The organism is Halomonas sp. A020 (assembly GCF_027943625.1).
Classification (GTDB): domain Bacteria; phylum Pseudomonadota; class Gammaproteobacteria; order Pseudomonadales; family Halomonadaceae; genus Vreelandella; species Vreelandella piezotolerans.
The window spans coordinates 516,339-572,991 of the sequence record NZ_AP022850.1 but is presented as its reverse complement, the minus strand read 5'-3'; the positions used below and the strand labels follow the sequence as shown (position 1 = coordinate 572,991).

At 60.0% G+C, this 56,653-nt stretch carries 51 protein-coding genes and 2 tRNA genes (2 of these 53 only partly in view); 26 read left to right on the top strand and 27 right to left on the bottom strand.

Annotation, left to right across the window (positions count from 1 at the left end; all coding sequences use genetic code 11):
- The 4 genes from FRH_RS02620 to FRH_RS02605 form a co-directional block, all read right to left on the bottom strand.
- On the bottom strand, positions 1-826 hold the 5' portion of the coding sequence (locus FRH_RS02620; RefSeq protein WP_281997688.1) for an MATE family efflux transporter. Its footprint begins 488 nt before the window's first position; the window shows 826 of its 1,314 coding nt (coding positions 1-826); its start codon is at positions 824-826; its stop codon lies beyond the left edge, outside the window.
- 50 nt (positions 827-876) lie between these two features.
- Positions 877-1,125 (bottom strand): YfhL family 4Fe-4S dicluster ferredoxin, encoded by a 249-nt coding sequence (locus FRH_RS02615; protein ID WP_219861771.1) that lies wholly within the window; start codon positions 1,123-1,125, stop codon positions 877-879.
- A gap of 73 nt (positions 1,126-1,198) precedes the next feature.
- Positions 1,199-1,693 carry a pantetheine-phosphate adenylyltransferase gene (coaD, locus tag FRH_RS02610; protein WP_139526314.1) on the bottom strand — a complete coding sequence of 165 codons (495 nt, stop codon included), beginning with the start codon at positions 1,691-1,693 and terminating at the stop codon, positions 1,199-1,201.
- Complete coding sequence (locus tag FRH_RS02605; RefSeq protein WP_281998145.1) at positions 1,690-3,573, bottom strand: beta-ketoacyl synthase; 1,884 nt, start codon at positions 3,571-3,573, stop codon at positions 1,690-1,692. The genes coaD and FRH_RS02605 overlap by 4 nt, the downstream gene beginning before the upstream one ends.
- Before the next feature lie 222 nt (positions 3,574-3,795).
- Between FRH_RS02605 and FRH_RS02600 the strand changes: the two genes are divergently transcribed.
- The 6 genes from FRH_RS02600 to FRH_RS02575 all read left to right on the top strand — a co-directional run bounded on the left by FRH_RS02600 (position 3,796) and on the right by FRH_RS02575 (position 10,731).
- Positions 3,796-4,461, top strand: coding sequence for a methyltransferase domain-containing protein (locus FRH_RS02600; protein WP_139526315.1), 666 nt, complete (start codon positions 3,796-3,798; stop codon positions 4,459-4,461).
- Complete coding sequence (locus tag FRH_RS02595; protein WP_219861769.1) at positions 4,458-4,787, top strand: multidrug efflux SMR transporter; 330 nt, start codon at positions 4,458-4,460, stop codon at positions 4,785-4,787. Before FRH_RS02600 ends, FRH_RS02595 begins: the two co-directional genes overlap by 4 nt.
- A 68-nt stretch (positions 4,788-4,855) precedes the next feature.
- Complete coding sequence (gene dacB, locus FRH_RS02590) at positions 4,856-6,277, top strand: D-alanyl-D-alanine carboxypeptidase/D-alanyl-D-alanine-endopeptidase (protein WP_219863935.1); 1,422 nt, start codon at positions 4,856-4,858, stop codon at positions 6,275-6,277.
- 28 nt (positions 6,278-6,305) lie between these two features.
- The gene (locus FRH_RS02585) at positions 6,306-6,677 is read left to right on the top strand and encodes a diacylglycerol kinase (protein WP_062362369.1); all 372 of its coding nucleotides are present in this window, start codon (positions 6,306-6,308) and stop codon (positions 6,675-6,677) included.
- 53 nt (positions 6,678-6,730) lie between these two features.
- Positions 6,731-9,694, top strand: a complete 2,964-nt coding sequence (gene glnE / locus FRH_RS02580) for a bifunctional [glutamate--ammonia ligase]-adenylyl-L-tyrosine phosphorylase/[glutamate--ammonia-ligase] adenylyltransferase (protein ID WP_219861767.1) — start codon at positions 6,731-6,733, stop codon at positions 9,692-9,694.
- Positions 9,695-9,837: 143 nt separating this feature from the next.
- Positions 9,838-10,731, top strand: a complete 894-nt coding sequence (locus FRH_RS02575; RefSeq protein WP_153842487.1) for an AEC family transporter — start codon at positions 9,838-9,840, stop codon at positions 10,729-10,731.
- A 58-nt stretch (positions 10,732-10,789) separates the two neighbouring features.
- Here FRH_RS02575 and FRH_RS02570 read toward each other — a convergent pair whose 3' ends face one another.
- Positions 10,790-11,140 carry a hypothetical protein gene (locus FRH_RS02570; protein ID WP_139526319.1) on the bottom strand — a complete coding sequence of 117 codons (351 nt, stop codon included), beginning with the start codon at positions 11,138-11,140 and terminating at the stop codon, positions 10,790-10,792.
- A gap of 294 nt (positions 11,141-11,434) precedes the next feature.
- On the opposite strand from FRH_RS02570, the gene FRH_RS02565 reads away from it, so the two are divergent.
- Together FRH_RS02565 and FRH_RS02560 are read left to right on the top strand one after the other, a co-directional pair.
- Positions 11,435-13,060, top strand: a complete 1,626-nt coding sequence (locus tag FRH_RS02565; RefSeq protein ID WP_139526320.1) for a BCCT family transporter — start codon at positions 11,435-11,437, stop codon at positions 13,058-13,060.
- Between the two features lie 44 nt (positions 13,061-13,104).
- On the top strand, positions 13,105-13,251 hold the full coding sequence (locus tag FRH_RS02560; RefSeq protein WP_168444471.1) for a hypothetical protein: 147 nt from the start codon (positions 13,105-13,107) through the stop codon (positions 13,249-13,251).
- 33 nt (positions 13,252-13,284) lie between these two features.
- Here the strand turns inward: FRH_RS02560 and FRH_RS02555 are convergent, their stop codons facing one another.
- The 3 genes from FRH_RS02555 to FRH_RS02545 are packed head-to-tail and all read right to left on the bottom strand — an operon-like array spanning position 13,285 to position 16,077.
- A complete protein-coding gene (locus FRH_RS02555) occupies positions 13,285-14,550 on the bottom strand; it encodes a GGDEF domain-containing protein (protein WP_139526321.1) in 1,266 nt (421 codons plus the stop codon).
- On the bottom strand, positions 14,547-15,281 hold the full coding sequence (locus FRH_RS02550) for a transporter substrate-binding domain-containing protein (protein WP_231125548.1): 735 nt from the start codon (positions 15,279-15,281) through the stop codon (positions 14,547-14,549). The genes FRH_RS02555 and FRH_RS02550 overlap by 4 nt, the downstream gene beginning before the upstream one ends.
- The gene (locus tag FRH_RS02545; RefSeq protein WP_139526322.1) at positions 15,274-16,077 is read right to left on the bottom strand and encodes a transporter substrate-binding domain-containing protein; all 804 of its coding nucleotides are present in this window, start codon (positions 16,075-16,077) and stop codon (positions 15,274-15,276) included. The genes FRH_RS02550 and FRH_RS02545 overlap by 8 nt, the downstream gene beginning before the upstream one ends.
- 143 nt (positions 16,078-16,220) lie before the next feature.
- Between FRH_RS02545 and FRH_RS02540 the strand changes: the two genes are divergently transcribed.
- From FRH_RS02540 to FRH_RS02530, 3 genes are all read left to right on the top strand, one after another.
- On the top strand, positions 16,221-17,567 hold the full coding sequence (locus FRH_RS02540) for an MFS transporter (RefSeq protein WP_231125549.1): 1,347 nt from the start codon (positions 16,221-16,223) through the stop codon (positions 17,565-17,567).
- Positions 17,568-17,583: 16 nt separating this feature from the next.
- Positions 17,584-18,099 carry a TIGR02281 family clan AA aspartic protease gene (locus tag FRH_RS02535; RefSeq protein WP_139526323.1) on the top strand — a complete coding sequence of 172 codons (516 nt, stop codon included), beginning with the start codon at positions 17,584-17,586 and terminating at the stop codon, positions 18,097-18,099.
- Between the two features lie 71 nt (positions 18,100-18,170).
- Positions 18,171-18,350: a PLDc N-terminal domain-containing protein gene (locus FRH_RS02530; protein ID WP_139526324.1), complete on the top strand. Its 180-nt coding sequence runs from the start codon at positions 18,171-18,173 to the stop codon at positions 18,348-18,350.
- Positions 18,351-18,428: 78 nt separating this feature from the next.
- Here the strand turns inward: FRH_RS02530 and FRH_RS02525 are convergent, their stop codons facing one another.
- Positions 18,429-18,572: a hypothetical protein gene (locus FRH_RS02525; RefSeq protein ID WP_168444470.1), complete on the bottom strand. Its 144-nt coding sequence runs from the start codon at positions 18,570-18,572 to the stop codon at positions 18,429-18,431.
- Between the two features lie 225 nt (positions 18,573-18,797).
- Between FRH_RS02525 and FRH_RS02520 the strand changes: the two genes are divergently transcribed.
- Positions 18,798-19,556 carry a winged helix-turn-helix domain-containing protein gene (locus FRH_RS02520; RefSeq protein WP_139526325.1) on the top strand — a complete coding sequence of 253 codons (759 nt, stop codon included), beginning with the start codon at positions 18,798-18,800 and terminating at the stop codon, positions 19,554-19,556.
- Positions 19,557-19,569: 13 nt separating this feature from the next.
- Entirely contained in the window at positions 19,570-21,189 is a 1,620-nt protein-coding gene (locus FRH_RS02515; RefSeq protein ID WP_139526326.1) for an ATP-binding protein, read from the top strand.
- Here the strand turns inward: FRH_RS02515 and FRH_RS02510 are convergent.
- Positions 21,152-22,090 (bottom strand): LysR family transcriptional regulator, encoded by a 939-nt coding sequence (locus FRH_RS02510; RefSeq protein WP_219861764.1) that lies wholly within the window; start codon positions 22,088-22,090, stop codon positions 21,152-21,154. The genes FRH_RS02515 and FRH_RS02510 overlap by 38 nt on opposite strands.
- A gap of 99 nt (positions 22,091-22,189) precedes the next feature.
- On the opposite strand from FRH_RS02510, the gene metE reads away from it, so the two are divergent.
- Complete coding sequence (metE, locus tag FRH_RS02505; protein WP_219861762.1) at positions 22,190-24,487, top strand: 5-methyltetrahydropteroyltriglutamate--homocysteine S-methyltransferase; 2,298 nt, start codon at positions 22,190-22,192, stop codon at positions 24,485-24,487.
- Positions 24,488-24,539: 52 nt separating this feature from the next.
- Here the strand turns inward: metE and ppk1 are convergent, their stop codons facing one another.
- Both ppk1 and hemB read right to left on the bottom strand, forming a co-directional pair.
- A complete protein-coding gene (gene ppk1 / locus FRH_RS02500) occupies positions 24,540-26,747 on the bottom strand; it encodes a polyphosphate kinase 1 (protein WP_139526329.1) in 2,208 nt (735 codons plus the stop codon).
- A gap of 122 nt (positions 26,748-26,869) precedes the next feature.
- A complete protein-coding gene (hemB, locus tag FRH_RS02495; RefSeq protein ID WP_139526330.1) occupies positions 26,870-27,877 on the bottom strand; it encodes a porphobilinogen synthase in 1,008 nt (335 codons plus the stop codon).
- A gap of 157 nt (positions 27,878-28,034) precedes the next feature.
- Here hemB and elbB point away from each other — a divergent pair, with 157 nt between their 5' ends.
- The gene (gene elbB / locus FRH_RS02490) at positions 28,035-28,694 is read left to right on the top strand and encodes an isoprenoid biosynthesis glyoxalase ElbB (RefSeq protein WP_281997687.1); all 660 of its coding nucleotides are present in this window, start codon (positions 28,035-28,037) and stop codon (positions 28,692-28,694) included.
- 102 nt (positions 28,695-28,796) lie between these two features.
- Here the strand turns inward: elbB and tatC are convergent, their stop codons facing one another.
- From tatC to FRH_RS02425, 13 genes are all read right to left on the bottom strand, one after another.
- Positions 28,797-29,570, bottom strand: a complete 774-nt coding sequence (gene tatC, locus FRH_RS02485) for a twin-arginine translocase subunit TatC (protein WP_139526332.1) — start codon at positions 29,568-29,570, stop codon at positions 28,797-28,799.
- A complete protein-coding gene (gene tatB / locus FRH_RS02480; RefSeq protein ID WP_219861760.1) occupies positions 29,567-29,989 on the bottom strand; it encodes a Sec-independent protein translocase protein TatB in 423 nt (140 codons plus the stop codon). Before tatB ends, tatC begins: the two co-directional genes overlap by 4 nt.
- A gap of 3 nt (positions 29,990-29,992) precedes the next feature.
- Positions 29,993-30,265 (bottom strand): Sec-independent protein translocase subunit TatA, encoded by a 273-nt coding sequence (gene tatA, locus FRH_RS02475; RefSeq protein ID WP_139526334.1) that lies wholly within the window; start codon positions 30,263-30,265, stop codon positions 29,993-29,995.
- Between the two features lie 24 nt (positions 30,266-30,289).
- Positions 30,290-30,643, bottom strand: a complete 354-nt coding sequence (locus tag FRH_RS02470) for a phosphoribosyl-ATP diphosphatase (protein WP_139526335.1) — start codon at positions 30,641-30,643, stop codon at positions 30,290-30,292.
- 52 nt (positions 30,644-30,695) lie between these two features.
- On the bottom strand, positions 30,696-32,318 hold the full coding sequence (gene ubiB / locus FRH_RS02465; protein ID WP_153842492.1) for a ubiquinone biosynthesis regulatory protein kinase UbiB: 1,623 nt from the start codon (positions 32,316-32,318) through the stop codon (positions 30,696-30,698).
- Positions 32,315-32,992 (bottom strand): SCP2 sterol-binding domain-containing protein, encoded by a 678-nt coding sequence (locus FRH_RS02460; RefSeq protein ID WP_139526337.1) that lies wholly within the window; start codon positions 32,990-32,992, stop codon positions 32,315-32,317. Before FRH_RS02460 ends, ubiB begins: the two co-directional genes overlap by 4 nt.
- A 22-nt stretch (positions 32,993-33,014) precedes the next feature.
- Entirely contained in the window at positions 33,015-33,770 is a 756-nt protein-coding gene (ubiE, locus tag FRH_RS02455) for a bifunctional demethylmenaquinone methyltransferase/2-methoxy-6-polyprenyl-1,4-benzoquinol methylase UbiE (RefSeq protein ID WP_139526338.1), read from the bottom strand.
- A 121-nt stretch (positions 33,771-33,891) separates the two neighbouring features.
- Entirely contained in the window at positions 33,892-34,275 is a 384-nt protein-coding gene (locus tag FRH_RS02450; RefSeq protein WP_139526339.1) for a DUF971 domain-containing protein, read from the bottom strand.
- An 85-nt stretch (positions 34,276-34,360) separates the two neighbouring features.
- Positions 34,361-35,683, bottom strand: coding sequence for an ATP-dependent protease ATPase subunit HslU (gene hslU, locus FRH_RS02445; RefSeq protein WP_139526340.1), 1,323 nt, complete (start codon positions 35,681-35,683; stop codon positions 34,361-34,363).
- Between the two features lie 9 nt (positions 35,684-35,692).
- Entirely contained in the window at positions 35,693-36,226 is a 534-nt protein-coding gene (gene hslV / locus FRH_RS02440) for an ATP-dependent protease subunit HslV (protein ID WP_139526341.1), read from the bottom strand.
- Positions 36,227-36,394: 168 nt separating this feature from the next.
- Positions 36,395-37,159, bottom strand: coding sequence for an SPOR domain-containing protein (locus FRH_RS02435; protein ID WP_139526342.1), 765 nt, complete (start codon positions 37,157-37,159; stop codon positions 36,395-36,397).
- A gap of 3 nt (positions 37,160-37,162) precedes the next feature.
- A complete protein-coding gene (argS, locus tag FRH_RS02430; protein ID WP_139526343.1) occupies positions 37,163-38,848 on the bottom strand; it encodes an arginine--tRNA ligase in 1,686 nt (561 codons plus the stop codon).
- A 107-nt stretch (positions 38,849-38,955) separates the two neighbouring features.
- Positions 38,956-41,337: a primosomal protein N' gene (locus FRH_RS02425; protein ID WP_139526344.1), complete on the bottom strand. Its 2,382-nt coding sequence runs from the start codon at positions 41,335-41,337 to the stop codon at positions 38,956-38,958.
- Between the two features lie 19 nt (positions 41,338-41,356).
- Between FRH_RS02425 and rpmE the strand changes: the two genes are divergently transcribed.
- Together rpmE and FRH_RS02415 are read left to right on the top strand one after the other, a co-directional pair.
- Positions 41,357-41,572, top strand: a complete 216-nt coding sequence (gene rpmE, locus FRH_RS02420) for a 50S ribosomal protein L31 (protein ID WP_139526345.1) — start codon at positions 41,357-41,359, stop codon at positions 41,570-41,572.
- A gap of 486 nt (positions 41,573-42,058) precedes the next feature.
- Positions 42,059-43,330, top strand: coding sequence for a malic enzyme-like NAD(P)-binding protein (locus FRH_RS02415; protein ID WP_139526346.1), 1,272 nt, complete (start codon positions 42,059-42,061; stop codon positions 43,328-43,330).
- 217 nt (positions 43,331-43,547) lie between these two features.
- On the opposite strand, the gene FRH_RS02410 is transcribed toward FRH_RS02415, so the two are convergent.
- Entirely contained in the window at positions 43,548-44,369 is an 822-nt protein-coding gene (locus FRH_RS02410) for an acyl-CoA thioesterase II (RefSeq protein WP_139526347.1), read from the bottom strand.
- A gap of 111 nt (positions 44,370-44,480) precedes the next feature.
- On the opposite strand from FRH_RS02410, the gene tadA reads away from it, so the two are divergent.
- A complete protein-coding gene (tadA, locus tag FRH_RS02405; RefSeq protein ID WP_218013975.1) occupies positions 44,481-44,933 on the top strand; it encodes a tRNA adenosine(34) deaminase TadA in 453 nt (150 codons plus the stop codon).
- 5 nt (positions 44,934-44,938) lie between these two features.
- On the opposite strand, the gene mltF is transcribed toward tadA, so the two are convergent.
- Positions 44,939-46,405, bottom strand: a complete 1,467-nt coding sequence (gene mltF, locus FRH_RS02400) for a membrane-bound lytic murein transglycosylase MltF (RefSeq protein WP_219861755.1) — start codon at positions 46,403-46,405, stop codon at positions 44,939-44,941.
- 165 nt (positions 46,406-46,570) lie between these two features.
- Here mltF and purL point away from each other — a divergent pair, with 165 nt between their 5' ends.
- The 8 genes from purL to nadA form a co-directional block, all read left to right on the top strand.
- Positions 46,571-50,497, top strand: coding sequence for a phosphoribosylformylglycinamidine synthase (gene purL / locus FRH_RS02395; RefSeq protein ID WP_281997686.1), 3,927 nt, complete (start codon positions 46,571-46,573; stop codon positions 50,495-50,497).
- 29 nt (positions 50,498-50,526) lie between these two features.
- Positions 50,527-52,335 (top strand): DEAD/DEAH box helicase, encoded by a 1,809-nt coding sequence (locus FRH_RS02390; RefSeq protein ID WP_281997685.1) that lies wholly within the window; start codon positions 50,527-50,529, stop codon positions 52,333-52,335.
- 66 nt (positions 52,336-52,401) lie between these two features.
- Positions 52,402-53,367 (top strand): ScpA family protein, encoded by a 966-nt coding sequence (locus tag FRH_RS02385; RefSeq protein WP_281997684.1) that lies wholly within the window; start codon positions 52,402-52,404, stop codon positions 53,365-53,367.
- Entirely contained in the window at positions 53,364-54,164 is an 801-nt protein-coding gene (scpB, locus tag FRH_RS02380) for an SMC-Scp complex subunit ScpB (RefSeq protein ID WP_153842502.1), read from the top strand. Before FRH_RS02385 ends, scpB begins: the two co-directional genes overlap by 4 nt.
- Complete coding sequence (rluB, locus tag FRH_RS02375; protein ID WP_139526354.1) at positions 54,151-55,026, top strand: 23S rRNA pseudouridine(2605) synthase RluB; 876 nt, start codon at positions 54,151-54,153, stop codon at positions 55,024-55,026. The genes scpB and rluB overlap by 14 nt, the downstream gene beginning before the upstream one ends.
- Before the next feature lie 118 nt (positions 55,027-55,144).
- Positions 55,145-55,220: transfer RNA gene (locus FRH_RS02370), tRNA-Lys, on the top strand.
- Positions 55,221-55,328: 108 nt separating this feature from the next.
- Positions 55,329-55,404, top strand: a tRNA-Lys gene (locus FRH_RS02365).
- Between the two features lie 288 nt (positions 55,405-55,692).
- On the top strand, positions 55,693-56,653 hold the 5' portion of the coding sequence (nadA, locus tag FRH_RS02360; RefSeq protein ID WP_281997683.1) for a quinolinate synthase NadA. Its footprint extends 68 nt past the window's final position; only the first 961 of its 1,029 coding nucleotides appear in the window; it begins with the start codon at positions 55,693-55,695; its stop codon lies off the right edge, out of view.

The following is a 56,653-nucleotide window of genomic DNA, read 5'->3' as shown; positions in this document are numbered from 1 at the left end:
ACGCGTAGCTGGTGAGCATGATGAATTGCAGCAGCACGGCATTGGCAGCGAGCACGGTATCGCCCTGACGGGCACCTTGCGCGGTAAAAAACGCCATGGCAAACAGCAGCCCCAGGGTACGCACGAACAGGTTGGCGTTGACGTTGAACAGCGCCGAGTACGCCTTGAGTGCTAGCAGTCGCTGGCGCTGAAAGTGGCCTTCCACATACCCTAGCTGGCGCAGCACCAAGTAGCCGCCGAAGGCCAGCGCGCTGTAGTCTGCGAACACGCTGGCTAGCGCCACGCCGTTACTGGTCATCCCCAAGCCCACCACGAACCCCAGGTCGAGCAGGATGTTCACGCTATTGGTCAGCAGCAGAATCATCAACGTAACGCGGGCGTTCTGCTGCCCTAAAAACCACCCTAAAATGGCGTAGTTGGCCAGTACGGCAGGGGCCGACCAAAGACGAATCTCGGCGTATTCCCGCGCCAGCGGTGTCGCGTCGGCGCTGCCATCCAGAAGCCAAAGGCCAAGCGAGATCAGCGGCGAGCCCAACACGATCAAAAGCATCCCGATGACGCCCGCCATGATCAACGATTGGCCAAGCAGGTTGCGCACGTCGCTCGGCGCATCGCGCCCGATGGCCTGGGCGACCAGTCCGGTGGTGCCCATGCGCAAAAAGCCAAAGCCCCAATAAAGGAAGCTGAATAGGGTGGCACCGAGGGTAACGCCGGCTAAATAGCGGGAATCGGGCAAGTGCCCGACCACGGCCGTGTCCACCAGCCCCAGCAGGGGCACGGTGATGTTGGAGAGTATGATGGGCCAAGCGAGGGTCCAAATACGCATTCAGAGTGACCTTCGCTCGCAGACGTTCAGGCACATCTTAAGTGGGAGAGTTAAGCGGCAGTAATGATGCGGTACTTCTCCATCAACTGCTCTTGGGTCTCGGGGCGCTCTGGGTCGAGGGGAATACAGTCCACCGGGCACACCTGCTGGCACTGAGGCTCGTCGAAGTGGCCGACGCACTCGGTGCACAGATTGGGGTCGATCACGTAAATCTCCTCACCGGGAGAGATCGCGTCATTAGGGCATTCCGGTTCGCAGACGTCGCAGTTAATGCATTCGTCGGTGATCATCAGGGCCATGGGCATACCTCACGAATGGCGTATCACCCGAGCAGTGAGATACCCGAGTGTTTTACTCAACAATTATCGATAGCTAGGTAGTGTAGTGCTTACGCAGCGTCTCTGCGACCTGTGGATGCACGAGCGGTGAAATATCGCCGCCCAGCTTGGCGATTTCCCGCACGATGGTCGAGGAGATATAAGAGTTTTCCACGGCGGGGGTGAGAAACACGCTCTCGAGTTCGGGATTTTGAGCGCGGTTCATGTTGGCCAGCTGCAGCTCGTACTCGAAATCGGAGACGGCGCGCAGACCACGTAAAATGATCGTAGCGCCCTGCTCGTGCATCATGGTCGTTAGTAGCGTCGAGAAACCAATGACGCTGACGTTGGGCAGCGACGCGCATACCGCTTCCGCCAGCGCGATTCGCTGTTCTAAATCCAGGCTGGGACGTTTGCCGGGGCTAGCCGCTACGGCAATCACCACTTTGTCGAACATGCGCGCGCCGCGCTCGATCAGGTCGAAATGACCGTTGGTGATCGGGTCGAACGTGCCGGGATAGACGGCGATATTCTCGCGGCGCAGGCTCATGTCGGCGTCTCCTCGTCTAGCGAACCAAACGGATTGTTGGGGGCCAGCGACACCGCCTGATCGTAGCCAGGTATGTGAATACGGTCAGCGTGTATCTCGAGTTCCGGGCCTTCGAGTACCGCGTCGCCAAACTGGTAGCGAGGGGCGTAGTGCCCCCGGTCGGCGTCGGCCAGATACGCTGCGGCGTTGGCGCGGACGGTTTCACGGCGGCCTTTCCATGCATCGATGGCCGCGCGGCCGTGGCGCTTGACCAGCAGGCGCTCGGTGACGTCGGGCGAGAGCACGACACCCGTGGCGTTATTGCCGCCAAAGCCTTTGGCGTTGACGAAGGCGGCATCGGCGGTAAACGCTTGCGGTGTGGTGAAAAAGCGCAGCCGCTCGGCATATACGTCATCGGCCACCGCATCCAGCGTTGGGATGCCTGGCAGCAGGCCGTGGGCGAAGCTGCCCAAAGCGCTGGCCAGCTGGTCGCCCGCCGCCGAGCCTTGCGAGTGGCCAATGAAGGCTTTGATAGCCACCACCGGCCACTGCTCAATGCCGTTCGCGCGGGCGATTTCATCGAACACGTGGGATTCGGTGGTGCGGTTTTTCGGCGTGCTGGTGCCGTGGGCATGCAGGAAAGTGCGCTCTTTTAGCGCGGTCTCCCCCAGCATGTCTTTGACTAGTGCGGCTGCCTTACCCAAGGTGATGTAGTTGCCGATGCCGGGCGCAGAGATAGAGCGCTTGTAGCCGTCGGCGTTGACGAAGACCTCGGGCACCGCGCCGAGGATATCGGCCCCTAGCTCTAGGGCGAGGCTGTCGTCCATCAGCAGCACAAACTGGCTGGCTTCGGCCATGGTGAAACCGCAGTTGCGAGCGAACGGGCGGCACGCGCGCTGGTAGTCGGTGTCGGTAAGCAGCTCCAAGGCATCCAGCGCTTTCAGGCTGGCGTCATCGGCCAGCGCGCCCATGGCGCGGAACCCTTCGATGATCTCCGGCGTGATCGGCGCGTCGGCGGTGCCCACCATCACCACCCGGCGGCGACCCGCGCGGATATCCTCGATGCCCAGGCGCAGGTTGTAGAGGAAGCTCGCGCACGCCCCCAGCGCCGCGCCGGTGCCGCCGACGCTACCCAACACGTAGGCATTGAGAAAGTCAGCGGGCATTTGCCCATAACCCAGCGGCATCTGCTTGGAGGTGGCTCGTTGACCGGTTACCAAGCTTTTCAGCAGCCCTCCCCACCCCTGGTCATCGAGCTGACCAATGGAGTTGCCCGCATAGACGGCAATGTGGTCGGGGTTGAGCTGCTGGCGCAGTGTTTCCCAAGAGAGGCCGCTGGCCCCCAGGCAATCGCTAGCACCGAAGACCGCCATGGAGAGCCCGCGCGGGTGGTGAACACTGCGGTACAGACTGGCGGGATCGAAGCCGCTGGGCAACTGGGCCGCCGCCCTGACTTTGGGCTCTTGCGCGTCAGGCAACAGCACGTCGAAAGCACCGGCAGGGAGGGTGACTTCGACCTGCCGCGCGTCGATCTCGCGCACTTGCCATCCGTCGGGCAACTGATCGGGAAGCTGGCGGCGGCGCAGCGTGACGCGCATCGGCTCGGCTAGGGTCATGTCGGCGCGTCGATTCGCGGGCAGGCCCGGGGCCAGAAAGCGCGGGTCTTCGTTGCGGCGAATCAGCGTGTGATTAAGCACCTGATTACGCAGCCGTAGGGCAGGGGCGTCGATGGGCTGTCCTGCGCTGTCGTGCCATCCGTTGTCGGAGTGCTCGGCAAGACGCATGAGCGCCGCCAAGCCTTCCAGGGTCTGGCGCTGCTGGTCAGCAGGTAAAGCATCAAGCACGGTGCGGCGGAAGGCCTGATGGCCCGAGGTTCTGCCGGCGGGATTGATGCCGCCCATGCCGACAATCACCGGTAAGTGTGACAAGCCGGGTTCCTCGTGGTGCGGTGGTTTTTAATAACAGTTATTGTCAGACCGAGTCGATAATGGCGACCGATCCGAGCTTAATCAGTGAGCTGAACGTATGGCTCGGGCGTGATCATAGCACCGGGCGTGCAACGGCGTCATGCCGAGCGCGCGGGAGACTGATAGAATCACGCTTTTTTTAACCCAGGGGATGGCATGCAGCACACCTCACGGCCAGTGACGTCCAATCAGCCCGGGCCGCATCACGATGTGGCCCGGCGAGTCACCCGCGCGCTCGCACATCCGCTGCGCAAACCCGTTGCCGATCACACGCGGCGAGCGTTCGAACGGGCTAACGCGTGGCGACAGCAGCGCGGTGCGCCTTTGATCCTCGACGCGGGCTGCGGGGTGGGCCTATCGACCCGACGATTGGCACTAAGGTTCCCTGAGTGCAGTGTCATCGGCGTCGATCGTAGCGAAGATCGGCTGGGGCGCGAGCACGGCGAGTTGCCGGACAATGCGCTACTGGTGCGTGCCGATTTGGTCGATTTTTGGCGGCTAGCACTGGAAGCAGGCTGGGCGCCCGAGCGCCACTATTTGCTGTATCCCAACCCGTACCCTAAGTCGGCCCACTTGAAAATGCGCTGGCATGGCCATCCTGTTTTCCCCACACTATTAGCCTTGGGAGGACGGCTGGAGCTGCGCTCGAATTGGCAGCTTTACGTGGAAGAGTTTGCCCAGGCCGTGAACATCGTCACAGGCCAAGCAGCTAGCGTCACCGCGCTGCAACCTAACGGTGATTATCTCACTCCGTTCGAAGCCAAATATGACCAAAGTGGCCAAACGCTCTGGCGTTTGTGCATCGAGTTGGAGCGCCCATGACATTTATCTATCTGGTTCTCGCGATCGTGGCGGAAGTAATCGCCACTAGTGCCTTGAAAGCCTCGGCGGGGTTTACCCGCCCACTGCCGAGTCTGCTGGTGGTAGGGGGCTACGGGGTCGCGTTCTATTTACTGAGTTTGGTACTGCGCACGCTACCCGTGGGAATTACCTACGCCATTTGGGCGGGCTTGGGTATCGTGCTGGTGACGCTGGTTGGCATCGTGGTGTTTGGTGAAACGCCAGACCTGCCCGCCGTGCTGGGTATCACGCTGATCGTGGCGGGTGTGGTAACGCTGCAGGTCTTTTCCAAAATGAACGTTCATTGAGGTTGCTCGACGTGACGAGTTTTCTGACTTTCTCCACACGCTGGCTACGTAACGGCGTCGTTGCCGGGGTGACGACCGCTGCGCTCTGCGCCAGTTCAGCGCTTTGGGCCGATTTCACTCGGCTGAGCCAACTCGAAGCAAAAGGCTTTGCCATCAGCGCCGAGGCGCGCTTGTTGGATGCCGATAGCGGCAGTAACCCGCTGTTGGGTAGCCTGAATCCGGAGCGTCAGCTCTCGCCCGCCTCGGTCACGAAAGCGTATATGTCGGCGGCCCTGCTGAACCGCTTTGGCCCCCAGCATCGTTTCACCAGCCAGCTCGTCAGTACTGGGCAGGTACAGGACGGCGTGTTGAGTGGCGATCTCGTGTTCGAGGGCGGCGGCGACCCTGGATTGACGACCGAAGACCTGTGGCGGCTCGTTCATCGGCTGCGGCTGGCAGGTGTTGCCCATGTCGACGGGGCACTCATCGTCAGCCAGTGGCGCTTTGGCCCGGTGGAGTGCATCACCACGGACCGCTGCAATGCCCGTACCCGAGTGACCAACGCTTATAGTGCGCCGCTCTCCTCGGCGGGTGTCAACTTTGGCACCTGGTGCGTCAACGTCGCCCCGGCGGCCCAGCCGGGGACGCCTGCGCGGGTGGGTCTGTGCGACAGCCAAGATCCGCTGATCGTCATCGATAATCAGGTCGTCACGCGTCCGGCCAATAGCGGCACCGAGATCAGCGCAGAGCGCCTAACCGACGAACGCGGTGATGTCATGCGCTTGACGGGGCAGATTTCCACCAACGCGGTGGCGCGGGATGTCTACCGTGGTGCGGGCGATGCCGCAGAGAAGACGGCCCAGGTACTGCTCAGTATGCTCAACCAGTCCGGTATCAGTGTGCGCGATCCGTGGCGCGTCAGCGCCAGCCAGCCGCCGAGTAGCGCCCAGCGCCTAGCCGCCGTGGATAGCCAGCCGCTCCAGGAGCTGCTGCTACGCACCATGAACTACTCCAACAATTACATGGCCGACGTGCTGGCGCTGAACTTGGTGGAAACACCCCAAGCGCAGCTTCGTCAAGCAGGGCAGGCCATCGAAACCTATGTGCAGAGCCTGCCCGGGCATGGCCCGATCACGTTACACAGCGGCAGTGGGCTGACCACTGACAATCGCACCTCGGCTCATGGTGTCAACGTGATGCTGGAGGACATGTTCCGTCAAAGCGCACTGTTCCCGAGCTTCGTAGCCGCGTTCCAGTCGCCCGCCAATGGGGTGATGCGCTTCATTCGTCGCGGCACATCCACGTTCCAACATAACGTCATGCTGAAAACTGGCACGCTCAACCAACCGTTTGCCGTGCGCGCTGCGGCAGGCTATTTCCGCACGGCCCAAGGGCGCTGGGGCGTGTTCAGCGTGCTGGTGAATGGTAGCGGCAGCACGCCTTATCTCAGCTGGCCCGAGGTGCTCGACCCACTGTCGTTAGATCTCGATGCAATGATACTGGCCAATTAATGAAACGCTTAGCTGAGGCACAACGGGCATGAAACCACGTCACACGGGGTTAACCCATTTATTGCACTCCACACGCTACTCCTGGAAAGGCCTGAAAGCAGCGTTTCGTAATGAGTCTGCCTTTCGCCAGGAGCTGGCGATTACTGCCGTGCTGCTGCCATTTGCCTGGTGGATTGGCGAAGGCCCGATCAGTTGGCTGCTGCTGGTCGGCAGTCTGTTTCTCGTGCTGATTGTCGAGCTGCTCAACAGCGCCATCGAAAACGTGGTCGACCGTATCGGCACCGAACACCATGAGCTGTCAGGGCGTGCCAAGGACATCGGCTCGGCCGCGGTGATGCTGTCGCTGATGATGGCGGGGCTGACCTGGGGGCTGTTAGGCTGGGAAAAATGGATGGGCTAGTTGGCCTAGAATGTCGTTGAGAATCATAACAATCGCTTGGCAAAGAGGTGCTTATGCAGTCCCACGATGCGTTATTTCCCACGGATACGCTCCCCAAGTCGCTCGCACCGGCGGCCGCCCAGGCCCACCAGCGCCTGAGTGAGGCACTGAGCCAAGCGGATAACATCGCCTCGATGGCCAAACAGTCGCTACCCTCCCGTCATTGGGACGCTCTAGCCCCTGCTCGCCGCAAGGCGTTGGCGCGGGTGGTGACGATTTCCACCTTTGCTCTCGATACGCTCGCGCGGTTTCCCCACTGGCTGGCCGAGTTGGATGCTGCCGGAGAGTTGGATAGCGCCCCCAGTAAGGAAGCGCTGACCCAGTGGTTGGATGAAGCCCTAGAGAGCGCCGAGGACGAAGAGGCGCTGCACCGGGTCCTGCGCCGTTTTCGCCGTGCGCGCATGCTGGGTATCGTTTGGCGCGATCTTGAACGCCCCGACGGCGCCTCCATGTGGGACACCGCCCGGTCGGTCTCTTGGCTGGCAGAAGTATGCACCGACGCAGCGCTGTGTTGGCTGGAGCGTTTCTACGCCACCCGCTGGGGCACGCCTGCTCCGCGCCGCGACGGCTCGCCCCAGCGCCTCGTCGTGTTGGGGATGGGCAAGCTAGGGGCTGGCGAGCTCAACCTCTCCTCGGACATCGACCTGATTTTTGCCTTCCCTGAAAAGGGCGAGACCGAAGGCGGCCGTAAGCCTTTGGAACATCAAGAGTACTTCACCAAGTTGGGCCAGCGTTTGATCGCTGCACTGGATGCCATGACGGCGGATGGCTTCGTGTTCCGCGTGGATATGCGCCTGCGTCCGCTGGGCGACGGCGGCCCGCTGGTGGGCAGTTTTTCGATGCTCTCCAGCTACTATCAGGACCAGGGCCGAGAGTGGGAGCGCTACGCGATGCTCAAGGCGCGGCCCATTGCCGGGGACCTCGACGCCGGGCATGAGCTGCTGGCCAGCCTGCGGCCGTTCGTCTATCGCCGCTACCTCGATTTTGGCGCCATCGAATCGCTGCGCGAGCTGAAGGCAATGATCAACCGCGAAGTGAAGCGCAAAGGCATGCAGAGCAACATCAAGCTGGGGCCGGGAGGCATTCGCGAGGTGGAGTTCGTGGTGCAGGCGTTCCAACTGATTCGTGGCGGCCGCGATACCGAGCTGCAGGTCACCTCGCTGCATACGGCGCTCGAGCGCTTACCGGAGCTTGGGTTATTGCCCCAAGCCGTGGTGGACGAGCTGCTGCCGGATTACGCCTTTCTGCGCGACGTGGAGCACGTTCTGCAGGCACTCGAAGATCGCCAAACCCAAACCCTGCCCAGCGATGACGAAGATCGCGAGCGCGTGGCGTTGGCCATGGGGCACGAGGATTGGCCTAGTCTCATCGCCCAGCTCGACGAGGTGCGCGAGCGCGTTCGTCAGCATTTCGATGCAGTGATTGCCGACCCGGAGGAGGACGCAGAGGAGCAGCAGAGCGAGGCCGGCCTTGCCCAGTGGCGGCTGCTTTGGCGCGGCGAGCTGGAAGAGGGCGAAGCGCTGGCTCTGCTTAGTGACGCGGGGTTTCAGTCGTCCGAGCGGGCGCTCAAGCGTGTGCAGAGCCTCTACAGTTCCCGGGCCGTGCAGAGCATGCAGCGCATCGGCTTCGAGCGTTTGGATGCGCTCATGCCGCTCCTACTGAGTGCCGTTGCCGAGAGCGATATGCCGGATACCGCGCTGGCGCGGGTGCAGCCCCTCATCGAGGCCGTACTGCGGCGTACCGCTTACTTGGCGCTACTGCGGGAAAACCCTCAGGCGCTGGAGCACCTCATGCGACTCTGTTCGGCGAGCCCTTGGATAGCCGAGCAGCTTGCGCGCTACCCTATCTTGCTGGACGAGCTATTGACCCCCGACACGCTCTACACGCCCGCCGACAAGGCGCGTTTGGGCGACGAGCTACGCCAGACACTCAACCGGATACCCGAAGATGACGAAGAGGCACAGCTAGAGGCGCTGCGGGTCTTCAAGCATGCCCAGATGCTCCACGTCGCCGCCTCCGATATCGCCGGTACCCGCCACTTGATGAAAGTCAGCGATTACTTGACCTACATCGCCGAAGTGATCTTGGAGGCGGTGCTGGCCATGGCGTGGAAGCACGTGACGCGCAAGCACGGCGCCCCTGCCGGATGTAATAGCCGTGAGCCTGCTTTTTTGATGATCGGTTATGGGAAGCTCGGCGGTATCGAGCTGGGTTACGGCTCGGATCTGGATTTGGTCTTCCTGCACGACAGTGACGGCAAAGGCAGTACCGACGGTCCACGTCCCCTGGATACACCGGTGTTCTTCACTCGCCTGGGCCAACGCATCATCCACCTGCTCACCGCCGTGACCCCCGCAGGCAGCCTGTACGAGGTGGACATGCGTCTACGACCGTCAGGCAATGCGGGGCTATTGGTCACCTCGCTGGATGCCTTCGCCGATTATCAGCACCAAAACGCCTGGACCTGGGAGCATCAGGCGCTGGTGCGTGCGCGCGTCGTGGCAGGTAACGAGGCGCTGGCCAAGAAATTCGACGCCCTGCGCGGCGATATTTTACGCAATGAGCGCGATCCCGACGCACTGCGCGACGATGTGGTCAGCATGCGCCATAAGATGCGTGACCACTTGGGGACCAAAGGGCCGCTGGAGAGTGGTCCCGACGCCACCTTTAACTTGAAGCATGACACCGGTGGCATGGTGGACATCGAGTTCCTGTGTCAGTACGCCGTGCTGGCGCTTTCCCACCAAACGCCAGCGCTGATCACCTATAGCGATAACATTCGTATTCTGGAAACCCTGGCGGAAAGTGGGCATATCACACCAGAGGAGGCCGAGCAGCTGCGCGAGGCGTATTTGGCCTACCGCAGCCGAACGCACCGCGCGGCGTTGACGGGAGAGAAGGCGTTGGGCCAAGTCAGCGAGTTTGCAGAGCATCGCCAAGTGGTGACGGCGCTGTGGCAGCGTTTTTTGGAGCCTTGATTGGCGCGCCAAGCATTTTTCAGTAGCATCGGTAAAAAGCTAGCCTGTTAACGACTGCTCCAGAGCGGCTATTCCAATAAAAACAAGGATGAACGTATGCGCACTCACCCATCCGCGCGGCCTCACCATGAGGCGGCTTGCCAATGATTGGGCAAATTATAGCCACGCTGCTGCCGGTCTTTTTGATTGCTGGAAGTGGCGCCGCCTATGGACGTTTCCGATCGCCTGATATCCGCAGTCTGAATACGCTCAATATGGAGCTGTTCGTTCCACTGCTAGTATTTGCCGTTCTGGCTGACCGCCAAGCGCCGCTGGCAGAGTACGCGTGGCTCGCCAGCGCTGCCGCATTGGTGGTCCTGGGGTCAGGAGTCGTACTGTGGCCCGTGGTGAAGTGGCTTGGGCTGGAAAGTAAGGTCTTCCTGCCGCCGATGATGTTCAATAACTCTGGCAACATGGGAGTGCCGCTGCTGGTGTTGGCCTTCGGGCCAGAAGCGCTACCGGCAGCCGTGGTGGTCTTCATCGTGGAGATGCTGCTGCACTTTTCGGTGGGCCTTTATATGCTGGACCCGCGCACGTCGCTGTGGCGGATGCTTAAAATGCCTATCGTCGCGGCCAGTGTGGCGGGGCTACTGGTCAACGTTGGAGGCGTGCCGCTGCCGGGGTGGCTGCTAGAGGCCATGCATATGCTCGGTGGCGTATGTATCCCGCTGATGCTCTTCGCCCTGGGCGTACGCCTGCTGGAGATCGACTTTAGCGATTGGCGTACGGGCTTGTTGGGGGCAGTGCTCTGCCCGCTCTCCGGGGTCATCATTGCGCTTCCGCTGATGTGGCTGCTGCCGCTGACGCCGCTGCAAACCGCCACATTACTCGTGTTCGCAGCGCTGCCACCAGCCGTGTTGAATTACTTGGTCGCCGAGCAGTATCGACTTGCACCGCACAAGGTCGCATCGCTGGTGTTGATTGGTAACCTGGGGAGCTTGATTGTCATGCCGCTGACCCTGGCGGCGGCCTTTGCCTGGATCCAGCCGCCACCCTGACAGCGGCTGGTGCAAACAAGGGGACACACTCAACAGGGTACGGAGTAAGAAAAACGGATTAGTGGCGCGGCTCGTCCTTGACTTCGTAACTGCCTTCGAGCGCATCACGCTGCCCCGTGGACTCCTTGCCAGCGTAGCTACCGCCGATGTCTTGAGCTTGGTCGGCGCGCATCTGCTCCATGCGTTTTTTCATCTTATGGCGCACGAACGGCATCATTGCCCAGCCAACGAGCAAGAAAAATAGCCCTAAGACGACGCCAACGATCATCAGCACGCCAAACGCAAGCCATGTCAGTAAAAGCTTTAAGCTGCCCACGAGCCCGGTCGGCTGCGTTTGGGCAGCCCGGGCACGCCACTGGTGCGCGGCTTGCCAAGCGGCATTACGTTGTTCGCGATTCATCTGTGGCATGAAAGCCTCCATCGTTCGTTTGCCCCCTTTGGAGCTTGTTCAGGCAGGCAAGTTCACTGCCGGTCGAATTTTCCACTCGACTTCTTTTAAAGCGTCATCAATCAGAGGTGGCTAAATGGGCTCTCTTGAGCGCTCGACATGCGATGACACGCGCTGAATGTTAGGCTTTACATGAAAACACTAACATGATGCGTCATGTTTTTATGAGCTAATGTTTTAAGAACAGCGAATGAGGGATCTAAATAAACGAACGCACTATATGCGTATATTTCGTTCATTAACCAGGGTGGTGCTATGACAAACCATGGAGGTAAGTCGGTGTTTATCGCATCGGCGGTGATCATTTTTGGCTTAGTAATCGTAGGGGCCTCTTTTCCCGATGCGTTTGGCAGCGCCGCAGAGACGGCGCTGACGTCCATTACCGAACTGTTTGGCTGGTTCTATCTCTTCTCGGTGTTCGGTTTTGTCGTTTTTCTGATCGGTCTTGCGCTCAGCAAATACGGCAAAGTGCGCCTTGGGCCTCAGGACAGTACACCCAGTTATAGTTTTTTTTCCTGGATCAGCATGCTGCTGGCCGCGGGGTTTGGAGTCGGCTTGGTGTTTTACGGCATGGCGGAGCCCATGACGCACTACATCAATCCGCCCTACGGGGATGTGCCTGCCGAAAGCGAGGCTGCCGCGCGCTATGCAATCCAATACAGCTACTTCAACTGGGGGATCCACCAGTGGGCCGCTTTCTCGGTGGTGGGACTGATCATCGCTTACTTTCAATTCCGCAAAGGGCAAGCAGGGCTGGTGTCGTCCGTTCTCTCATCGGTGACAGCCAAACATCCGCGTATTCGTCCCTATGCGTCTTGGCTGGATGTTTTTGCGGTAGTGGCGACCGTCATGGGCGTGGCAACGTCGTTAGGGCTAGGCGTCCTGCAAATGAATGGTGGGCTCAATGCGGTGTTTGGCCTGCCTGAGAACGGGCTTTGGCAGTTTGCCATTCTATTCGTGATGTTTTGTGCTTACATGGCCTCGACTTGGTCAGGGCTCGACAAGGGCATTAAACGGCTCTCGAATCTTAATATGGCGCTGTGTATCGGTTTGATGCTCTACGTGCTGTTCACCGGCCCGACCATCGCGATTCTCGAAACCATTACGCTGGGTATCGGCGATTATCTGCAGAACTTCATTGGTATGAGCCTACGAATTTCGCCCTACAGTGATAATCAGTGGGCCAGTAGCTGGACCATTTTCTACTGGGCCTGGGTCATCGCTTGGTCGCCCTTCGTCGGCACGTTCGTTGCCCGCGTCTCGCGTGGTCGTACCATCAAGGAGTACGTGTTCGGCGTACTGTTCGTGCCGCCGCTGCTGGCGTGTCTGTGGATCGGCGTATTTGGCGGGGCCGCGCTCAATTTGGAAATGAGCGGGAGCGATGTGGGCCTCGCGGCTGCAACGGAAGCCAACATCACCGTCGCCCTGTTCGAGATGTTCGATCTCATGCCGTTCTCTGGGGTACTGTCCGTGGTGGCCATGCTGCTGATTTTCATTTTCTTGGTGACGTCGGCAGACTCCGCTTCATATATCGTCGCGCAGATGACCGACAACGGCTCGATCAATCCGCCGCTCTACAAGCGCGTGGCATGGGGTGTACTGATTGCAGCGATCTGCTTGACGCTGATCGTCGCTGGCGGTCTTTCTGGATTACAATCTGCCGCCGTGCTGTCAGCTCTACCGTTTACCTTTATTCTGTATATGATGGTCATCGTACTGGTACGTGAGCTGCGTGCTGACCGTAAAGCCATGCTGACCCAGCTCTATCGTCGCCACGGCGAAACGCCCGTAGGGGCCGACGCCTTCGAGGCCGAGCAGCTGGGTGAAGAGGAGCGGTTGCGTCGTGCCCCTAGCGTGGTCAACCGGCGTATCAATAGCTAAGCAATGGCTTCAATAGAGGAAGCACTCATGGAAACAGCGTGCTAATGGCTCGACAAGGACGCCACGGAGCCACGCGAAGACAGCCCAAAGGCGCTGCTTTCGACCGCTGGCTGGATCGCTTGGTCACCGTGGCGGTGATCACGGCCATGGTGGTGGGCATCTCGGCGGTGATGGCTCACTGGCTGTTATGATGCAGTGTCCAAGGAGAGTGTGATAACGCCCGGCTATGCCGGGCGTTCGTGTATCTCGACTCGGTTACGGCCACGCCGTTTGGCCAAATAGAGCTGTTGGTCGGCAAGGCTCAGCAGGTCGTCGGTACTCAGCGGCCGTTCGGCGGACATGCTGGCTACCCCCATACTGGCCGTCAGATGTGAATGTGTGCTGGAGTAAACGTGAGGAATGGCGAGTGAGAGCACTGCTTGGCGAAGACAGTTGGCGACGTCCAGCGCTCCAGCGCTCGCGGTGCCTGGCAGCACACAAATAAACTCTTCTCCGCCGTAACGTGCCAGCAGGTCGCGGCTGGGGTCGATGCACTGGTTGAGCGCCGTTGCGACCGCCCGCAGCGTGTCATCTCCCATGGCGTGGCCATAGTGGTCGTTGAACTCTTTGAAATTGTCGATATCGATGAAAATCACCGACAGGGGCCGTTTGGCGCGATGCGCCCACTGCCACTGTTGGGCGATGAACATATCGAAGTGACGGCGGTTGGCCACGCCCGTCAGTCCATCGTATTGAGAAAGCTGATGAAGATGATCGCGCTGCTCCAGCCCTGATTGAAAGGCATTGAGGAGGTGGTCCAAGCTCTCGACCAAATGGCCCAGCTCGTCGTCGTGATGGCCTTTCAACGATGGTTTGGGCCACTGTCCTGGCCGTGCGGGGTCGGTTTGAGTAATTGCGGCGTGCACTTTCAAGAGCGGACGGGTAATGAAAATATGGAACAGCGCAATGACTAAGCCGCTCAGTAAAAAGGCTTCCACCACGCTTCGTCCCACGACCTCGTAGCTACGCTCTAAAAACTCTTGTGTCAGGTAGTCCGCATCCAGCGTGAGCGAGATATCGCCCACCGTCGCGTCGGGCATGTCACTGCCGATGTAGTAGCGTAGCGGCATGTCATGATTGACGATGTCGCCAAATAACCGCTGACTGAGCCAACTAGCGGCGGCTGGTCGAGTGGGGTAAAACTCTGCCAGAGCACGACCAAAATCGTCGCGAATCGCCACGTGAGCAATGTCGCTGTTACTGAACAAGCCAAACGCGATTTGATGCGCTAAATCGGGATTGAGCTGAAAAGCGGCTTCGGCCGCTGCGCCGTTGACGATGGCCAATTGCTGTAAGGTGCGTTTTTGTACGTCTTCGCGCATGCTACTGGCGTGACCGAGTAGCTCGATGCTACCGGATACCAAGCTGATCAAAATGGCGATTAACAGCGTTAGCAGGGCTTGCTTGAGCGTCAAGCGACCGCTGGCGAGATAAGGCTTGGTGATACTCACGACAGTGGCTCCCTTTTCGGGGTGGGCGGCGTGTCTAGGTGGCGCTGCAGTCGCTCGATCACGCTGCGTTCGACGCTGGGGTGACAGGCGAGATAAAGCGGAGCGTAATGGAAGGTAAACAGGTGCTCGATGGCAACGCCTTCTTCTGCTGCCAGTCGCTCTGCGGTCGCTCGTCCAGTGACGATGACATCGATCAACCCTGCCCCTAGCCTCACCATGTTTTCACGCTCGGTGGGCGCGCGCAGCACCTCGACCCCTTGGTTAGCCACGTAATCTCCCACGGCATCTTCACGAAAACTGCCTACCCGCCACTTACCCAACTGATCAAGCTCTGTAAGCTCCCAGTGTCTCGACAATAGGCCGAATGCCGACCACTCGTTGATGACCAGTGGTCCAACCCAGTGAAACAGCGGCTCTCTTTCAGAGGTACGGGTGGTGGAGTAGACGCAGTGGTGCTCGCGTAGCCGTGCTTCGGTATACGCCCGCGCCCAGGGTAAGAGGCGAAAGCGAGCGTCGATCCCGGCATGCGTCAATGCATGGCGTAGCTGTCGTGTGGCAATCCCGTCGATGTCGCCCTGAGGCGTCTGATAATTGAACGGTGGATACTCTTCGGTATTGATCGTGAGCAGCGGTGATTGAGCACGGCTGGCGAGACTGATACCGATGAGCAGCAAGCCGATTGCAACGATCACCCCGTAGGGCATCACGTACAAGAGCGTTCGATTAACCATCGCTACCTGCCTGTATGGCCACCGGGAGAGTCGTGACGTGTTCGAAAGCCTGCTGGAGTTGGGCAACGAGGCGTGAGTCCGTCTCAGCGTTGAGCGCGAAGTAGAGATAAGATTCGCTCAGGGTATAGAGAGGTACCACGATCTCGGCGGGATAGCCTGCTTGCTCGGCAATCCACTGGGCGACATCGCTGCTGTAAGCCCACAGGTCGACGCGCTCGTGGAGCAGCATATGCAGGGCGCTGCGATTATCCATGGCTGGTCGTATCAGTGCCTCTGGGTAGCCTGCCTCGGTTAGGGCTTGGGCACCAATGTCCTCGCGTATGACCGCCACGCTCAATCCCTGTTCGATGGCATCGTCCAGTGAGGACACTCGAATGTTCGCTCCCTGACGTGCAAGCAGCACGACATGGTCTCGCGCGATGGGACCTACCCAGTGAAACCGCGATTCTCGGCTCGGCGTGCGGGTCGTGGAAAACAGGACGGTGTTGGGCCGATGCAGGGCGAGTTCGTAGCCGCGTACCCAAGGGTAGTAGCGGATGTCATCCCTGCCCAGGGGAGAGCCCGCATGGGCCAGCATGGCTTCAAGCAGCTCGACGGAGCTGCCCATCAAGCGGTCCCCGTCTAAGTAGTTGTAAGGCGGATACTCTTCCGTGATAAACGTCAGCGATGCCAGGGATACCGTTGAGTCGTCCGCGAACACACGGTCGTCAAAAAGAGAGGCGGTGACGTCAGCGCACCCTAGCAGTAGAAAAAGGGTGGCCAGTAAACGCTTTTTTATAACGTTGCCATGCGCCATCTAATAGCGTCCCTGTTATTAATTTAATCTAGCAAAGTTAGAGTAACTTTGTGTGTCTGTCACCTCTAATCTGTTAACGAACTGGATAGCGAAGCGATACGGCGAACTGATACTCTTATGGCTCTTTTTAAGAGAGCGCTGATATGTCGTCTGCCCCCGTCATGCCCAATGCCACTGTTTATGCGACCCGGCGCGAAATTTTCGGCTGGGCCATGTTTGATTTTGCTAATCAAGCCTACACACTGCTCATTATTACCGTGGTATTTGGCGAACTCTTTACCACGGTTATCGTGGGCGAACGCAACGATGGTTATCGGCTCGCCAACTTTTTATGGAGTCTTGCGCTTGCCATCAGTTATTTGATGGTCGTGATCAGTGCCCCGCTATGCGGTGCCGTTATGGATTATCGCGCTGAGAAAAAACGCTTTCTGCTGTTTAGCTATTTGGCAACGGTGGCCACGACGGCGATGCTCTACTTTGTCGAGCCTGGCTACGTGGTGCTGGGCCTGTTATTGATCGTGCTCTCCAACTATGCCTACTCCATGGGAGAGTCGTTCATTGCCGCCTTCTTACCTGAGTTGGGTCCGCCGGATGCACTGGGGAAGATTTCTGGCTTTGGCTGGGCACTGGGCTATATCGGAGGGTTAGTCGCTGCTGGTTTTACGCTCATCGTGCTGGGAGAGGCGACGGCCGACAACTTCGAGCGCATCCGCTGGGTGGGTCCATTTGCGGCTGGCTTCTTTTTGGTGGCTGCCATCCCAACGTTTTTGTGGCTAAAAGAGCGCGGTGTGCCCAAACCCCACGGTGTCTCTTATCGCCAAATCGCTCAGCAGCGAATAGTGGGCACCTTCAAGGAGCTGCGCACCTTCAAGGATTTGAGCATCTTTCTTGTCTCTCTGCTGTTTTCCATGGCGGGGGTCTACATCATCATCGCCTTCGCGTTCATTTACGGTGCTCAAGTCATCGGATGGGATGAGAGCGTGCGCAATATCATGTTCATCATCGTGCAAGTCACCGCTGCTGCTGGTGCGATCGGATTTGGCTTTCTGCAGGATAAACTCGGGGCCAAGCATACGTACCAAATGACCCTGGCCCTGTGGGTGGCTGCTATCGTGGCCATCTGGGCGACCCCCGAAGTGACCGCATGGCTCAATCGGCAGTTGGGTTGGCAGTGGCAAGCGCAGCATGTATTTCTAATCGTGGGCTGCCTGGCTGGTTTGAGCTTGGGCTCCAGCCAGTCGGCCAGCCGCGCGCTGGTGGGTGTTTTCTCGCCGCTGGAGAAGTCAGCAGAATTCTTCGGCTTCTGGGGGTTGGCCAACAAGCTCGCCGGGGTGCTAGGCATCGTCATGCTGGGCATACTGCAAACGCTAATTGGACTACAAGCGTCTATTCTTCTTTGTGTGGGGCTGTTCATGGCGGCCATGCTGATCTGCTTAGGCGTCAACGAGCGCCGCGGGCGTCAGGCGGCGGTGGCCTGGAAAAGTGTCTAATGCCACGAGGTGAGCGATGATGACAGGCCGGGCACAGCGCGGCGGCATCGTCATGATGCTGCTCTTCTGGGTGCTGCTCATGGCAGTGGGCACTTGGTGGATCCAAGGCGGCCTGGAGCAGATGTGGCAGCCAAATGTACATCTGATGAATACCGCTCCCGACAATGCGCCGGTCACTCTCAAACGAAACCGAGCGGGGCACTTCGAGGCACCTGGCCGTATCAACGGAGAGCCCGTTACGTTTTTGTTGGATACCGGGGCCACCTATGTGGCGGTGCCCAGCGAGCTAGCCGAACGCCTGCGTCTGGAGCCAGGGCGGCGTGCTTGGTTCAATACGGCCAACGGGCGCGTAGAGGGGAACCTGACCCAGTTGGAAGAAGTCGCGCTCGGTGGAATACGCATGAGCAACGTGCAAGGCTCCATCAGTCCAGGCATGGAACGGGATACGGTGCTGTTAGGCATGAGTTTTCTGAATCAGTTAGCCATCGAGATCCGTGGCGGAGAGATGGTGCTTAGACTGCCAGAACCTTAATGCTGGTTTGTGTTAAGCGCACTCATGTGCTTAGCTGAAGGCTCATGGACGCTTAAACGCAAGGAGTGACAATGGGTATCGAAGTCGGCGGTTTATTAGGTTTGATCTGGCTCGTCATCGTCGTATGGGCCATCGTAAAAGTCGCTAAAAGCTCGGCCGGTGGGTTGGCCAAACTGCTCTGGATCATCGCACTACTGGTCTTTCCCCTTGTCGGGCTAATCGCTTGGTTCTTATTTGGCCCTAAGGGATAGCGAGTGTTAGTCAGTAGAGATATAAAAAGGCAGGCCGTGAGGGCCTGCCTTTTCTGTATTGAGCATCATGAATAGCGGCTATTCATCCATTGCGCTATTGGCATCGGTAGGCGGTGCCTTGTAGTGCCCGGGGATCTTCAGCTTCTCACCGTTGGGCAGGTCACGCACCTGTGTCGGCACATAAACACGTTTAATGACACTTTTGGCTTTGCCATCTCCCATGGGATCTCCTCCTGTCAGATTGTCGACAGTCTGCCACCTCACATTAGCGCTTGATGTTAGAAGAATCAAGCCGACCCAAGCTGCCCAGTAACGAAAGCCAGGGAACATTGATCAAAGGGCAGGCGCTGGCGAGGTTTTGAGGTATCCTGGGAGCTATCACGACCTGCTTTTGCATCGGGTGAGCGGGTGATAATACAAACTGCCTAAGCGGAGTGAAGAAAAAGGATGGTAGATCACTTGGAACAGCAATTTCAAGCACTTGGGGAACAGGATGCGGTCACCCCCGACTACCCCGACCAGGATCACGTGCTTATCATCGAAGACGATCAGCGCTTGGCGGAGCTCACCCGCGACTACCTGGAGGCAAACGGCTTTCAAGTCACGTTAGAAGCGGATGGCGCCAAAGGAGTCGACCGTATTTTGACGCTGCAGCCTGATCTCGTCATTTTGGATCTAATGTTGCCGGGGGAAGATGGTTTAGCGATTTGTCGCCGTGTTCGGCCCAATTTTGTCGGCCCCATCATGATGCTAACCGCCCGAACGGACGATCTCGATCAGGTATTAGGACTCGAAATGGGCGCGGACGATTACGTGCCTAAACCGGTGCAGCCGCGGGTGCTGCTAGCACGCATGCGCGCGTTGCTGCGGCGTGCCGATGGCCCTGCTCCAGATGGCGAAATGCGTCTTAAGTTCGAAAATTTGGAGATCGACAACGCCACCCGTGAAGCTTGGCTCTCTGGTGATCGCATCGACTTGACCAGCGCCGAATTCGATTTGCTATGGCTGTTGGCGCGGAATGCGGGTCGTGTGCTGACCCGTGAAGAGATCTTCAGCGATCTTCGCGGTATCAAGTACGACGGTCAGGACCGCTCCATCGACGTGCGGGTGTCGCGGATTCGTCCCAAAATTGGCGACGACCCCAATCAGCCGCACCGCATCAAAACCGTGCGCAGCAAAGGCTACCTGTTCGTCAAGGACAGTTAAGAGAGGTTGTGGCATGCGGCGAGTGCTGAGTCACGGCACGTTTTTGCGTTTCTACCTGCTGCTGGGGTTAGCGCTTTGCGTGGTGTTTTTCATCGCGCTGGGCGGGCGCTCTTTTATCGAGCAGGTGCGCCGTGAGGATTACCGTGAGCAGCTCGCCGCGCTGCCCATGTCGCTGATGACTCAGCGGTTAGCGGACGTGCCCATGGAGAGGCGGGAAGCGCTGCTGGGGGAGTTTTCGGAACAGTTGGGAATGCAGCTCGCGCTGCGTAGCCTCAGCGACGCGTCCCTTGGCTATTTTGAGCGGGCGCGCATCGAGCGTGGCACGGTGCTGGTGTCAGAGCCGCCGTGGCAGCTTCGTCAGCGCTTACCGACGACCGGCAGTGGAGAGCAGTGGCTGCTGGAAGCCACCTTTGGTGCCTGGAGCGAGCGCCAATGGCAGGGCAGTATGGTGCTGTTAGGTGATTGGCTGGCCGGTATGCCCGCCGAGGAGCGGCTGACGGCGCTCACGCGTTTGCGGCCGGGCAACTGGCCGCTGAGCCTGCTCAATGCGCTTCCCGACGATCTAACCACCGAACAGCAGTTTCAGCTCACCCTGGGCGGGGTCATTACCCGGCTCGTCTCGGACAAACTCTCCATTACGCTGCTTTATCAACTGCCGAATGAGACAGGAGGCGCGGAGCAGTGGTTGCAGGCAGGCCCCATTTCCCGGGGGGACACCCTGCCGCTGAACCTGCATCTGCCGCTGCTTGTCGCACTGATGGTGGTCCTCAGTCTGATCATTTATCTGATCATGCGCAGTATCGAGTCGCGGATGGCACGTTTGGAATTGGCCGCAACGCGGATCGCCAGCGGTCGTCTGGAGACGCGGGTCAAAGTAGAGAGCGGCGACTTTCTGGGACGCTTGGGGATGGCCTTCAATGGTATGGCGAACCAGGTGCAGAGCCTGCTGCGCGGTCAGCAGGAGATGATTCGCGCGGTATCTCACGAGCTGCGCACGCCGGTAGCGCGTATCCGCTTTGCGGTGCAGATGGTCGAAGACATGACCGACCAACCCGCCATTCAGCGTCAGCTACAGGGTATCGATGCCGATATCGCCGAGCTCGATGAACTGGTGGACGAAATTCTAACGTACGCCCGCTTGGGCGGTGAAACGGTTAACGGCGCCGAACTCGAAATGGCGCTGGTCGAGTGCCGAGCCATGGCCGAAAGGGTGATCGACACGCTGGCGCCGCTGCATGCTCGTCAGCAACTGACCCTGGTGCCAGGGCCGGATATCGAGCTGCTGGCAGAGCCCCGCTACCTTCAGCGGGCGCTGCAGAATCTGGTGGGTAACGCCTGTCGCTACGGCAAATCCCAAGTGGTGATTCGCCTGTGGGATGAGCCGCACTTGGTGCGTATCGATGTCGAGGATGACGGGCCGGGGATTCCTTTCGAGGCGCGGGCCGATGTCTTCAAGCCCTTTGCGCGGCTGGACGATAGCCGCGCTCGTAGCTCCGGTGGTTACGGCCTTGGTCTGTCGATCGTACAAAAAATCATGGCGGGTCACGGTGGCAGCGTTACCGTGGACAGCAGTCCCACGCTGGGCGGCGCGCGCTTTACGCTGCTGATCCCTCGTCGCGAATCGCCGGTTTAATGCCAGAGAGTACCGCAAAGGACGTCTCCTTGGCGGTGCGTAAAAAGTCCTGCATCCACGGCGCCTCGGCGCTCTCTTCCCGAATGGCCGCATGAAGTGTGCTCCAAATGCCTTGATCGCCGAGCTTTACGGCGCTGACATAGTCGCGCTCCAAATACTCGGTGAGCGCCCAGTTGGGCAGTGCACACACGCCGCGTCCGCTGGCCACAAGCTGCATCATCATGATCGTCAGCTCCGCCGTGCGGATCTCTTTGGGGCGCACGTTGGCTGGCGCCAGAAACTGCGTGAAGACATCTAGACGCGACTGTTCCACCGGGTAGGTAATGAGCGTTTCATCGGCCAGTGCCTCAGGCTCGATATAGGCTTGTCCCGCGAAGCGGTGCTGACGGGCAACGGCAAGCAGGCCCTCATAGCGAAACAGTGGTACATAACGCACACCTTCCAACGGCTGCGGATCGGCGGTAATCACCAGGTCGAGCTGTTCACGCGCCAGCGCTGGTAGGGGGTCGAAATGGTGCCCGCTGGGAATGTCGATCTCTACTTCCGGCCAGTGATCACGAAAGTAATCCACCGTCGGCATTAACCACTGAAAACAGCTATGGCACTCGATGGCCATGTGTAAGCGCCCCTGTTCGGTGCCAGCTAGACGGGCCAAATCCCGTTCGGCTTTGCGCACTTCGGGCAAAATCTCATCGGCCAGCGCTAGCAGCCGTAGCCCGGCGCGAGTGAACTCCACCGGCCGGGTTTTGCGGACGAACAGCGGTCCGTCCACGCGGCTTTCCAAATCTTTTAATTGATGTGATAGGGCCGACTGCGTCAAGTGCACCCGCTCAGCAGCTTCGACGAGCGAGCCGGTCTCGCGTAGGGCCAGTAGTGTGCGCAGGTGGCGTAGTTCAATCATTGTGACTAATTTTCATGGTTGGTATTAGAATCTTTAGTTTGATTCACGTTTGTGCGGTGCTCAAACTGTGTGAAATCATTCACGTTGGAAGGATTCATCATGACAGTGTCGCATATTCTCGGCTATCCCCGTATCGGAGCACAGCGCGAGCTGAAAAAAGTCACTGAAGCCTACTGGAAGGGCGAGGTCCGTCGCGATGAGCTGGAAGCCGCAGGTCAAGCACTGCGTCTTGCCCACTGGCAAGCCCAGCAGGCGGCCGGCTTGGACATGGTCAGCGTGGGTGACTTCGCCTTTTACGATCAAGTGCTAAACGTCTCCGTGTTGCTAGGGGCGGTGCCTGGCCGCTTTCAGGCTGAGGATGAAGTGAACGCAGGCTGTATCGACCTGGATACCGCCTTTCGTATGGCCCGTGGCCGCGCACCGAGCGGTACGCCAGCGGCCGCTTGTGAAATGACCAAATATTTCGATACCAACTACCACTACCTAGTGCCGGAACTGCATCGTGACCAGACGTTTACCTTAGCCTCCTCGCGGCTGTTTGACGAGGTGGATGAAGCGTTGAAAGCGGGCTTTACGCCCAAAGTGACGCTAATCGGCCCACTGACTTGGCTATGGTTGGGTAAAGCCAAGGGGAGCGAGTTCGACCGCCTCGACCTGCTCGATAGCGTTTTGGACGTTTACAGCGAGGCACTGTCCCGCCTAGCGACGCAAGGCGTCGAGTGGGTGCAACTCGATGAGCCTGCGCTGGTACAGGATTTGCCGCTCTCCTGGCAGCAGGCTTACGAGCGTGCCTACTATCGCTTACAGTCGACACCGCTGAAGCTGTTGGTCGCCACGTACTTCGGTTCGCTGGGCGATAACCTTCCGCTCGCGACGCGGTTGCCGGTGGAGGGGCTACACATCGATGCCGTGCGAGCTCCTGAGCAGGTGGCGGATGTGATTGATCGGTTGAGCCCCCAGCAGGTACTGTCGGTGGGGTTGGTCGATGGACGGAACATCTGGCGCGCTGACTTGGCCACGCTGCGCGAGCGGTTGCTACCACTGAAAGTGCGGCTAGGTAAGCGGTTGTGGCTCGCGCCTAGCTGCTCGCTGCTTCACGTGCCGGTCGACCTGCGTCAAGAGACCGAGCTGGACGCCGAGCTTTTGAACTGGCTGGCGTTTGCCCGCCAAAAGCTGGATGAGGTGGTGACGCTAGCGCGGCTGATCGATAACCGCGCCACGCCGGAGGATGAGCAGCGGTTGAGCGATGCCACCCGTGCGCTGGATGCACGGCGCGAGTCGCCGCGTACCCGCCAGCCCGCCGTGGGCGAGCGTTTGGCCGCCGTGACGTCCGCAGATAGCCAGCGTCAGTCACCCTACGTCGAGCGCACACAGGCCCAGCGACGGCTGCTGGCACTGCCTCTGTTTCCCACCACCACGATTGGCTCCTTCCCGCAGACGGATGCCATCCGTGCTGCACGTCGGGCGTTCAAAGCGGGTGAGCTCAGTCAGACGGACTACGAAGCGAAGATGCGCGAAGAGATCGCCCACGCGGTAGCGCGCCAGGAAGCGCTCGGCTTGGACGTGTTGGTGCACGGTGAAGCCGAGCGTAACGACATGGTGGAGTACTTTGGCGAGCAGCTCGACGGTTTTGCGTTTACCCGCTTTGGCTGGGTGCAAAGCTACGGCACCCGTTGTGTGAAGCCGCCGATCATCGTGGGCGACGTATCGCGGCCTACGCCGATGACCGTGCGCTGGAGCGAGTATGCCCAGTCGCTGACCCAAACGCCGATGAAGGGCATGTTGACTGGGCCGGTGACGATCTTGCAATGGTCGTTCGTGCGCGACGATCAGCCCCGTGCGACCACCTGCCGCCAAATTGCTCTGGCCCTGCGGGATGAAGTTTGCGATCTGGAAGCAGCGGGCATCTCTATTATTCAAATCGACGAACCGGCGCTGCGCGAGGGGCTGCCGCTTCGCCAGAGCGAGTGGCAAACGTATCTGAATTGGGCCGTCGAGAGCTTTCAACTGAGTGCTGCCGGGGTAGCCGACAGTACCCAGATCCATACTCACATGTGCTACTCGGAATTCAACGATATCATCGGCGCCATTGCCGCGCTGGATGCCGACGTAATCACCATCGAGACATCGCGTTCGGACATGCAACTGCTGGATGCGTTTCAGGACTTTGCCTATCCCAATGAAATCGGGCCAGGTGTCTACGATATACACTCGCCGAATATTCCCGATATAGCGTGGATGGTGTCACTCATGGAGAGAGCGTTGAAGAAAATCCCAGCCGAACGGCTATGGATCAACCCGGACTGCGGATTGAAAACCCGCCGCTGGGCCGAAGTCGAGCCTGCATTGGCCAATATGGTCGAGGCTGCCTTGCAGCTACGCCAGCGCTACGCCTAGATCCAACACCTCTCACCTTCGCCCCGCTGCGTACCACAGCGGGGCGTTGTCGTCAGCTCTTCGACGCGTAGGCGTATAGCAACGTTTCCTGAGCGCTAATCGCGTCGCCGCTACCAGGGTCCTGTAGCTGGTAGCTGCCGTCACTCTGTAACAGCCAGCTCTGGCAGTTATCCACGAGGTACGTTTCCAGGTCTTTGCGTACCCGGGTGGCCAGTTTCTTATCCAGCAGCGGAAAGCAGGTTTCGACCCGGTGGAACATGTTGCGCGACATGAAATCCGCGCTGGAGCACCAGATTTCCGGTTTGCCGTCGTTGTGGAAGTGAAATACTCGGGTATGTTCGAGAAAACGACCAATGATCGAGCGGACGCGTATGTTGTCCGACACGCCCGGAATACCCGGTTTCAAGCAGCACATGCCACGAATGATCAAATCGCACTCCACGCCCGCTTGCGATGCGCGGTACAGCGCCTTGATCAACTTGGGCTCGGTCAACGAGTTGCATTTGATGATGATATGGCCACGTTTGCCCTTACGCGCCACCTGAGCCTCGCGGTCGATCATCTCGACGAGGCGTTCGTGTAACGTAAAGGGTGCGTGTAACAGCGTATCGATCTTACGCGCCCGGCCCATACCGGAAAGCTGCTGAAAGACTTTATGCACGTCGGCACACAGTGTCTGGTTAGCGGTCAGCAGGCTGTAATCGGTGTAGAGCTTGGCCGTCTTGGAGTGGTAGTTGCCGGTGCCCAGGTGCGCGTAGTGGCGCAGCTCGCCTTTTTCGCGGCGCACGATATGCAGCATCTTGGCGTGGGTTTTGTACGCCATGATGCCGTAAATCACGATCGCACCCGCTTCCTGCAGGCGTGACGCTAGCTGCAGGTTATCCGCCTCGTCGAAGCGCGCCCGCAGCTCGATCACCACAGTGACTTCTTTGCCCTGGCTGGCGGCATCCACCAGGGCACTGACGATGGGCGATTCGGAGCCGGTGCGGTAAAGCGTTTGTTTGATGGCCAATACGTCGGGGTCACGGGCTGCTTCACGCAGCAGGTCTTCGATAGGCGAGAAGGATTGGAAGGGATGGTGCAGCAAGATATCGTTTTTAGCGATGGCGCTGAACAAGCTGCCGCCTTTCAGCACCTTGGGTACGCTGGGGGTGAACGGGCGGTAGAGCAGTTCGGGACGGTCGACATCGCCCAGCACGGCCATCATTCGGGTCAAGTTTACGGGTCCCTGGACGCGATAAAGATCGCCGCTTTCTAGGTCGAATTGGCGCAGGAGGAAGTCGATCAAATCGTCTGGGCAGTTGTCGGCGACTTCCAAACGCACACCGCTGCCGTAGCGCCTGGCCAACAGCTCACCGCGCAGGGCTGAGGCTAGATCGGACACTTCTTCGGGGTCGACCGTCATGTCCGCGTTACGGGTCAGGCGGAACTGATAGCAGCCCCGCACGCGCATACCGGGAAAGAGCTCCTCGGCGTGTGCATGAATCATCGATGACAAGAAGACGTACTCGGAGAAGCCTTCGGCGCACAGCTCTTTGGGCAGTGCCATCAGTCGCGGTAATGAGCGCGGGGCGGGTAGAATCGCCATGCCCCCTGAGCGGCCAAAGGCATCTTTGCCTTCCAGCTCGACGATGAAATTGAGGCTCTTGTTGACCAGTCTCGGAAAGGGATGGGAGGGGTCGAGGCCAATGGGGCTGATGACCGGCATGATTTCGTTATCGAAAAAGTCACGTACCCAGGCCTTTTGCTTGTCATTCCACTGATCGCGACGGCGAAAACGCAGCCCCTGAGCCTCCAGCGCGGGCAGCAGCGTGTCGTTGAGAATCTCGTACTGACGGGCAATCTGCTGGTGAGCGACCTCGGAGATCTCGGCCAATACGGCTTTTGGTAAGCGGCCATCGGCGGCGGTGGTGTCGTCGCCCAGGGCCATCTGGTGCTTGAGCCCGGCGACGCGAATTTCGAAGAACTCATCCATGTTGGAGGAGAAGATGAGCAGGAACATCAGCCGGTTGAGTAGCGGGTGGGCGTCGTCCAACGCCTGCTCCAAGACACGGATATTGAACTGTAGGTGTGACAGCTCGCGATTGAAGTAGAGCTGCGGGTCGTCCAAATCGGCTTCGACATGCGACTCTTTGGCCTGTACACCCGTGGGGGTGCGGTTGATGCGCAGCGGCACGATATCGACGTCGCTGCTCGATGTCTCACTGGGCGGTAACGTCGACGATAGTGTCGACGTGGAATCTGTTGCGTTGTCGTCCATGGTTGCCCCCGCAGTCGTGGTACTGGCCCATCATAGCGTTATAGCGTTCATTAAAGCAGTATGCGGGGGAAAGATGACAAACGAGTGTCACTCGGTTGTCATCTAAAGGGCATAAACGTCGCTCAGCGCTGCAGTAGACGTGCGGCCTCCAATGCAAAGTAGGTCAAAATACCGTCGGCCCCCGCCCGCTTGAAGCACATCAGCGACTCCAGAATCACCGGCTCGGCCTCCAGCCAGCCGTTGTCGAAGGCGGCTCGGTGCATGGCGTATTCGCCACTCACTTGGTAAGCAAAGGTGGGCACCTGCAGCTCGCTTTTGACCCGACGCACCACGTCTAGGTAGGGCATACCCGGCTTGACCATCACCATATCGGCGCCTTCGGCGATGTCCATGGCCACTTCGTGCAACGCTTCGTCACCGTTGGCGGGATCCATCTGGTAGGTGCGTTTGTCCGCCTTGCCAAGGTTGGTTGCCGAGCCGACCGCATCGCGGAAGGGGCCGTAGTAGTTTGAGGCGTACTTGGCGCTGTAGGCCATAATGCGCACGTTGTGCAGGTGTTCTTGCTCTAGCACTTGGCGAATGGCACCAATGCGACCATCCATCATATCGGAGGGTGCGACTACGTCAGCGCCTGCTTCGGCATGGGAGAGCGCTTGTTTGAGCAGCGTATCGACGGTGCGGTCGTTTTGAACGTAGCCGTGCTCATCGAGAATGCCATCCTGACCGTGGCTGGTGTAGGGGTCCAGGGCTACATCGGTAATGATGCCCAGCTCCGGTAGCGCCTGCTTGAGTGCGCGCACGCTGCGCTGAACTAGCCCGTTGGCGTTGTAGGCTTCTTCGGCCAGTTCGCTTTTTTGCTCGGCGCCAATGACGGGGAATAGCGCCAGCGCGGGAATGCCCAGCGCATACGCCTCTCGGGCCTGCTCGATGAGTAGATCGATCGAGAGCCGCTCGACGCCAGGCATGGAAGCCACCGCTTCACGCTGATTTTCGCCTTCCAGAACGAAGACCGGTAGGATCAAGTCATTGGGCGTCAGCGTCGACTCTTGCATCAAGCGGCGCGAAAAATCGTCCCGGCGCATGCGGCGCATCCGGGTGGCGGGGAAGTGGCGTGGGGTTGAGGTAGTCAACGGCTCTCTCCAAGCAGTAGCTATGTGGGTGCCTTGTCTAAGGCTTGCTGTGAGTATATCAGCCATGCCATGCAGCGAAAGCCGCCTTGTGGCGGCGATGGAGACTGTCTAAAGTGAGCCATTCAGCCGCACGAATGGCTCACTCAAGGAGATAAACATGACAAAGCAGGTAGCGGTCGTATTGGCGGGGTGTGGCGTCTTCGATGGCTCGGAAATCTATGAGACGACGCTGACGCTGTTGCGTTTGGATCAATTGGGTATCGGCTATCGCTGTTTTGCCCCGGACGTAGCGCAACATCATGTGATCAACCATTTGGACCAGTCGCCAGTGGAGGGGGAGAGCCGCAACGTGCTGCAGGAATCGGCCCGTTTGGCGCGTGGTGATATCAGCCCGATTAACGAGCTGGAGGCCGACGATTTCGATGCAGTCATCGTGCCGGGTGGTTTTGGGGTCGCCAAAAATCTCTCTGACTTTGCCATGCAGGGCGACAGCATGCAGGTCTTGGAGAGCGTGAAAGAAGCGCTTGCCGGCTTCAAAGAAGACGCCAAGCCCATCGGCTTGATGTGTATTGCTCCGGTAATGGTGCCGCGCCTGTTGGGCGATGGGATTGCCGTGACCGTTGGCCATGATCCGGGCGTGTCGGGGGCGATCAGCGCTATGGGTGGTCTGCATCGTAGTTGCGGCGTGGAAGATATTGTCGTGGATCACGAGCACCGGGTGGTCACGACCCCGGCGTACATGCTCGCCACGCGTATTAGCGAAGCCGCGACGGGGATTTTCAAGCTGGTGGATCGTATCGATGAAATGATGGAGTGAGGGGCACACTAGCGCATGCGCGGGGCCACTCGTAGTGAAAAAGCCTCTGTCATCGTGGGATGGCAGAGGCTTTTTAGTGGAACGTCGCAAGGGCGATGACGCCTACTCGTCGGTGTCGGCCTCTGCGCGGCGTTTGCGTACCAGGCGGCCAAACAGCAGGCCGACTTCGTAAAGCAGATACATGGGAATGGCCAGCAGGCTTTGTGAGATGACATCCGGCGGCGTCAGCAGCATGCCGATCACGAAGCAACCCAGCACGATATAAGGACGCTTTTTGGAGAGGCTCTCGACGGTGGTAGCGCCGGACAAAATCAGTAGAAACGTGGCAATGGGAATTTCGAAGGCGACCCCAAAGGCAAAGAACAGCTTCAAGACGAAATTGAGATACTGGTTGATGTCGGTCATCACCGCGACGTTTTCCGGGCCGGTTTGCGTGAAGAACTCGAACAGCAGCGGAAACACCACGTAGTAGGCAAAGGCTGCACCGGCATAAAACAGCGCCACGCTGGAGACCAAAATGGGAATGGCCAGCATTTTCTCGTTGTCGTACAGCCCCGGCGCCACGAACGCCCAGGCTTGATGCAAGACGAACGGAATGGCGATGAAGACGGCCACCACCAGGGTCAGCTTGAACGGCGCCAAGAACGGCGACGCCACCTCGGTGGCGATCATCTGCGAGCCTTCCGGCAGCAGCGACATTAACGGATCCGCCACGAAGCTGTAGATGTCATTGGCAAACGCGTACAGCCCGAGAAACACCACCAGGATTACCACGACGGCTTTCATCAAACGCGAACGCAGCTCGATCAGGTGCTCAATGAGAGGCGCTTGGCTTTGGTCGTTGTGCGGCTCCTGAGAATCGCCAGACATGCTCATTGGGGGTTGCTATCCTTATGATGATCGGCTGTTTTAGTGGCAGGGGTATCTTCTTCTTCGCGCACCGTTTTGAGCGCGTCGTCCAGCCGGGCGCTGGCGTTAGCCACACGCTGCTCGGTTGCCTGTTGGCGCTTGGTCGTCTGACCGCTAGGCTCGGGAGACTCGGCAATGCTCTCCACGTCCTGCTTGGCTTTCTTCAAGCTATCATCGAGCTTTTTCTGCTGCTCGTTCAGCTTTTGGCGCAGCTCTTCTGCCTCCAACTGGGCGCTGATCTCACGCTGCATGCCGGATACCGTACGCTTGATCTTGCCGATCCATAGCCCCGTCGTGCGTGCTGCTTTGGGAAGCCGCTCAGGGCCGAGCACCAGCAGCGCCACGATGCCAATGAGCATGAGTTCAAGGAAACCGATATCCAGCATGGCTTATTTGCGCTCTTCGTCGCGGTCGGCAGCGGCGCGTTTCTCTTCGGCCTGCACGTCGTAGGTGTTGCCGGTGTCTTCGTGGCTCACCTTGGCTTGAGGCTGATCGGCATCCTTCTTGTCGCCCTCTTTCTCCTCTTCGTGCATGGCTTTCTTGAAGCCTTTGACGGCACCGCCTAGGTCGGTGCCCACGTTACGTAGTTTTTTGGTGCCGAAAATCAGGATGATGATGCCCAGAACAATCAGCAACTGCCAAATACTGATACCACCTAACATATGCATTTCCTCATGGGAGCAGGGTTAACGTTGTGATCGGGATGCTTTCTCGTCGTGACCTGAGACCCCGAACCGTCGAGCGAGCTCATCGAGTACTCGCTGGTGGTCGAGATCCAGATGCGACAGCATGACAAGGCTATGAAACCACAGGTCGGCCGTTTCGGCGATCAACGCTTCACGGGCCTCGTCGCTGCCGTGCTCGGCGTCCTTGGCGGCCAGCAGCGTTTCGGTCGCTTCTTCACCGACTTTTTCGAGTATCTTGTTCAAACCCTTATGATGCAAGGAGGCAACATAAGAATCTTCTGGATTGGCGTGGCGACGCTGCTTTAAAACCTCAGCAAGGGCGTCGAGTACGGGAGCGTGGTTAGCGTCGGTCATGGTGTTCTCTTTATCGATCGGCGGCGTCGTTTCGTCAAGTGATGTCAGCGTATCAATGCCATAACAGGAGGAGTAAGCCCGCTCCAGCGGCGGCTAGGATCGGCCAGTCCTGGGTAGCGGCCCAACTGCTGAGCGGCTGCCAGGCCAGGGCAATGGCGACCAAGGCCAAGCCAATGCGTAAACGGTGCTGACGTTTGCTTTGCTGGCTCATTTGGCGGCGCATCTGACTAATCGCCGTGACCTGCTGATGGCGCTGGCGGTGTTCGTGCTCCATACGGCTCAGCGCTTGATGGGCCAGCACCGGCAGCTCGGGCAGTTGATGCGACAGCTCTGGCGCTTGGCGCTTGAGCGATTGCCACAGGCCACCAATGCCTGCCCGCTCTTTCATCCACTTTTCTAGATAGGGCTTGGCGGTGCTCCAGAGATCCAGCTCCGGGTAGAGCTGGCGGCCCAGACCTTCGATATTGAGCAACGTTTTTTGTAGCAGCACCAGCTGCGGCTGCACTTCCATATTGAAGCGTCGGGCGGTCTGGAACAGTCCGAGCAGCACCTGTCCAAACGAGATGTCCTTGAGCGGCTTTTCCAAAATGGGCTCGCATACCGTACGAATGGCGGCGGCAAACTCGTTGGCGCGGGTGTTTTCACCGACCCACCCCGACTCGATGTGCAGCGCGGCGACTTCGTAGTAATCCTGATGAAAAAATGCGAGCAGGTTACGCGCCAAGTAGTCCTGATCTTCCCGAGTGAGGCTGCCGACGATACCGCAGTCGATGGCGATATATTGCGGATCCTCTGGGTCGTCGCAGTTCACGAAGATGTTGCCGGGGTGCATGTCGGCATGGAAAAAGTTATCGCGAAATACCTGGGTGAAGAAGATTTCCACCCCGCGCTCGGCGAGCTTTTTCAGGTTCGTACCCCGTGCGATGAGCGTCTCCAGGTCGGCGACCGGGACGCCGCGAATACGCTCCTGCACCATGACGTGGCGACGGGTGTAGGGCCAATAGATCGTCGGTACGAATAGCAGCGGTGAGTCTTTGAAATTACGCTTGAGCTGGGAGGTGTTGGCGGCTTCTTTATAGAGATCCAGCTCGTCGAACAGCGTGGCCTCGTAATCGCGGATCACTTCGACCGGCCGTAAGCGTCGGGCGTCGGGCACTTTGGCCAGCAGCTTGGCCACTTGGTACATCAAGCCCATGTCTTGGCGCATGATGCGGTCGATGCCGGGGCGAATGATTTTGACCACCACATCCTCGCCGCTGTGCAACGTGGCGGCGTGGACTTGGGCAATCGAGGCCGAGGCCAGTGGAACGCGTTCGAAGGCGGCAAAGGCCTCCGGCAGCGTCATGTCGAGCTCTTTCTCCACCCTTGCAGCGGCCAGCTCGCCAGGGAAGGGCGGCACTTGGTCCTGCAAACGCTTTAGCTCGTCGGCGATGTCTTCCGGCAGCAAGTCCCGGCGGGTAGAGAGCATCTGACCGAACTTGATGAAAATCGGTCCCAGCGCCTCCAGTGCCAAACGCAAACGCTCGCCACGGCTTCGCTGCCCAACGGGTACCAACTGCAGCGGGGACAGTTTGAGCAGTAGGCGTATCCATAGCGGCAAGCGCTCGGCGGGAATCAAGGTATCCAATCGGTGCCGCGTGACGACCCAGACGATTTTAAACAGCCGCAGGCTCATCCGCGCTGCTCCTTAGGCGTTGAAGGCTTAGGCGTTGAGGGCGCTGCTGGTTGGGTCAGCCGCTTATGCAAGCGTGCTAGCCGTGCTTCCAGTCGGTCGGTGGCGATCTCTAGTTCGGTCAGATGGTCGCGCAGCACGTCGCGCTGTTGGCGGCCGGGCAGTAGGCGAGCCTCCTCAAAGACATACTCCGAGACATCCTGCAGCAGCTCGTCTTTGGCACGCAGTCCCCAGCGTGCGGCGCGGCGAATCCCTTCTGCCAGCGAGTGGGCGGGTATATCGCCCAGCCAGTGGGCCAGCTCGCCCTCCCAGTCGATATCCAGATCGAACAGCAGATCGCGCGTTGCCTCCAGCAGATGGAGACGGCCGCGCACGGCGAGCTTGCCATCGAACATCAGCCGTTCGATGGACGCGCCGCTCAGCCATTCGGAGAGCGTTTCGGGGGTCAGTTCCACCACGGCATCGACATCGGTTTCCTCCACCTCATCGCCGTGCTGTAGGTCGATGCCTGACACGTGATAGCAGATCAATAGCGCGAGGTGGGGCTTCTCCAGTCGAATCAGCAAGCGGCTGCCCGCTAGCGTCGCCAAACGGTTAGGCGCCGCAGGGTCTCGGGAAAGCAGGGCATTGATCGTGCGTTCACATCCGGCCAACAGCAGGGTCGGGGTGACTAGCATACTGACCTCATGTTCCAAGGGGTCATAGTTTGATGCCACGGTGGAGGGCAACGATACCACCGGTCAGGTTGGTGTACTCCACCCGCTCCAGGCCAGCGCTCTCCATCATGCCCTTGAGCGTCTCTTGATCCGGGTGCATGCGAATCGACTCGGCCAAATAGCGGTAGCTCTCGCCATCTCCCGCGACCAGTTCGCCCATTTTGGGGAGCAAGCGGAAGGAGTATTCGTCGTAGGCTTTGGAGAGCAGCGGGTTATTGGGTTTGGAGAATTCCAGCACTAGCAAGCGCCCGCCTGGCTTGAGTACCCGCGCCATGGAGCGCAGCGCCGCATCTTTATCGGTGACGTTACGCAGGCCAAAGGCGATGGTGATGCAGTCGAACGTGTTGTCGGGGAAGGGCAGGCACTCGGCATTGGCCTGCACGTACTCGACGTTACCCCCCACACCGTTATCCATCAGTTTATCGCGACCGACGTTGAGCATGGAGGCGTTGATGTCGGCCAGCACCACTTTGCCACGTGGGCCGACGAGACGGGAAAACTTGAGGGTAAGATCGCCGGTGCCGCCCGCAATGTCGAGCACCTGATGCCCTGGGCGGACGCCTGCACGCTCGATGGTCAGCCGCTTCCACACGCGGTGGATGCCCATGGACATCAGGTCGTTCATCACGTCGTAACGAGCGGCCACCGAGTGAAAGACGTCAGCCACGCGGGAGGCTTTTTCGTCGACCGGCACCTCTTGGTAGCCAAAATGGGTAGTGCGCTTTTCCGTGGGGCTCATGGGGCTCTGGCTCCCGAGTTCGAGGCGTTAGTTGTCGACCGTTAGGTCATCGCAAGTCATGGTTGGCAACATTGTAGCCTTCTCGACCCCGATTTGTCTGCGCTGCACCTGGGGCACCGCGTCACAGCTGTTTGAATTGAATGCCTGCAGGCTCACGGGAAGCGCCTGCCGCTTCCAAGCGTTCGAGATAATTTTGCCAATAAGCGTCTTGGTGGGTGGCCAGGTCGAAGAGGTAGTTCCAACTGTACAAGCCGCTATCGTGGCCGTCGTCGAAGTGCAGCTTGAGGGCGTAATTACCAGCTTGGGTGATATTTTGTAACCCAACGTCTTTTTTGCCTACCTGCAGAATGGCCGTATCGCCGCCGTGACCCCGCACTTCGGCAGAAGGGGAGTAGACCCGTAACAGTTCAACGGGGAGCCGGTACGTCTCGCCACTGGCGTAGCCAAGCTCCAGCTCACGTGCCTGCTTATGGTAGTGAACCCGAGTGGGTGTGGGGGCGTTCATGGATATAGCACCTCGTAACGATCAATCGCAAAGGCCGCCTACCCGTCAAGCGGGAAGGCGACCGGGGCTCTACCGATAGTGGCGCTTACAGAATGTAGCGCGACAGATCCTCATCGACCGCCAGTTCGCCGAGCTGAGCGTTGACGTAATCGCTATCGATCACCAGCGGGCTATCCATGTCGCCTCCCTTGAACGACGCCTCTTCGAGCAGACGCTCCATCACCGTGTGCAAACGGCGAGCGCCGATGTTTTCGGTACCTTCGTTCACTTGCCAGGAGATCTCGGCAATACGCTCGATGCCGTCGGGCGTGAATTCGACGTCGAGCCCTTCGGTGGCCAGCAGCGCTTGATACTGTTTGGTCAGCGAGGCGGAAGGCTCGGTGAGAATTCGCTTGAAGTCGCCCGGTGTGAGCGCATCCAGCTCGACGCGGATGGGTAGGCGACCCTGCAGTTCTGGAATCAGGTCCGACGGGCGCGACAGGTGGAAAGCCCCAGAAGCGATGAACAGGATGTGGTCGGTTTTGACCATGCCGTACTTGGTCGATACCGTCGAGCCTTCGATCAGTGGCAGCAGGTCGCGCTGCACGCCTTCACGAGATACCTCGCCACCGCTGGATTGACCGCTGCCCTTGGCGACCTTGTCGATCTCGTCCAGGAAGACGATGCCGTGCTGTTCGACGGCTTCCACCGCGCGGGCTTTGATCTCTTCTTCGTTGACCAGTTTGCCGGCCTCTTCATCACGTAGCAGCACCAGCGCCTCTTTGACGGTCACGCGGCGCTGCTCGCGCTTCTGCTGCCCCATGTTGGAGAACAGGCTCTGCAGCTGGCTGGTCATCTCTTCCATGCCCGGTGGGGTCATGATGTCGATACCCTGGCCTTGCGACGAGATTTCGATATCGATCTCTTTATCATCCAATTGGCCTTCGCGCAGCTTTTTGCGGAAGCTCTGGCGCGTACTGCTCTCTTCGCGCGACTTGTCTTCCTGGCCACGGGGCGGCGGTAGCAGCGCGTCGAGCACACGGTCTTCGGCGGCGTCTTCGGCGCGATGGCCCACTTCCTCTTTGGCGTGCTCACGAACCATCTTGATGGCGGCTTCCATCAGGTCGCGGATGATCGACTCGACGTCGCGGCCTACGTAGCCCACTTCGGTGAACTTGGTGGCTTCTACCTTGATGAACGGCGCACGGGCCAGCTTCGCCAGACGGCGAGCGATTTCAGTCTTGCCGACGCCGGTGGGACCAATCATCAAAATGTTTTTCGGCGTGACTTCCGGGCGCAACTCGTCATCGAGCTGCATGCGACGCCAGCGATTACGTAAGGCTATGGCCACGGCGCGCTTGGCATCCTGCTGGCCGATGATGTACTGGTCGAGCGCATGAACGATTTCGCGGGGTGTCATCTGAGTCATAAAGGGGCCTCAACGGTCGTTGATATTCAGCTCTTCGAGCGTCACGTGGTGATTGGTGAATACGCAGATGTCACCCGCGATGGCGAGGGATTTTTCGGTAATCTCACGTGCCGAAAGCTCGGTGTTTTCGAGCAGCGCACGGGCGCTGGCCTGAGCGTAGTTGCCGCCGGAGCCAATGGCGATGATGCCACGCTCGGGCTCGACCACGTCCCCGTTCCCAGTAATGATCAGCGAAGCGCTGTGGTCGGCGACCGCCAGCAGCGCTTCCAAACGGCGCAGGGCGCGGTCGGTGCGCCAATCTTTGGCGAGCTCGACTGCAGCTTTGGTCAAGTGGCCCTGGTACTTCTCGAGCTGCGCTTCGAAACGCTCGAACAGGGTAAACGCATCGGCGGTACCGCCGGCGAAACCGGCCAGCACCTTGCCGCGATATAGGCGGCGTACTTTGCTGGCATTACCCTTCATGACGGTGTTGCCGAGGGAAACTTGGCCGTCGCCTGCCAGGGCAACTTGATTACCGCGGCGAACGGAAACAATCGTGGTCATGGAGATAACTCCTTGGGGGAGGCGCGCTCCCGATGACTGATCGGCCGCACTGGGCGGCCGCATAAAAAGCGATTCCCAACAAAATGCGGGCGGCCGATAAAAAATCAACCGCCCGCAGGCGAAAGCCACCCAATAAAGCGTGGAGAGAGGCGAATAGCGCCTTGGGAATTAGTTCTGTAGCTGAATCAGCAGCGGCTCGATGCCTTGGGTGCTCATCAGGTCTTGGGCGCGGTTGAGCTCGCGAGTGTCGTCGTAAGGGCCGACCTGAACCCGGTGCCAGGTATCGCCGTTGGCTTGCACCTCGCTGATTTGCGCCAGCAAGCTCAGGTTGCGTAGGCGGCTGCGCAATTGTTCGGCATCACTGAGCTCTCGAAACGAGGCCGCCTGCAGCATGTAGCGGTTCGTTGCGCTGGCCGGTGATTGTTGGACGGCTGAGGCCTGGTCACTTGGACGCGTGTTGGCTGCAATGACCTGGGCAATGGGGTCGTCCGCCGCGCTTCCTGGGGTGCTTGCGGTACTTTCTGATGGGTCAGTAGTGGCCGTATCGCTCCCGGTGTCCTCGTCACTGGCTGCCACGGTGGGCGGTGTGACGTTGGAGGGAATGGCCCCGCCCGGCGCGATGACTTCGGTCTCGGGCAGCAGCGTGTAGAATTCGAAGGTGGGCATTGCCTGCTCGGCGGGCGTTTCCGTTTGCCGCGCGGCGCTGCGCTCATCGCTTCCTGCCGGTTTAGGCAGTACCGTGGCTTGAGGGGCTTCGCGCTGCTCTTGCCAAGGGGCCGTGCCGTGCTGATGCTGCGCCAGGAAGAAACCAGCGGCCACCCCGGCAATCCCCCATAGCCAGCCGGGTAGTCGTAGCCCGCCGCCGGAGCGGCGGGCCGACTTGCGCTGCGTAGTGGCTCCGCGGCGAGCGGGTTTGTTACGCGGGCTGGCCATGACTTACATCTCCTCTGGGGCGCTGACGCCCATCAGATCGAGACCGTTGCGCAGCACCTGGCGCACTGCCAAGCCCAGCGCCAAGCGGGTGTTGCGCAGGGTGTCGTCGTCGACCATCACTTTGACCGCGTTGTAGCAGGTGTGGAAGTCACCGGCCAAATCCAAAAGGTACTGGGCGACTTGCTGGGGCTCGCGGTTTTTGGCGGCGTGCTCTACCACCTCGGGATAGCGGGCCAAGCGGTTTAGCACCGCCTTTTCTTGATCGCTGTCGAGCAGTGCCAAATGGGCCGTGGCGATACCGTGATCGAAGGGGTGGCCAGCCTCTTCGGCTTTGCGCAGCATGCTGCACACCCGCGCGTGGGCGTACTGAATGTAGTAGACCGGGTTGTCGTTCGACTGCGAGCGGGCGAGGTCGATGTCAAAGGTCAGCTGAGAATCGGCGCGGCGCGCCGCCAGGAAGAAGCGCGTGGCATCGCGGCCGACTTCGTCGATCAGGTCGCGCACGGTGACGTAGCTGCCCGCCCGCTTCGAGAGCTTCACCTCGACCCCTGAGCGGGTGACCATCACCATTTGATGCAGCACGTAGTCGGGCCAACCCTTGGGGATGCCGACTTTGAGTGCCTGTAGACCCGCCCGCACCCGCGTCACGGTGGAGTGGTGATCGGCACCCTGCTCGTTGATGACGGTAGTGAAGCCGCGCTGCCACTTGTCGAGATGGTACGCCACGTCGGGAAGGAAGTAGGTGTAGCCCCCTTCGCGCTTGCGCATCACGCGGTCTTTGTCGTCACCGAAGTCGGTGGTGCGCAGCCACATGGCGCCGTCTTCTTCGTAGGTGTGGCCATTGGCAACCAGCTTCTCGACGGTGGCCTCGACCTTGCCGTCGTCGTACAGCGAGGACTCCAGGAAGTAGACGTCGAATTCGACGCCAAAGGCTTTGAGGTCGAGATCCTGCTCGCGACGCAGCCACGCTACGGCGAAGGCCTGGATGGCCTCCAGATCGTCGGCGTCGGCTTTGGCGGTCACTTCCCGGTCGTCGGCGGTGACGGTCTTGCCGGCCATGTAGTCGTTGGCGACGTCGATGATGTATTCGCCGCGATAGCCATCTTCTGGCCAGCTGGCATCGTCGGGGCCAAGCTGTTTGGCGCGGGCCTGAACGGAGAGCGCCAGGTTTTTGATCTGCGCGCCCGCGTCGTTGTAGTAAAACTCGCGGGTGACGTCATAGCCGGTGGCTTCCAGCAGGCGGCAGAGACAGTCGCCAATCGCTGCGCCACGTCCATGGCCCACGTGGAGCGGGCCGGTGGGGTTGGCGGAAACGAACTCCACCTGCACTTTTTCGCCCTTGCCGATCAGGCTGCGGCCGAAGGCGTCGCCGCTGTCCAGCACCTGCGCAACGATCTGTGCAGCGGCGTCGGCGGCGGCAAAGAAGTTGATGAACCCGGGGCCGGCAATCTCGGTTTTTTGAATGGCGTCGCTGGCGGGTAGGGCGGCGACGAGGGTGTCCGCCAGATCGCGGGGCTTCATGCCGGAGGGCTTGGCCAGCATCAGCGCGAGGTTGGTGGCGTAGTCGCCATGGGCCTTGTCTTTGGTCGGGTCCACTTTGATGGTGGGCGTTAAATCGTTGGGCAGCACGCCTTGGTGCTTGAGCGCGTCAACCGCGCCTTCGAGCAGAGAAATAATCGTATCTTTCATGTAAACATCCGGATGTCGTCGGTGGCGGCGTGTGCAGTCGCTAAGAGAATGCAGCGATAAGGCGGTCATTATCGGCAATTGGCGCGCAGTTTCAAAGCCGTATTCCCTTAGGCCAGGGTTTGTGGGTCGATGTCGATCGACCAGCGCACTTTGCGCGCCTCGCGGTGGGCGTCGAGCCACTGTACTAGCCAGTTGGCAGCGGCATGACGGTGGCTGCGTTTGTCTGCTACCAGCATGACATGCAGGTGATAGCGGTTTTGGCGGCGCTCCATGGGAGCGGGTACCGGGCCCAGGCAGCGGACCGGTACTCTGGCGTCGTTTAGCCACTGGCGCAGCGCTTGTGCCGCTTGCTGAGCCAGCGCAAGTGCTGCCTGCTCTTGGGGGCTCTCGATGCGTAGAAGCGCCATGAAGCTAAACGGCGGCAGTTTGGCGATACGTCGCTCCTCCAGCAGGCTGCGTGCCAGCGCGCCATAGCCGTGCTCGGCTAACTGGCCCAAGTGCGGGTCGTCGGGATGTAGGGTTTGCACCAGCACTCGTCCAGGGTGGGCCGCGCGGCCAGCACGACCCGCCACTTGCTCCAGTAGCTGGGCACTGTGCTCCAGGGCGCGGAAGTCAGCCGCATAGAGGCCGCCATCGGCGTTGACGACGACCACTAGCGTGACGTGGGGCAGATGATGGCCTTTTGCGAGCATTTGGGTGCCCACCAGCAGGCAGGGCTCGCCGCGCTGAATCTCTTTGAGCACCTGCTCGAAGCTCTCTTTTTTACGCGTGCTGTCGCGGTCGATGCGATGGACGGGCGTGTCAGGGAATAGCCCTTGAAGGGTCTCTTCGGTGCGCTCTGTACCGCTACCCAAGGCGCGTAAGTCGCCACTGCCGCACTCCGGGCAGGCATCGGGCAGCGCTCGGCGGCTGTCGCAGTGGTGGCAGGCCAGTAGCGGCGGCTGGCGGTGCAGTGTCATACGCGCATCGCACTGGCCGCATTCGGCCATCCAGCCGCAGCTATGACAAGCCAGGCTCGGCGCGAAGCCACGCCGGTTGATGAACACCAGCGCCTGTTTGCCCGCCGCAAGCGTGCTTTTGATCGCTTTGATGGCGCTGGGCAGCAGCCCGCCCTGACGGCGCTGGTGGCGCAGATCGATCAACTCCAGTTTGGCGGGCGGGTGGCGGCTGGGTCGTTGGGTCAGCCGTAGGTGGCGGTAAGCGCCCGTAAGCGCCTGCTGGAGGCTTTCAAACGAGGGCGTCGCACTGCCCAGCAGCAGCGGAATGCCGTGGTAGTGCGCTCTGGCAACGGCAAGGTCCCGTGCGTGATAGCGCAGCCCGTCATGCTGTTTATACGAGCCATCATGCTCTTCGTCGACGATGATTGCCCCAGGGTTCGCCAGCGGGGTGAAAATGGCCGAGCGGGTGCCGATGATCACCAGTGCACGGCCGTTGGCAGCGGCCTCCCAGACATCCAGACGCTCGGGGTCGGTAAGCCCGGAGTGAAGTGCCACCACCGGCACGCGAAAGCGGTTTTTGAAACGTGCAAGCGTTTGCGGCGTGAGGCCAATTTCGGGCACGAGCACTAGCGACTGTTTGCCTTTGGCGGCGAGCGCTTCGATGAGCTGTAGGTAAATCTCGGTTTTGCCGCTACCGGTCACGCCTTCCAATAAACAGGGGTGGTAGCCGTCGAGTTTTTCATGCAGTACGGCAAGCGCAGCGGCTTGTTCACGGTTGAGCGGCAGCGACGGGGAGGCGAGCAAGCTTCCGCCGGTGGGTTGCGCGGCAGTCAGAGTGATCTCCTGCGCCTCGGCAAAGCCCTTTTTGTGTAGCGCCAACAGCTGTTCCCGAGTGAAACCGTGGGCGTTGACGGCACGGCCAGGCAGGCCGTGCGGGTGCTGGCGAAGCAGAGCGTAGAGCGCCGCCTGCTTGGGCGCGCGCGTTAGAGCCGTGTCATCGTTGGGAAGCGGAAGCCACAGCGTTTGGGTACGGCCCGCCATCGGGTGTCCCTGGCGCAGCCTCGCGGGCATGGCGTGTTGCAACGTGTCGCCCAGGCTGTGCTGGTAGTAACGCGCCGCGAAGTGGCAGAGCCACTGCCAGTCGCTGGGCAGGGGGGCGTCATCCAGCGCTTCGCTGATGGCCCGTAGCTGCGCGCGGGGAAGTTCGCTGCCGGTAGCAAGCGACACCACCACGCCCACCACCTCTCGGCGGCCAAACGGCACTCGCACTCGAAGCCCTGGCTGCCAGCCACAGGCGGGCGCACGCGGTGCGGGAAGATAATCGAACAGGCGGCGCAGCGGCGAGGGTAGCGCCACTTTTAAGACCTGAAAAGCGCCTTGAGGCTGCCCCCATGTAGAGGACTTTGAAGAAACAGAGTCGGACAATTGGCCTCCGGCGATTAGTTTGCTAGAATGTGCGGCCGCTCTGAATCTATCGGATGGAGCGGTTAACCGGTTAGCAGTTTTTTCAAACCCGTATGCGGTGCCTGGCAACGGATCAGGTGGCGGCATATAGCTCATGAGGCTCAAGATGAAACAAGGTATCCACCCGAATTACAACACGGTCACCGCCAACTGTTCTTGCGGTGCAAGCTTCCAGGTCGGTTCTACCTCTGGTCAGGACTTCGCACTGGACGTGTGCTCTAACTGCCACCCGTTCTACACCGGCAAGCAGAAGCAAGCGACCACCGGTGGCCGTGTAGAGCGCTTCAACAAGCGTTTCGGCGCTGCTATCAAGCGCGGCTAATCCTAACGGATTCAGTCTATCGCAGGCACTTCGCGTGCCCTGTGCAAAAGCCCACGCTATGACGTGGGCTTTTTGCCCCTAGAGAACTAGGCTTTCATGGCAACGGCGAGTTCTTCGTTTACCCCCCCCGTCGCCAACCTTCAAAACGATTGATCTTCTTCTCCCCCGCGCTGTCTGCCCCTTTTCACGCTCTTCCCTCTGTCTCTCTTTTCCACAGGGTGCTCTTGCTGCCCGGGTGTGGATAACTGGTTTGCGCTGTTTGCTGGAATTAATTTCCAAAATTACTGCGATGCATCAATAAGGAAACCTTTATGGCTAATAGCGAGAAGCATAAGTTGCAGCAAATATCGCTTAAAAGTTCCGAAGTTGTTGGGAATGTAGCTAAAACGATCGTTTCGTAGGTAAGTTTACTACGTGCTTGAGACGCCTAGGTTTTTTCTATATTCTGATACGACTTTTCTACTTTAGGCTGATGAGACCTTGACCATGACGGATGCAAACAAACAGGCAGCTTTGGATTATCACGCTAAACCGATTCCCGGTAAGCTCTCCGTGGAGCTGACCAAGCCCACTGCGACAGCGCGGGACTTGGCCCTGGCGTATAGCCCAGGCGTTGCCGAGCCGGTTCGCGAAATCGCCCGCGAAGCGGAAAATGCGTACCGCTATACCGGCAAGGGCAACTTGGTTGCGGTCATTTCGGACGGTAGCGCGATTCTTGGCTTGGGCAACCTGGGGCCGCTGGCCAGCAAGCCGGTCATGGAGGGCAAAGGCGTCCTGTTCAAGTGCTTTGCGGGCATCAACTCGGTGGATGTCGAAGTGGATGCTGAAAGCCCGCAGGCGTTCATCGACACCGTGGCGCGCATCGCCGATACCTGGGGTGGCATCAACCTGGAAGACATCAAAGCGCCCGAGTGCTTCGAGATCGAAAAAGCCCTGATCGAGCGTTGCAACATTCCTGTCTTTCACGATGACCAGCACGGCACGGCCATCGTCACCGCTGCAGGTATGCTCAACGCGCTGGATATCGCGGGCAAGCGCATCGAAGACGTGAAGATCGTCTGCATGGGGGCGGGAGCGGCGGCGATTGCCTGTATGCGCCTGCTAGTCTCTTGCGGCGCCAAGAAAGAGAATCTGGTCATGCTGGACCGTCGCGGTGTGATTCACACTGATCGCGATGGGATCAACGAGTACAAAGCCGAGTTTGCCCGCGATACCGACATGCGTACGCTGGACGATGCCATCGACGGTGCGGACGTGTTCATCGGCCTCTCTGGCCCGGGCCTGCTCTCGGCGGAGCAGGTGAAAAAGATGGCCGCTGACCCGGTGATCTTCGCTTGTACGAACCCGGACCCGGAAATTCACCCGGATGTAGCCCGCGAAGCGCGCCCGGACGTAATCATGGCCACCGGCCGCTCGGACTTCCCGAATCAGGTGAACAACGTGCTGGGCTTCCCGTTCATCTTCCGCGGTGCGCTGGATGTTCGCGCCACGCGTATCAACGAAGCCATGAAACTGGCCGCCGTTCATGCGCTGAAAGATTTGGCGCGCGAGCCTGTTCCCCAGGAAGTGCTCAATGCCTACGAGCGTACCGAGATGAGCTTTGGCCGCGATTACATCATCCCCACGCCGGTGGATATCCGCCTGCTGGCCCGTGTGTCATCAGCAGTGGCCCAAGCAGCGGTCGACTCCGGCGTGGCCCGCAAGCCGTATCCGGCTCACTACCCGCTGAAAACTATTAATGATGTGTATGGTGGATAATCAACAAGGCCACTTAGGTCAGGACAGACCGTAACGGGGGGCTTTCGCCATGGCCGAAAAATGCTCCCTGCAATTTCGGCATTTCCACCATCCATGGCGGTCAGATGGCGAAAGTAGCGCCCAAGGATGGGTTTACAGCGCCCCCGTCTAGGGTTGTGCTGACCGGTATTTTACAACGCCCGCTCATCGCGGGCGTTGCCGTTTTTGGGACAGTGGTTCACGAAGTTGGATAGCGTACCAGCCCCTCTTGCGCCGTCGATGCCACCAAACGCCCATCGCGGCGATAGATATGACCGCGGGCCAAGCCCCGCGCGCCGCCTGTCCAGGGGGAGTCGATGGCGTAGAGCAGCCACTCATCCAGCCGCGTATCTTCATGCAGCCACAGGGCATGATCCAGACTGGCGATGCGCAGTTTCGGATCGGTGTACTTGATGCCGTGAGGAATCAGGCCGGTGGTGAGCAGATTGAAATCCGAGGCATACGAGAGCAGGTGACGATGCAGCGCCGGGTCGTCCGGCAGCGGCCCGCCAGCAAAACGGAACCAAAGACATTGGCCCGCCGGTGAGGCGCTGTCTGGATTGTCCTTCAAGTGTAAAAATTCGATCGGGTGGCCGGGGAAGCGCGCGTGCTTGGCATCGCCACTCTCGATGAGTGCTTCCGGTGTAGGCACCTGGGGCATGGCTCGCTGATGGTGGAGGCTCTCTTCAGCACTCTGGAAAGAAGCGCTGCAGAAGAAGATCGGTCGACCTTTTTGAATGGCCGTCACACGACGGGTGGTAAAGCTGCCGCCGTCGCGGATGGTATCGACCTGATACACCACCGGGCGGTGGGGGTCGCCGGGCCGCAAAAAATAGCCATGCTGGGAGTGTGGGCGGCGCTCGTCCGGCACCGTGCGCGCCGCTGCGGCGAGCGCTTGGCCCAATACTTGGCCCCCATACAGTTGAGGAAAGCCCAGATCCTGGCTCTGGCCGCGAAATAGCGTCTCCTCTAGGGTTTCAAGCTCTAACAAGTCAACCAGTGACTTCAGCGCATCGTTCATTCTCTGTATCCTTGCTGCTGTCTGTGATCCCACCGATGATTGCAAGCGCACCCAGTGCGGCCATCACGCTATTAAAACGATCGTTTTGCTACCTTAGCGGAGTTTGCCTTGATACGCAGCGATGAATTTTACATGCACCGCGCCATGGACCAAGCGCACCTGGCATTTGCCGCCGGGGAAGTACCGGTGGGCGCGGTGGTGGTGGATGCCCATGGGGAGATCATTGGCGCTGGCCATAATGCACCGCTGGCGAGCTGCGACCCTAGCGGCCACGCTGAGGTGCGCGCGCTGCGTGAGGCGGGCCAGCAGCTGGGCAACTACCGCCTGGAGGGCTGCACGCTGTTCGTGACCCTAGAGCCCTGCATGATGTGTGCAGGCGCCATGGTGCATGCGCGTATCGCCCGGCTGGTATACGGCGCGCCTGAGCCGCGCACCGGCATGGTGGAGTCGAAGGCCAACCTGCTGGCGCAGCCCTGGTTCAATCATCGTATCGTGGTGACGGGCGGCGTGTTGGCCGCGCCCGCCAAGCGGCTGCTCAAGCAGTTCTTCGCCGAGAAACGCTAGCCGGGCTATGGCTCGATGGGTGGCACGATATCGAACAGCAGCAGCGGCTCTTCGCTAGCAGGGGCCTGCTCTAGCTGAAAGAATTGCTGTCGGCTGCGCTCCACGTACTCGATCATCTCGTAGTAGCGACGGATGTTGCGCACGTAGATCACCGGCTCGCCGCCCCGCGCATAGCCGTGGCGGGTTTGGCTATGCCACTCCCGCTCTTGCAGCAGCGGCAGCGCTGCGCGAACGTCCTGCCAGCGATCGGGATCGCCGCCACGCATCTCGGCAATCTTACGGGCATCGTAAAGGTGGCCAAGCCCCACGTTATACGCCGCCATGGCCATATAGAGTCGATCGTCTCCCGTAATGCTGTCGGGCAGACGATCTTTGATGCTGCGCAGGTAGCGCGCGCCGCCGTCGATGCTTTGTGCAGCATCGGTACGGTCGGCCACGCCCATCTCGCTGGCGGTGGGATTGGTCAGCATCATGAGGCCACGTACTCCGGTGGGGGAGACGGCGGTTGGGTCCCAGTGCGACTCTTGATAACCCACGGCAGCCAGCAGTTTCCAATCGAACCCCGTGTCCCGGGCAGCCTGTTTGAAGAGCTCGGTGTAGCTCGGTAAGCGCTCATCGAGATGGGCAAGAAACGTCCGTGTGCCGACGTATTCGAGGTAGTCATCGTGACCAAAATAGCGGCTCACGAGCCCGTCGAGCGTGCCGTTTTCCTGCAGCTCTTGCAGGAACTGGTTGGCGGCGTCGAGCAGCCCTAGCCCCCGGCCGCTGGGTACGGCCCACGCCAACGAGAGCGGCTCGCCTAAAAAGAAACCACGCTCGACGTTAGGGAAAAACAGCCGGTTCAAACGAAACTGGTGATCGAAAATGATCGCGGCATCCAGGGTGCCGCGCTCGACGCGGGCCAGTAGTTCGGCCACTTCGAGCTCGTGGGACTCCTTCCAGCTCAGGTTGGGGTAGTCGCGCTGCAGCGAGCGTAGCGCTTGGCTGGTGCCCGCTTCGCTCAGCGTGCCTAGCTCCAAGCCAACGAGGTCGGCGGGTTCGTCGATACCGTTGAGCCCACGTCGGTACACCACCAAGGGCTGCATGTGAATGATCGAGCGGGTGTAGTGGATGCCTGGGGAGTCCGCCAGCAAGGGCAGGGCGGCGGCGCCCAGGTCGCCCTGTTCGCGCACGGCGGGTAGCACGCTCTCCGGATGGTGGCTCGCGTTCAGGTTGAGACTGACCCCCAGGTAGTCCGCAAAGCGGTGCATCAGCTCGTACTCGAAACCGGTAGGGCCCTGACGGCCTTCATAATAGGTGGTGGGGGTGTTGCGAGTGTGGATCGTGATGAACTCTTTGGCTTGGATCTGCGCGAGATGTTCACCGCTCGTCATGGATGCACTGCGCGGCACTAAAAATAGTAAAAGCGTCGCGATCATCGCGAAATACGCCCGGTAATAGGCAAGAAAGTGTTGGGTAATCGATGTCGGCATGGGGGCTTGTCAACATGGAACAGTCTGCCACGATACCCAGCCTGTTAGACGCTGTCACCTTGTTGATTTCGTGTGAACGCCGCTTTCCAGTATCATAGCGGGATTGCCGCACAGCGGCCCGGTGATTTCCTGCTCGAACTCTTCCTGCTTTAGAGGCTCCCAGATATGCTCGAACTGCGAGGCGCACCCGCCCTTTCCGCCTTCCGCCATGAACGGCTGTTAACGGTGTTGCGTGACCGTGTTCCAGAGGTGGAGGCACTGTCTGCCCACTACGTCCACTTCATCGACCACCACGACGAGCTCGATCAGGCTGCTCAGGAGCGGTTGGCGGAACTGCTGGCGTACGGCAGTCGCGAGCGCCAGGCAACCCCCGATGACGCACAGCGTTTTTTGGTCGTGCCGCGTCTGGGTACCCAGTCACCGTGGTCCTCTAAAGCAACCGACATCGCCCATAACTGCGGGCTAAGCCAGATAAGCCGCATCGAGCGCGGCATCGATTACCGTATAGGCCTGCGCGGCACCCCCAGTGCCGAACAGCTCGAAACGATCAGCGCGCTGCTGCATGATCGGATGACCGAAAACGTGCTGGCCGACGCGGCCGATGCCAGCAAGCTGTTCGCTCACCACGCGCCGGCGCCGCTGGGCAGCGTCGACATTTTGGAAGGCGGCCGCGAGGCACTGGTGGTCGCCAACCGTGAGCTGGGACTGGCGTTGGCAGACGATGAGGTCGATTATCTGGTAGCCGCCTTCATCGAGCTTGGCCGCAACCCCAGCGACGTAGAACTGATGATGTTCGCCCAGGCGAACTCGGAGCACTGCCGTCACAAGATCTTCAACGCGGATTGGATCATCGACGGAGAAGCTCAGAGCCATTCGTTGTTCAAGATGATCAAGAACACGTTCGCCACGTCGCCGGACAACGTGCTCTCCGCCTACAGCGATAACGCGGCGGTGATCAAAGGCAGCCATGGCGGTCGCTTTTTCCCCACGCCGCTTACCGGGGCCGAGGGAGAGCGCGCCCGCTACGACGCCCACCAAGAGCCCATCCACATTCTTATGAAGGTGGAGACCCACAACCACCCCACGGCCATTGCCCCCTTCCCCGGTGCGGCCACCGGCTCTGGCGGTGAGATTCGTGATGAAGGCGCGACCGGTATCGGCGGTAAGCCAAAAGCAGGCCTGGCGGGCTTTACCGTCTCCAACCTGCGTATCCCCGAGTTCGTGCAACCCTGGGAGGCCTTCGATTACGGCAAACCCGAGCGTATGCAGTCGGCGCTCACTATCATGCTGGACGGCCCGATTGGCGGTGCGGCCTTCAATAACGAGTTCGGCCGACCCAATTTGGCCGGCTACTTCCGTACCTATGAGCAGGATGCCCTCAGTGCCGAAGGCATCGAGCGTCGCGGTTACCACAAGCCGATCATGATTGCCGGTGGCTACGGCAACATTCGTGCCCAGCACGTCCAGAAGGGCGAGATTCCGGTGGGCGGCAAGCTGATCGTGATGGGCGGCCCGGCGATGTTGATCGGTCTGGGCGGCGGTGCGGCGTCCAGTATGGCGTCCGGTGAGTCCAGCGCGGATCTGGACTTTGCCTCTGTGCAGCGGGAAAACCCGGAAATCGAGCGTCGTGCCCAAGAGGTCATCGACCGCTGCTGGGCGCTGGGCGAGAAAAACCCCATTCGCTTTATTCATGACGTGGGCGCGGGCGGGCTGTCCAATGCCCTGCCGGAGCTGGTCAAGGACGGTAACCGTGGCGGCCTGTTCGACCTGCGCGCGGTGCCCAACGCCGAGCCGGGTATGAGCCCGCTAGAGATCTGGTGCAACGAAGCCCAGGAGCGCTACGTGCTGGCGGTTGCTCCAGAGGATCTCGATACCTTCGACGCGCTGTGCAAGCGCGAGCGTTGCCCCTACGCGGTGGTGGGTGAAGCCCAGGCGGAGCACCATCTGGAAGTGCGTGACGGCCACTTCGAGACCAAACCCGTCGATCTGCCCATGAGCGTGCTGTTTGGCAAGCCGCCAAAAATGACCCGTTCGTTCGAGCGCCAAACGCCGGAGCTGTCGGGCGTGATGCTGGATAACCTGGACCTGCGCGAAGCGATGGACCGGGTACTACGCCTGCCTACGGTGGCTTCGAAAAGCTTCCTGATCACCATCGGCGACCGTTCCATCACTGGTCAAGTCGCCCGCGATCAGATGGTCGGCCCCTGGCAGGTGCCGGTGGCCGATGTGGCGGTGACCACCGCGAGCTTCGATACCCACGCCGGTGAAGCCATGGCCATGGGCGAGCGCCCGCCGGTGGCGCTGATCGATCCTGCCGCCAGTGCCCGTTTGGCAGTGGCCGAAGCGATCACCAACCTCGCCGCTGCGCCAATTGCCAAACTCTCGGATATCAAGCTTTCCGCCAACTGGATGAGTGCCGCCGATCACCCCGGTGAAAACCAGGCGCTGTACGACGCGGTTCATGCCGTTGGCATGGAGCTGTGCCCCGCGCTCGGGATCGCCGTGCCGGTGGGCAAGGACTCCATGTCCATGCGCACCGCGTGGCAAGAGGGCGGCGACGCCGAAGAGAAAAGCATTACCTCGCCGCTGTCGCTGGTCGTGACCGGGTTTGCACCGGTGACCGACGCGCTAGCGACGCTGACGCCGCAGATCAATCTGGAGCAGGACGAGTCCGACCTGATTCTGATCGACCTGGGCAACGGCCAGAACCGTTTAGGCGGCTCGGCGCTGGCGCAGGTGTACGGGCAAGTGGGTGACGAGTGCCCCGATGTGGACGACCCGGAAGATCTGAAAGCATTTTTCGAAGTGATCCAGGGCCTGAACCGCGACGGCAAGCTGCTGGCCTACCACGACCGCAGCGACGGCGGCCTTCTGGTGACGCTGCTGGAGATGGCCTTTGCCGCGCACGCCGGGCTCGAGATCAAGCTCGACTGGCTGATCGATGAGCCGGTGGAAGCCTTCAGCGCGCTGTTCTCCGAAGAGCTGGGCGCGGTGATTCAGGTCAATCGCCAGCACACCGAAGAGGTGCTGACCCAGTTCGCCATGGCGGGTATCGAAACCTGCGGCGTGATTGCCCGCCCGCGTTACGACGACCAAGTGCGGGTGACGCTGTTCGAAGAGCCGCTGCTGGAGACTACGCGCCAGCTAACCCAGCGTACCTGGGCCGAAACCAGCTACCGCATGCAGGCGCTGCGGGATAACCCCGAGTGTGCGAAGAACGAGTTCGATAACCTGCTCGACGTGCGCGATCCAGGGCTTAGCGCCGAACCGACCTTCGATATCAACGACGATATCAGCGCGCCCTATATCAACACCACCAAGCCCGCCGTGGCCGTGCTTCGCGAGCAGGGCGTCAACGGTCAGGTCGAGATGGCCTGGGCCTTCCACAAAGCGGGTTTTGACGCGGTGGATGTGCACATGAGCGACATCCTCGCAGGTCGTGTCTCGCTGGAGGAGTTCAAAGGCTTAGTGGCCTGTGGCGGTTTCTCCTACGGCGATGTACTCGGCGCAGGCGGCGGCTGGGCGAAATCGGTGCTGTTCAACGAGCGCGCCCGCGAGCAGTTCGAGGCCTTCTTCACTCGGGACGACAGTTTCTCACTGGGCGTGTGCAACGGCTGCCAGATGCTCTCGCAGCTCAAGACGCTGATTCCTGGGGCTGAAAGCTGGCCCGATTTCGTGCGTAACGAGTCTGAGCAGTTCGAGGCGCGCGTATCGATGGTACGGGTAGAAAAGAGCCCCTCGATTTTGCTGGCGGGCATGGAAGGCTCCAAGCTGCCGATTGCCGTGGCACACGGAGAAGGCCGCGCCGAGTTCCGCGATACGGCGCATCTGCGCAGCATGCAGTCGAGCAGCCAAATTGCCCTGCGCTATATCGATAACTACGGCCAAGTCACTACGCGCTACCCGGCCAACCCCAACGGCTCGCCGTCGGGTATCACGGGCCTGACCACCCCAGATGGCCGTGTAACCATCATGATGCCGCACCCCGAGCGAGTGACTCGTGCGGTCACCAACTCCTGGCGTCCGGCGGAGTGGACCGACGATGGTGCGTGGCTGCGCCTGTTCCGCAATGCGCGGGTGTGGCTAGGCTAACGTCATGTGACCAACCCGACAGGTGATGGATGACACATTCTGAAAAGGCGGCCTCCGGGCCGCCTTTCTTGGCTAACGCGACAGCGCCTTCGCTGCGCCCCTACCAAACCGAGGCGGTGAAGCGGGTGGTCGCCCACTTTCGTGCTACCAGCGCCCCCGCCGTGGTGGTACTACCCACGGGTAGCGGCAAGTCACTGGTCATCGCCGAGCTGGCAAGGCTCGCCCGCGGGCGAGTACTCGTGCTGGCCCACGTGCGCGAGCTAGTGGAGCAGAACCACGCCAAGTACCAAGCGTACGGACTGGAGGCGGATATCTTCAGTGCCGGGTTAAAGCGCAAAGAGGCCTGCCGCCAAGTGGTGTTTGGTTCGGTGCAGTCGGTGGTGCGCAACCTGGAGCAGTTCAACGACGCCAGCTTCACTTTACTGGTAATCGACGAGTGCCATCGGGTATCGCTGGAGGAGGACTCCAGCTATCGGCAGGTGATTGAACATCTTCAGAGCCAAAACCCACAGCTGAAGATTTTAGGGCTAACCGCGACGCCGTTTCGCCTAGGCCAAGGATTTATCTACCACCGCCACCACCACGGCATGGTGCGCGGTTCGGAAGAGAGCTTTTTTGCCGACTGCGTGTTCGAGCAGCCGCTGCGCCTGATGGTCAAGCAGGGTTTTTTGGCCGCGCCCAAGCGGCTGGACATGGCCATTGAGGGGTACGACTTCTCGGCGCTTGCCCCCTCGACCAGCGGCCTGTTTCGGGAGGAGGAGCTCAACCGCGTGGTGGCGGGCAATCGGGCGACACCGGGCATCATTGCCCAGGTGGTGGCGTACGCCGCTGACCGTCAGGGGGTGATGATTTTCGCCGCTACGGTCGCCCATGCCGAAGAGATCATGGGCTATCTGCCCGCCGATCAGACCGCGCTGATTACCGGTGCCACGGCCTCGACCGAGCGCACCGCGCTGACCGAGGCCTTCAAGGCGCGGCAATTGAAGTATTTGGTCAACGTGGCGGTACTGACCACCGGCTTCGATGCTCCCCACGTCGATCTGATTGCGATATTGCGGCCCACCGAGTCGGTCAGCCTGTATCAGCAGATAGTGGGTCGCGGGTTGCGCCTCTCGCCGGGCAAAGAGGAGTGCCTGATTCTCGACTATGCGGGCAACCCGTGGGATCTCTACGCCCCGGAAGTAGGCGAACCCAAGCCGGATAGCGATAGCGAACCGGTGCAGGTGCCCTGCCCGGAGTGTGGTCACGCGAACCTGTTTTGGGGAAAGCGCGACGGCGAGCTGGTGATCGAGCACTTTGGTCGCCGCTGTCAGGGGCTGGTGGAGGATGACGCAGGGCGGCGCTGCCAGTGTACGTTCCGCTTTCGCTTCAAGGTATGCGATGAGTGCGGCGCCGAGAACGATATTGCCGCCCGCCGCTGTCATGGCTGTGAGAAGCTGCTGGTGGACGCCGACGACAAGCTTAAGGATGCGCTGAAGTTAAAAGATGCCAAAGTGCTGCGCGTCAGCGGCATGCAGTTGGAAGCGACCACCAATGGCCGTGGCCTGCCGCGCCTGAAAGCCACCTACCACGATGAAGATGGCGACAGCCTGAGTGAATGGTTTGCCTTGGAAACTCCAGCCCAGCGTCGCGCGTTTTATGCCGTTTTTTTACGTGCCCACCTGCGCGCGCCAGGTGGTCAATGGCAACCGACGACGCCTGATGAGGTCGTCAACGAGCAGCGCCGATTGCGCCACCCGGATTTCGTGGTGGGGCGAAAGGTGGGTCGTCACTTTCAAATCCGCGACAAGCTGTTCGACTATCAAGGGCGCTATCGTAAAGCCGCCGATGCGGGCTAGATGCCGTGCTAACAGCGCGCTGTTACACTGTCTTTTTTCAACTCATCAATCAAGGATTCGACCCGCGTGAGCGAGACGCCCAGCGCAGCGCCAGAGCAAGACCAAGACGTGGCGGAAGCTACTGCCGAGCCGGTGGTGGAGGCGCTTGGGCGCCTGTTTGATGAGCCCATTACGCAGTTGCCGGAGGATCTCTATATTCCTCCTGAGGCGCTGCGGGTCTTTCTGGAAGCCTTCGAAGGGCCGCTGGACCTGCTGCTCTATTTAATCCGGCGCCAGAACCTGGATATTCTGACCATCAACGTGGCGACCATCACCCATCAGTACATCGAGTACGTGGAGTTGATGAAAGCCATGGAGATCGAGCTGGCGGGAGAGTACCTGCTGATGGCAGCCATGCTGGCGGAGATCAAATCGCGGACGCTGCTACCGCGCCCGCCTAAAGCGGAGGGCGAGGAAGAGGAGGACCCCCGCGCCGAATTGATTCGCCGCTTACAGGAGTACGAGCGTCTAAAAGAGGCCGCCGAAGCACTGGATACCCTGCCACGCGTCGGCCGAGACTGGTTCAGCGTGCAGGCGGGGTTGCCGCCGCTGGAAACGCGGGTGATTCATCCCGATGTCGAGTTGGACGAGCTGCTAGAGGCGCTGTCCGATATTCTCAAACGCGCCGAGCTGGCTCAGGCCCACCAGATCAGCCGGGAAGTGCTCTCCACCCGCGAGCGAATGCTGAAAATTATGGAGCAGCTCAGCCAGGATGGAGAGAGCGGTCGTTATACGCCTTTCGAGGCGCTATTTACTTTAGATGAGGGGCGGGCCGGGGTGGTCGTCACCTTCATGGCGCTTCTGGAGCTCGCCAAAGAGGCCATGATCGAGATCGTTCAAAACGCACCGCTGTCGCCCATTCACGTGCGCGCCCGCCAAGCGGCGCTGGCCGATGAGGAAGAGGGTGCTTTCGAGCGTTTGGAAGAGGAGCAGGGCGATGCCGCCTCGGCATCCGAAGAGTCTGCGTTTGAACCTGACGAGGAGTCGCGGTGAGAGACACCACGTTAGATGACATCATTGAAGCGGCGCTGCTAGCGGCGGGGGAGCCGCTGCCGGTCGAGCGCCTGGAAACGCTCTTTTTAGAAGAGGAGTGCCCCAGCCGAAAAGCGCTGAGGGAAGCGCTGTCGCGGCTGGCGCTGCGCCACGAGAATGGCGCGCTGGAACTGGTCGAGACTGCCTCGGGCTTTCAGCTACGTATTCGTCCACGCTTGGCTCACTGGGTCTCGCGGCTGTGGGACGAGCGGCCCCAGCGCTATTCGCGAGCGTTGCTGGAAACCCTTGCGCTGATCGCTTACCGCCAGCCGGTGACTCGGGGCGATATCGAAGACGTGCGGGGCGTGAGCGTCAGCAGCTCGATCATTCGTACATTGATGGAGCGCGGCTGGATACGTGTGGTAGGCCACCGGGACGTGCCGGGTCGCCCCGCAGTCTATGCCACCACGCGCAGTTTTCTGGATGACTTCGGTTTGAAAACCCTGGATGCGCTACCGCCCATGCATACGCTGGTCAACGGCGACGATCACGAAGAGCGCGCCGTCGAAGAGGCGTCGGGTGAACAAAACCCGCCCCCACCACTGGACGAAACGACGGAAAGCGTGCAGGATGCGCCACCCCAGCAAGATGAGAACACGTCGGCAGCGAGTGCCGATCACCACGCCGAGACGGCGTTAACCCAGCCGCTTAGTTTTGCCGATTTAGAGGCACGGCTAGCGGCACGTGCAAAGCGTCAACACGAAGACGCTAGCACGCAGACCAACGATGTGAGGTCAGACGACCATGAGTCAGAGTAACAACACCACGCCCCCCACCAGCGAAAAGCTGCAGAAAGTCCTCGCCCGTGCGGGCCTTGGCTCCCGTCGTGAAATGGAAACCGCCATTGCCGACGGCCGAGTGAAGGTGAATAGCCAGGTCGCCAAACTGGGTGACCGAGTGGAGGCCCGGGACAAGGTCAGTTTCGATGATCGCCCTGTGACGCTGCGCCCGGAAGAGGACGTGCCGCGCCGGGTGATCATGTACAACAAACCGGAAGGTGAGCTGTGCACTCGTAAAGACCCGGAAGGCCGCCGCACGGTCTTCGAGCGCCTACCGCGCCTGAAAGGCGAGCGCTGGATTGCGATTGGCCGCTTGGACATCAACACCAGCGGCTTGTTGCTGTTCACCACCGACGGTGAGTTGGCCAACCGCTTGATGCACCCGTCTACTCAGGTGGAGCGTGAGTACGCCGTGCGGGTCATGGGCGACGTCAAGCGTGAGCATATCGTCGCCATGGTCGACGGCGTCATGCTGGAAGATGGCCCGGCGCGCTTCACCGACGTGCAGGAGTTCGGTGGGGAAGGCATCAATACTTGGTTCCACGTGGTGATCTTGGAAGGGCGTAACCGCGAGGTGCGCCGTTTGTGGGAGTCCCAGGGGCTCACCGTTAGCCGCTTGAAGCGCGTTCGCTACGGCAACATCTTCCTCGATAAGCGGGCGAAAGCCGGTGAGTGGGTCGAACTCTCTCAAGACGAGGTGGACGACTTGGCGACGCTTGCCAACCTGGAAACCCGTAAAGTGCCTGAGCTGACGCCAGATGAGAAGAATCGCTGGAGCCGCGACAAGCACAAGCGCCGTCCGGTGCAGGCGATGCGTAAGCCAAAGCCCAAGCGCGGCTAAGTAAGTGACCTCTGCGGTGTTGGCGCTGACAACGCCGCAGGGAGCGGAATATAGACGAAAGATAAAAAAGGGCTTGCTATTCAAAAGCCATATCCGTACTATATGCATCCGTTCGGACGGGTCGTTAGCTCAGTTGGTAGAGCAGTTGACTTTTAATCAATTGGTCGTAGGTTCGAATCCTACACGACCCACCATACGAACCAAACAATTGCATCAAACCGTCTTCGATTTAATGCGTTGTTTTTAATGCCAGTCGATGCGTCCTTCATGGATACTGGCGATAGTCCTGACGCAGCAAATTTGGGTCGTTAGCTCAGTTGGTAGAGCAGTTGACTTTTAATCAATTGGTCGTAGGTTCGAATCCTACACGACCCACCAAATTCCGACGCCCTTGGTAGCTTGCTGCCAGGGGCGTTTTGCTATGTGCATCGTGGTGTGTGGCGAAGTGACGTTGTGCTTGCAGCAACGAAGGGTTGTCCACCACAATGTCTTAACAACGAATGTCATAACAACGACGTTATTGTCCTGACTCTCAGCAGTCAGGTTGGCAGCGTGCCACCGCGAGAGACGCAGCGGCCGCTGCCCTGAGTGCGGCGCATGCGGAGTGCATACGCCGTGACTGGTGTTTAACAGGGGGATTCCCTGTTCGTCACAGTGGTAGACACGATGACTATGATGACCTCTCAAGCGGCGCTAGACGCGCCGCTGCCAAGCCCGTACTGCCCTACCCGAATTCCAGCGGAAGACGAAGCGCGAGTCGCTGAGATCAAGCAGTTACTCAAGGCGAACAACGCCGTGCTCGTGGCGCATTACTATACCGACGACGCCATTCAGCAGTTGGCCGAAGAGACCGGTGGCTGCGTAGCTGATTCCCTTGAAATGGCCCGCTTTGGCGCTCGTCACGATGCCACCACGCTGGTGGTCGCCGGGGTGCGCTTCATGGGCGAAACGGCCAAGATCCTCTCCCCCGAAAAACGGGTGCTGATGCCGACGCTGGAAGCGACATGTTCCCTGGATGTCGGTTGCCCCATCGAAGATTTCAGCGCGTTTTGCGATGCTCATCCTGACCGCACGGTGGTGGTGTATGCCAACACCTCGGCGGCGGTGAAGGCGCGTGCCGATTGGGTCGTGACCTCGTCGATTGCCGTCGACGTCATCGAGCATTTGCAGGCAAAGGGCGAGAAGATTCTCTGGGCGCCGGACAAGCACCTGGGAAGCTACATTCAGAAGAAAACCGGTGCCGACATGCTGATGTGGGACGGTGCCTGCATCGTGCACGAGGAGTTCAAGGCGAAAGGTATCGAGGATCTAAAGCGCCTCTACCCTGACGCCGCCGTGCTCGTGCATCCGGAATCGCCGGAGGCCGTCGTCAAGCTGGCCGATGTGGCGGGGTCCACCTCGCAACTGATCAAGGCGGCGAAAACCCTGCCCAACGAGCAACTGATCGTGGCGACCGATCGCGGCATTTTCTTCAAAATGCAGCAGGCGGTGCCTGGTAAAACGCTCTTTGAAGCGCCCACTGCTGGTAACGGCGCGACCTGCCGCAGCTGTGCCCACTGTCCGTGGATGGCGATGAACGCGCTGGATAATTTGGCAGACGCGCTGCGTGAGGGCAGCGGCGAAATTT

What these genes read in the sequence shown, in the direction of transcription:
- FRH_RS02425 (WP_139526344.1), bottom strand. Translation starts at nt 41,337, where the DNA reads ATGCCGCCACCTGATCCGTTGCCAGGCACCGCATACGGGTTTGAAAAA.
- FRH_RS02560 (WP_168444471.1), top strand. Translation starts at nt 13,105, where the DNA reads ATGGCTCGACAAGGACGCCACGGAGCCACGCGAAGACAGCCCAAAGGC.
- FRH_RS02515 (WP_139526326.1), top strand. Translation starts at nt 19,570, where the DNA reads ATGCGGCGAGTGCTGAGTCACGGCACGTTTTTGCGTTTCTACCTGCTG.
- ubiB (WP_153842492.1), bottom strand. Translation starts at nt 32,318, where the DNA reads ATGAGCCTGCGGCTGTTTAAAATCGTCTGGGTCGTCACGCGGCACCGA.
- purL (WP_281997686.1), top strand. Translation starts at nt 46,571, where the DNA reads ATGCTCGAACTGCGAGGCGCACCCGCCCTTTCCGCCTTCCGCCATGAA.
- FRH_RS02570 (WP_139526319.1), bottom strand. Translation starts at nt 11,140, where the DNA reads ATGCCACAGATGAATCGCGAACAACGTAATGCCGCTTGGCAAGCCGCG.
- FRH_RS02545 (WP_139526322.1), bottom strand. Translation starts at nt 16,077, where the DNA reads ATGGCGCATGGCAACGTTATAAAAAAGCGTTTACTGGCCACCCTTTTT.
- FRH_RS02530 (WP_139526324.1), top strand. Translation starts at nt 18,171, where the DNA reads ATGGGTATCGAAGTCGGCGGTTTATTAGGTTTGATCTGGCTCGTCATC.
- glnE (WP_219861767.1), top strand. Translation starts at nt 6,731, where the DNA reads ATGCAGTCCCACGATGCGTTATTTCCCACGGATACGCTCCCCAAGTCG.
- FRH_RS02585 (WP_062362369.1), top strand. Translation starts at nt 6,306, where the DNA reads ATGAAACCACGTCACACGGGGTTAACCCATTTATTGCACTCCACACGC.
- rluB (WP_139526354.1), top strand. Translation starts at nt 54,151, where the DNA reads ATGAGTCAGAGTAACAACACCACGCCCCCCACCAGCGAAAAGCTGCAG.
- rpmE (WP_139526345.1), top strand. Translation starts at nt 41,357, where the DNA reads ATGAAACAAGGTATCCACCCGAATTACAACACGGTCACCGCCAACTGT.
- FRH_RS02525 (WP_168444470.1), bottom strand. Translation starts at nt 18,572, where the DNA reads ATGGGAGATGGCAAAGCCAAAAGTGTCATTAAACGTGTTTATGTGCCG.
- FRH_RS02390 (WP_281997685.1), top strand. Translation starts at nt 50,527, where the DNA reads ATGACACATTCTGAAAAGGCGGCCTCCGGGCCGCCTTTCTTGGCTAAC.
- elbB (WP_281997687.1), top strand. Translation starts at nt 28,035, where the DNA reads ATGACAAAGCAGGTAGCGGTCGTATTGGCGGGGTGTGGCGTCTTCGAT.
- tatA (WP_139526334.1), bottom strand. Translation starts at nt 30,265, where the DNA reads ATGTTAGGTGGTATCAGTATTTGGCAGTTGCTGATTGTTCTGGGCATC.
- ppk1 (WP_139526329.1), bottom strand. Translation starts at nt 26,747, where the DNA reads ATGGACGACAACGCAACAGATTCCACGTCGACACTATCGTCGACGTTA.
- FRH_RS02470 (WP_139526335.1), bottom strand. Translation starts at nt 30,643, where the DNA reads ATGACCGACGCTAACCACGCTCCCGTACTCGACGCCCTTGCTGAGGTT.
- hslV (WP_139526341.1), bottom strand. Translation starts at nt 36,226, where the DNA reads ATGACCACGATTGTTTCCGTTCGCCGCGGTAATCAAGTTGCCCTGGCA.
- tatC (WP_139526332.1), bottom strand. Translation starts at nt 29,570, where the DNA reads ATGAGCATGTCTGGCGATTCTCAGGAGCCGCACAACGACCAAAGCCAA.
- tatB (WP_219861760.1), bottom strand. Translation starts at nt 29,989, where the DNA reads ATGCTGGATATCGGTTTCCTTGAACTCATGCTCATTGGCATCGTGGCG.
- FRH_RS02535 (WP_139526323.1), top strand. Translation starts at nt 17,584, where the DNA reads ATGATGACAGGCCGGGCACAGCGCGGCGGCATCGTCATGATGCTGCTC.
- FRH_RS02520 (WP_139526325.1), top strand. Translation starts at nt 18,798, where the DNA reads ATGGTAGATCACTTGGAACAGCAATTTCAAGCACTTGGGGAACAGGAT.
- FRH_RS02410 (WP_139526347.1), bottom strand. Translation starts at nt 44,369, where the DNA reads ATGAACGATGCGCTGAAGTCACTGGTTGACTTGTTAGAGCTTGAAACC.
- FRH_RS02415 (WP_139526346.1), top strand. Translation starts at nt 42,059, where the DNA reads ATGACGGATGCAAACAAACAGGCAGCTTTGGATTATCACGCTAAACCG.
- FRH_RS02575 (WP_153842487.1), top strand. Translation starts at nt 9,838, where the DNA reads ATGATTGGGCAAATTATAGCCACGCTGCTGCCGGTCTTTTTGATTGCT.
- FRH_RS02460 (WP_139526337.1), bottom strand. Translation starts at nt 32,992, where the DNA reads ATGCTAGTCACCCCGACCCTGCTGTTGGCCGGATGTGAACGCACGATC.
- FRH_RS02615 (WP_219861771.1), bottom strand. Translation starts at nt 1,125, where the DNA reads ATGGCCCTGATGATCACCGACGAATGCATTAACTGCGACGTCTGCGAA.
- mltF (WP_219861755.1), bottom strand. Translation starts at nt 46,405, where the DNA reads ATGCCGACATCGATTACCCAACACTTTCTTGCCTATTACCGGGCGTAT.
- FRH_RS02600 (WP_139526315.1), top strand. Translation starts at nt 3,796, where the DNA reads ATGCAGCACACCTCACGGCCAGTGACGTCCAATCAGCCCGGGCCGCAT.
- FRH_RS02550 (WP_231125548.1), bottom strand. Translation starts at nt 15,281, where the DNA reads ATGGTTAATCGAACGCTCTTGTACGTGATGCCCTACGGGGTGATCGTT.
- coaD (WP_139526314.1), bottom strand. Translation starts at nt 1,693, where the DNA reads ATGAGCCTGCGCCGCGAGAATATCGCCGTCTATCCCGGCACGTTCGAC.
- FRH_RS02595 (WP_219861769.1), top strand. Translation starts at nt 4,458, where the DNA reads ATGACATTTATCTATCTGGTTCTCGCGATCGTGGCGGAAGTAATCGCC.
- FRH_RS02450 (WP_139526339.1), bottom strand. Translation starts at nt 34,275, where the DNA reads ATGAACGCCCCCACACCCACTCGGGTTCACTACCATAAGCAGGCACGT.
- metE (WP_219861762.1), top strand. Translation starts at nt 22,190, where the DNA reads ATGACAGTGTCGCATATTCTCGGCTATCCCCGTATCGGAGCACAGCGC.
- FRH_RS02605 (WP_281998145.1), bottom strand. Translation starts at nt 3,573, where the DNA reads ATGGGCGGCATCAATCCCGCCGGCAGAACCTCGGGCCATCAGGCCTTC.
- hslU (WP_139526340.1), bottom strand. Translation starts at nt 35,683, where the DNA reads ATGACTCAGATGACACCCCGCGAAATCGTTCATGCGCTCGACCAGTAC.
- FRH_RS02540 (WP_231125549.1), top strand. Translation starts at nt 16,221, where the DNA reads ATGTCGTCTGCCCCCGTCATGCCCAATGCCACTGTTTATGCGACCCGG.
- FRH_RS02565 (WP_139526320.1), top strand. Translation starts at nt 11,435, where the DNA reads ATGACAAACCATGGAGGTAAGTCGGTGTTTATCGCATCGGCGGTGATC.
- ubiE (WP_139526338.1), bottom strand. Translation starts at nt 33,770, where the DNA reads ATGAGCCCCACGGAAAAGCGCACTACCCATTTTGGCTACCAAGAGGTG.
- argS (WP_139526343.1), bottom strand. Translation starts at nt 38,848, where the DNA reads ATGAAAGATACGATTATTTCTCTGCTCGAAGGCGCGGTTGACGCGCTC.
- FRH_RS02435 (WP_139526342.1), bottom strand. Translation starts at nt 37,159, where the DNA reads ATGGCCAGCCCGCGTAACAAACCCGCTCGCCGCGGAGCCACTACGCAG.
- FRH_RS02510 (WP_219861764.1), bottom strand. Translation starts at nt 22,090, where the DNA reads ATGATTGAACTACGCCACCTGCGCACACTACTGGCCCTACGCGAGACC.